Here is a 57,671-nt window from a genome sequence, read left to right as displayed (position 1 = left end):
AAGCGAAAAATAAATAAAAACGTTACTAAACTACGTCACCCAATAATCTGCGAATGGTATAGCACTCCTATTCTTGACCTAGCTGGCAATGTGATAAGCGTAACCTCGTTAGTTCAGGACATAACTAAGAACAAGCATCTAGAAGAAAAACTAAAATTATCAGCAAGTGTGTTTTCTCACGCAAGAGAAGGCATATTCATCACAGATAGCGACGCCAATATTATAGATGTGAACGAAACCTTCGTTGATATAACAGGCTATGAGCGAAACGAAGTGTTAGGCAAAAAGCCCAATATGTTTAAATCTGGAAAGCAGTCTCCTGAGTTCTACCGTCACCTATGGGCATCTATTATAAGCAAAGGCTATTGGGCGGGAGAAATTTGGAATAAACGTAAAAATCATGAAGTTTACGCTCAACTTTTAACCATTAGCGCGGTTAATGATGATGAAGGTAATGTTAAGAATTACATCGCTATATTTAGCGATATTTCTGAAGCCAAAGAACAGCAATATAAATTAGAGCATATGGCGCATTATGACGTGTTAACTAATTTGCCTAACCGCTCATTGCTTGCTGAGAGACTAGATAAAACACTGGCCCAGTGTAAATCTGACAGGGGGTTTGTGGCAGTCGCCCTACTCGATTTAGATGGTTTCAAAGAAATAAATGATAACTTCGGCCATAGTGTAGGTGATGAACTACTTGTCATTTTGGCTCACCGCTTAAAAGGAACATTGCGAGAAACTGACACTATTTCACGCTTTGGAGGTGACGAGTTTGTTGCGGTATTGGCCAACCTAAAGCAAGTTCAAGATTTTGCTGCCATCGTTAAGAATATGCTCAGAGTCGCATCTGAACCGGTAAAAATTGGTGAGCATCAACTTAAAGTATCTGCCAGTATCGGGGTAACGCTTTACCCTGCAGACAACACCGATGCCGACCAGCTTATCCGCCACGCTGACCAAGCGATGTATGTGGCAAAACAGAAAGGTAAAAATTGCTATCACCTATTTGATATAGAGTCTGAGGACGCCATAAAAGCACGTCATGAAATACTCCAGAGTATAACAACAGCCTTACACAACAGAGAGTTCGTGCTTTACTATCAACCGAAAGTGAATATGCGCACTGGAGAAATTATTGGCGCAGAGGCCCTTATTCGTTGGAAACATCCTGTTGACGGCATACTTTCCCCTGCAGCTTTTTTACCTTTTATTGAAAATCACCAGCTCAGTATAGACATTGGTGAATGGGTTATCGAAGAATCATTGCAGCAATTTAGTCGCTGGAAGGAATTAGGGGTTCATATTCCCATTAGTGTGAATATTTCTGCGTTGCAGATTCAGCAAAGAAACTTTCCTATTCGCTTATCTCGTCTGTTGGCTAAAGTTCCCAATGTTCCCCCTGAAGCGTTTCAGTTAGAAGTATTAGAAACCAGTAAGCTAGGCGATATTAAAAAAGTCGCGGAAATTATGGATGATTGCGTAAAACTAGGGGTCACGTTTGCCATTGATGACTTTGGAACCGGTTATTCCTCTCTCACTTACTTAAGACGATTGCCGGCAAAGGTCATCAAGGTAGACCAAACCTTTGTGCGTGATATGTTAATCGATCCTGAAGATAGAACTATTGTAGTGGGGGTTATCGCCCTAGCCAAATCATTTAATCGCAGTGTTATTGCTGAAGGGGTGGAAACTATTGCCCATGGCACATCGTTATTAAATTTAGGCTGCGAGCTAGCACAAGGGTACGGTATAGCTCGGCCTATGCCCGCCACTGATATGCCTGAATGGATAGCACATTGGTCCACTAAAACCGAGTGGAAATCTCCTACACCACAGCTTCTCGACAACGAGGCATAAAAAAGCCGACACGAGTGTCAGCTTTTTTAAGTAAAAACATAGGTATTGCATGCTGAATATGTGCATTCGCAAATATTCAGCCGATATCGCTTACGCTATCTGAATTACATTTTTTCCAATGTTTCGATACCAAGCAAGTTCAACCCTTGGCTTAACGTATTGGCAACTAGCGCTGATAAAGCAAGACGACTGTCTCTTACTTTCAAATCGATGCCGTCTTTTAACATTGGGCAGGCTTCGTAGAAGCTCATGAAGGCGCTAGCTAGTTCGTACAAGTATGTACACAACACATGTGGCGTGGCATCACGTGATACCAAGCCTACCACCTCTTCAAACTGCAATAACAGTACCGACAAAGCATGCTCTTGTTTTTCAACAATATTGATATCTACTGGCATGGTTTCAATAGCAACACCTGCTTTTCTGAATAAGCTTTTAACCCGCGTGTAAGCGTATTGCAAATACGGGGCAGTATTACCTTCGAAGCTCAACATGGTGTCCCAGTTAAACATATAGTCAGTGGTACGGTTTTTACTTAAATCGGCATATTTTACTGCGCCGATACCTACTTTACGGGCAACTTCGGCTAATTCATCTTCTGATAAGTCGTTGTCACGTTCGGCAATCAATTTACCTGCACGTTCTACTGCTTCATCTAATAATTCAACCAGTTTAACCGTACCGCCGGTACGGGTTTTAAACGGCTTACCATCACTGCCTAACATCATGCCAAATGGGCAGTGTTCATAGGTTTGTGCCTCTTCCATGAATCCCGCTTTACGACCTACTATTTCGGTTTGCTTGAAATGTAGCGCTTGGCGAGCATCAGTAAGAATAAGCGTTCTGTCGGCGTTTAACGTACCACTACGATAGCGCATGGCGGCCAAGTCTGTGGTGGCATATAAATATCCGCCACCGGATTTTTGTACAATATAAACCGCAGGATTGCCTTCTTTGTCGGCCAACTCAGGAATAAATACTACTTGAGCGCCTTGATCTTCTACTGCTATACCTTTTTCTTTTAACTCGCTTATCACGTTAGCTAAATCGTGGTTATAGGCAGACTCACCCATAATATCAGCACGGGTTAAGCTTACGTTTAATTTCTTATAAACGTCTTCAGAGTGTGCAATAGACACATCAATGAATTTTTCCCATAAGCTCAGGCACTTTTCATCACCGCCTTGAAGCTTAACCACGTATTCTCGGGCACGATCGGCAAAGCCTTCTTCGTCATCAAAACGCACTTTGGCTTCACGGTAAAAGTCTTCTAAATCGGATAACGCCGTTTCAGCCACTTCTTGTTCCAGTTTGTCTGACAAATGCGCCAACAACATACCAAACTGCGTCCCCCAATCACCCATGTGATTTTGGCGAATGACTTTATGACCTAAAAACTCCAACACTTTAACTACAGCGTCACCAATAATGGTGGTACGTAAGTGCCCTACGTGCATTTCTTTGGCTAGGTTTGGAGAAGAGTAATCGACCACTACGGTTTGCTCTGGCGATTTTGCTACACCAATACGTGGGTCGTGTAGCGCTAGCTCACACTGATTTGCCAGCCACTCGTTGTTCAAATGGACATTGATAAAACCAGGGCCAGCCACTTCTAGTTTACTGGCTACATCGTCAAGTTTTACAATCTCAACAATCTTTTCTGCAATATCGCGAGGCTTTTGTCTAAGTTGTTTCGCCAACGCCATTGCGCCATTGAATTGATATTCACCAAATTCAGGACGAACACTGCGCGATACTGGAATAGGTGCGTTTTCAACACCCATTGTTTCTAAAGCTTCACTAAATCGATTAATTAATAATGCATGTATATTCATAGTTGTTCTTTATCTTAATTTTCGCGCGTGTTTTTAAATTCGATGTCTGGAAAACGTTCTTGAGACAGCTGTAAGTTCACTCTAGTAGGTGCGATATAGGTAAGATTATCGCCACCATCTAGTGCAAGGTTTTGCTCACCCTTGCGGCGGAACTCATCCAGCTTTTTCTCGTCTTTACAGTACACCCATCGGGCTGTATTTACGTTAATGTGCTCGTACAACGCATCAACATTGTATTCTGCCTTCAAGCGGGCGACGACCACATCAAACTGAAGCACACCTACCGCACCTACAATTAGGTCATTATTGGCAAGTGGCCTAAATACCTGTACTGCACCTTCTTCAGAAAGCTGGATAAGGCCTTTTAACAATTGCTTCTGTTTTAGCGGATCTCGCAATCGAATGCGCTTAAATAATTCTGGTGCGAAGTTAGGAATACCACTGAAGCGATAGTTATCGCCTGAGGTGAAGGTATCGCCAATTCGAATGGTACCGTGGTTATGCAGGCCAATAATATCTCCCGCATACGCCTCTTCAAGCAAGGCTCTATCACCGGCCAAAAAGGTTAATGCATCAGAAATACGCACGTCTTTACCAAGTCGTGAGTGGCGCATTTTCATGCCCTTCTCGTACTTGCCAGACACAATACGGCAAAACGCGATACGGTCACGGTGCTTAGGATCCATGTTCGCCTGTATTTTGAATACAAAACCACTGAACTTGGTATCTGTCGATTCAACGGGGCTTTCGTCGGTCTCACGGCCTTGGGGCGCAGGTGCCCATTCAACCATGCCATCAAGCATATGATCGACACCAAAGTTACCCAATGCGGTACCGAAAAAGACTGGCGTAAGCTGGCCGTCTAAAAAGAGCTCTTTATCAAAGTCATTTGATGCACCGCGCACAAGCTCTAGCTCGTCACGTAAAGTTTCAGCTAGGTCGCTGCCAATGGCATCTTCAAGTTCAGGGTTATCTAGCCCTTTTAAGATACGAACTTCTTGAATAGTGTGCCCATGGCCACTTTGATACAAAATGGTTTCATCACGATAAAGGTGATAAACCCCTTTAAAGCTTTTACCGCAACCGATTGGCCAGGTAATAGGTGCGCAGAGAATATCGAGTTCGCTCTCAACTTCATCCATCACTTCTAGTGGATCGCGAATATCGCGGTCAAGCTTGTTCATAAAGGTCAGGATAGGTGTGTCACGTAAACGAGTGACTTCCATCAACTTACGGGTTCTATCCTCTACCCCTTTCGCGGCATCGATAACCATTAAGCAAGAATCTACTGCGGTAAGTGTACGGTAGGTATCTTCCGAGAAATCTTCGTGTCCAGGCGTATCAAGTAAGTTAACCAGATGATCGTTGTAAGGAAATTGCATTACAGAGGTAGTTACAGATATACCACGCTCTTTTTCCATCTCCATCCAATCTGATTTAGCATGTTGGCCAGACTTTTTACCTTTTACCGTACCTGCAGTTTGCAGTGCGTTTCCGAACAACAGTACTTTTTCAGTAATGGTGGTTTTACCCGCATCTGGATGCGAGATAATAGCGAACGTTCTTCGCTTATTGATTTCGTTAAGAAAATCGGCATTTGCCATGTATCTAAATTCCTATTTTGTACAACTATTTGTACAAAAAATAAAGTTAACTCTACGCCCTGATCATCAAGCAGATTGCCATAGCCTACACCCAGCAAAACCTTCCATCAAAGCATTGAAAAATTTGAGCGCTATTCTAGCAAAATAACTAAGTACTATAAATCAAACACTCAGTACTTCTTTAAGCTTATCTAATGCTAGCTTATGTTTTTCATCTGGCATTTGGGCCAGATTAATCTGTTTCCACTTAATGGCCGGAAGTTCACTTACATCGTCTAGATTAAGTAATCCCCAATTCGGCTCTCGGTTCTTAAACGATAATAAAAAACCTTTTTCACTATTGGTCAGCCCCTGGTGAATCAGCGCTACCAAACGCTCTCTCACGGCCACCAGCTCCTTAAGCGGTACATCCGTCTCGCTCATATTTGCAAATTCACCGGCATAAAGATCAACCGATAAGCGCGGAAACTCTCTGACAAAGAGATTGACGCCGTACCGCCTTTAAGCGCAAAGCATTCTTGCTTAGCGACAAATGGCAACACTTGCATCAATAACTGCACTTGCTTGTAATAAATACTGTTCCTATCCATAGCTAACTTTCGCTTTCCGTTGCCATATGTGACGGCACAGTGATCAAATAATCTGTATCCAGCTTTCCGCTTTTAGCCACAACACGCTTACCTGAACCTAAATCGTAGCTAGTTTCGCCTAGCTTCTTAAACCAAGGATAATTCTGACGTTTAGCCAACCAAAAAAACAAGCGTTTTACCTTTACACTTTTGCAAGCTTTTAAAAGTGTATCGAGTTTTCTGGGTGATAAATTCACTAGCCCCTGCATTATCTCATCAGCATGTTCAAAACTTACGGCATTGGGCAAATCCACCAGCAGTTCCAATAACGCTTTTTCAGGACATGAAAAATATACAGGGGGAAGTTCGGCGCCCCATTCATGCAGCCTGATAAAACTTTTATCTTTTGTCAGCCATTCTGGCCATAAGGTATTAGTACTATGCCCCTCACAGACAACGGGCAACGACAAACGCCCCAGCCATGATGGCAACTTGCCTTGTGCATATAGATGTATATGTGGCGTGCTGCCTAACGAAAGATACTGCGACAACCCCGACAAAGACAATGCCGACAATCCGCCGACGATGACTGAAGGTAGATTATCCGAGTGGTGCATATTCATACGCTGCATTGAGGCGACCACTCCTTCCCAGCTCAATGAGCGGGAATACTGGCTATATACGCCAGTAGCCAGTAATAATAAAGTTTCTGTTTTCACTGCGTTATCGATGGCATGGGTATTTAAGCCTTGTTCAGCCAGCCACTTTTTAGTAGCCAGCATGCCATAAGGTAGAAGTGCTTTAAGAGACTGTTTGTAAGCCCCTTTTGCTACATCATCATGTGAAGTAGTGCTATTAACCAAGCGGACAACCCTCTAGTTTACTATTAGCTTTACTTACGGCGCTAATCGCCGTAAAAAACAACATACATAAACTAACATAATAAATAGCGGTTTACTATTATTAACTTTTACGGCGTATAGCGCCGTAAATTAATCGAAATATAAACCGGTATCATTTGAAACAAAAGTGCTTTCAGTATTAACAATACCGATATCCAGCATTATTTACACTTTTAGCGCTCAGCTTGACGACAGCGGAGACAAGACATGCGAAGTATGAGCCATGTAGGCTGCATGGCGTAACAGCCACAATAATTGTCTTCAATCGCTTTTTACGCATCGCAAGACGTAATGCCCAGCCTGTGATAATTCATTGCGCGTGAAACCATTGAATTTTTGCTTTAACTAGGGCGTGTAGTGCAGATTGTTTTGGTTGTTAAAAACAGTAATAATACCAAAATACTTTTGTCGTTATTGATAATGTACTGTGTAAACTATGGTATTAATGACCGCGATGAGTAGGTGTTGATGAATACTCGGGCGCTTATAATCCAACCGTGGACTGGCAGGCCTCTTAACACGCCCTCTCGTATATTAGCCTTGAAAGCTTTAGTCTTTCAAACTTGAGCTTCTAAAATAGTAAATAGACTGAAACCTATGCCTGTTAATGCCAAAACCGAAGATATCGAAGCCTTTGTTGCTGTTGTAGATACTGGCAGCTTTTCTCGCGCATCTGAATTGCTCGGTCAGCAAGTGGCTAAAGTGTCTCGCGCTGTGGGACGTTTAGAAGGTGTACTTGATGTCACCCTACTCAATCGTACCACCCGCCGATTAGAGCTAACCGAAGAAGGGCTAGTCTATTTACAGTACGCCCGTGATAGTTTGAATTTGTTGGAAAGAGGCGAAGAAGCGCTACGTTTGCTAAATCAAAAGCCTTCTGGATTATTAAGAGTAGACGCTGCAAGCCCATTCGTTCTGCATCAGATAACCCCGTTGATTGGCGAGTTTCGCGAAGCGTACCCAGAAATAAAACTCGATATCACCAGTCACGACAATATTATAGATTTGCTTGAACACAAAACCGACATTGCCATTCGAATCGGTGACCTTAGCGATTCTAACCTACATGCAAAAACCTTGGGGCGAAGCGCGCTTCATATAGTGGCAAGTCCAGAATATCTCGCTAGCTCGAACGTTGATGTTGCGCTGTCTTCATTGGGCAAACATCGACTCATTGGGTTTTCCAGTAGCGCAAGCTTGAACCGATGGCCTTTATCAGAAGAGGTTAAACTCAACTTCGACTTAAAGGCATCTAGTGGGGAAACTATCAGGCAACTATGCTTGGCAGGCCAAGGCATTGCCCTGCTGTCGCACTTTATGGTGGCAAATGATTTAAAAAACGGAAAACTTATCAGCGTATTAGGCGAGCACTTACTTACGCCAAACAACCGAGAACCCGTACAAGCGGTGTACTACCGAAACAGTTCAGTATCCTCACGTATCTCGGCTTTCTTAGATTTTATACAACCACGCCTCACGCTATAGCGACTTCGTTCTAGTACAGGTATAACAGAGCACCAGCTTATTTGTTCGCCCTGTTTACCTATTTATTTAGTTTGCCCGGGCACCTTTGATATCAATTTTTTTAATGCCGACTTTGGCAACGCATTGAGGGTCAGCGCACAAAGCATAACGGTGGCGCCAACAATCACCATTGGCAGCAAAGTTTCACCGAGTAGAATCACCGAGCTGACGTAGCCAATAATAGGCGTTAATGTGCTAATAAGTACTATGCGTTCGGGAGGCAGTTTAGGCCCAGCAGAGACCATAAGACCAAAACCTAAGCCCGTGGCAATTGGCCCAATGTAAGATAGTGACAACCAGCCTCGCCAGCCGTATTCAGAAAAATTGGGGACACCCTCGATGACACACGCAACAGCTAGCATTACCACACCGGCCAACGCGAACTGCCAAAACACCGCATCAATAACACTGCCATGCCATTTGTGAAATGATACACGCCTTATAGACACTGCCCATAGCCCTGATGCTAACAGCATGCCAAACAAAGGTAACCAAGCTCCAGGCTGGCCAGATGCAAACAAGATCATAGCCACACCTAATGTGGATGTGCTGGTTAGTAATAATCGTTTTGCTGTAGGACGCTGTCGATACCACAAGGTATCAATGACTAACATCCACAATGGTGTGGTGTAAATTAGAATACTCGCCGTACCTGCTGGAATATATTGCAAACAAACCGTAATTAACCCCATAGAGCCAATAAACTGTACCACCGCTACCGTAAAGATAACCGCGCGGTCTGGGCGTGAAAAAGTAGGTAATCGTTTTTTGGTGATAAACACAAATAAGGCGATAACAGGTAACGCAAATAATAGCCTAAGTGCCACCATCCAATACGCACTTACGGAATCTAAGCCTAGTTTCATTGCTGGCCAACTTAAGCCTAAGCACAACACTGAAACAAACAGCATTTTAATGCCCTTGGCTTGAACGGACGGAGCTGGCAACGCAGAAGACATAGTAGATACCTGTAAAATGAAAAAGCATGGGCAGTTTCACAAAAAATAAGCACAGTAAGTGAAATTTTACTGAGGCGCGCAATATACGGGAATTACGTTGAACAAAAAATAAACCTTAACAACATAATTAGGTGCCTTATCGCGCATGAAGGCAAAAGCAACTAAAGCTATGGCTATGGCTATGGCTATGGTAAAAGTATAGCTACCGACAAAAGCTTACGCTGTCCCTTTTGAATGGGCGTGACACTATGACTGTATAAATCGGGCCTGAAGAAATACACACGATTAAACAGGTTAAAGATAACCTTGTCGGCGCAGAACTGCCCACCTACTTTTGGCTGCTTTAATACCACATTGAACTTATAGTATTTTCCTTCGCTAACAGGGTCGTTATGTCTCATTACCCGAAGACCTTCAGGATAGGTCACCAGATTAATTGCAAACCGTTTGAACCGCACAATCTCACGATTGATAACCTTTGGCATTTATCCTCATTAGTTAGTTTTTAACAAAGTAAACATTGGGTGGTATTGTCTCAAAGAACAGGTGTGGAACGTAAGTATACGGGTAGATCGAGAAGGTATAACTTGTGCGATTATGTATTCAGTTTAGCGTGTTCTGTTTAGTATTTTTTGTTTAGCATGCTCGGTTTAGCATGCTCGGTTTAGAAAGAAGCCTTCATTATTTTGGCGTCTTCTTTGCCCTTTGCCGTTTGGTAATAGCCTTTTCTTACTTCGATATGTTCAAAACCAGCATTTTCGTAAAGGTTAATTGCCCCAACATTACTGGCTCGAACTTCTAACCACATGGACGATATTTTGTTTTGCTGAGCGTGTTGTTTTACATAGTCCACTAACGTCCGCCCAATCCCTTCTTGGCGGTAACGCTTGTCTACCGCAATATCCATTAAAGTAGCTTCATCAACCACTTCAAGTACTAGTGCGTAACCCACTACTTGATCTTCTTTTATGGCAAGGACACCGAAATAAGGAGCCGTTGTGCAATCAGCAAACGTGTCATAAGACCAAGGTTTGAATTGGGACGCTTCGTGAATACCGTAGGCTTGCGCTAATGCGCCAGCACTACTTGAATCTGAAACTAATTGGATATGCAAAATAGACAACCGAGTTAGGGAATTTAACGCGCTTCAGGCGAACTTGTATTGTTGGATAAAGCACAAAGCATTTTCCACAGCTGCTTTTGCATTCCCGCGTTAAGCAAGTGAGGCGCTGATGGTAAAACGATGCCATCGTGCGTTACTGCTACAGCTTGCCCTATCTTTACCTGAGTGCTGGTAAAGGAGAGTTGAAGATACGCTAGCGCAACATCTAAATCTTGTAGCCACTGTTTACCCTGTAATCGCTGCACCTGGGTTAATTCAACTATAGCAGGTGTGCTACTTGGAGCAGGATTGGATGAAAAGTTCGGCGAATGATTCGATGATGGAGTAGGCTCAGATTTAAACTGCCCTTGGCTTGCACTGCTAGCTATCGATTGCGGCGCCGATGACGGTGAACCACTGGCGTTCTGGCCAGCAGATTTAGTTTGGCCAGAGGCTTTGGGAGAATCTGATGATACCTGCGCACGAAGTTGTGCCAACCGACTTTGCTTTTCTTCATTAGAAGGCATAGCTGCAGAATGGTTATTAGTCGTTACAAAAGAAGCACTGGCAGAGCGCTTATTAGCAACATCAGCCGCAACTGAGTGCGAGTCTTCATCTTGCAGCGATGACTGGCTCACCCATACCGGGATCCCCATTTCTTGCAACACAGCACGCTGAAAAGTAGAAAGCGACATAAAATCCAACCTCGTTTAATTGCTTAACATTGTATATTAACGAGAACAAAAAAGGTAACGAGAATAAAAGGTAACGACAGTAGAAGTGGAAACCAGAATAAAAATGGCAGATACGGAATGATTAACTTGCTGAATTTAACTTAGCTTGAGAATAGCAAAAGATGATAAAGATGAATTTAAAAAACATGAAGGGAAAGTGGCAGGGGTGGAGGGACTCGAACCCCCAACCATCGGTTTTGGAGACCGCTGTTCTACCAATTCGAACTACACCCCTAGCGCGCTGTGCATTATACGGATGACATTAAAAAGGTAAAGCATTTTTCTACTACCTTATGCACTACCGCTTATTAAACAAACAAAGCGCTGTTAAAACAAACAAAAAGCGTACTTTAGCCAGCAGTTTGCTTGTTAGCCTCAAGGGCTGCCTGCCACAAATCGTTAGTCACGTTAACGATTTCCATGTGTAGCTGAACTTGCGATAAGACCTCACTTTCATCTTTACCGACTTCTTTTGCATAGGCGATGGCTAATGCCTGTGTTTGTATTTCGCTCATTGCGTTTATCTTTGCACACCCTGCTACATCGAAATAACGATTACCCATGGCGGAGTACTCCCAATCAACAATGAAAGGCGTGGAATCACGTACCACATGATGAGCAAGTAAGTCGTTGTGACACAGTACATAGTCGTCTGTGTTGCCTTCACTTTTCACTAAGCTTGCGCGAAGTTGAATCGCCTGGTCGAAAAGCGTATCTCCCTCTTTTAAACCAGCGGCATGCATGTAGTGCAACCAACGAGAAAATAAGTTGAGTGGTCTAGCGGTGATAGGCAGCCTATGCACACGGGCAAGTACTGATGCTAACGCTTCGGGTGAACGAATACTGGGATGAGGATCGGCTTCTTCTTCCCATTGCTCTACCCAAATTAATTCATCATCGCTTAACCAAACAGGCTCTGGTGCAATGCCTCGCTCTGCAAGTTGCTGTTGCAATACAAATTGATGGAATCTGTCGATGCCGCTGAAAGCATCTTCTCCCACCCATTTAACCGCAAACCCACGCGTACCGTCTTTCAAATGATATACCTGATTCACCAAGCCTGCAGGGTGACGTTCCACTGTGGCCGAATCAGATAAATTAAGTGCTTCTTTCAAAAGCGGAATGATAGTTTCCGGTTTCATCTTGCCTATTCCACTGCGCTTGCCATTGTAGATACCCAAAAATCGAGAATCCTACGTATCCAAGGAACAAGCATGCTGATAATGCCATCCCCACTTGAAAATATAAAAAGGCGGAGGCCAAATTAATAAAAAACCAGTAAATCCAATTTTGTAGAACTTTGTGTGCCACCATGAAAGTGGTAACTATACTTAACAGTTGGATACTCGCATCTAGCAATAAATGATCACTGTTAAATTGGGCGGTCACTAATTTAGACAATCCCCACGCACAGCATAACAGCACCGGGACTATCGTTAGATGTATCCACAGCGGCCATGAACGTACCGGCTTCTCGGTGCCCTCGTCTCCCCCTTTTGACCACTGATAATAACCATAGCCCGCCATTATCATATAGAAAAAATTCAGCATGGACTGAAACGGCAACGTCACCTGCCAAAACAGCCAGGTATAAATAGCCGTGCTGGCGAAGGCGCAAAGCCAACACCAGCTATTCTGTTTAGCCGCAAGCAACACATAGGCAATGGCAAGCACTACTGCTAGCCATTCCAATTTTGATGTAGCTGCTATCTGCGACAAAAACTCAGTAAAAAATGCACTCATGCTTCAGCTTTTCTGGCTTGCTTATTAGCCTGCATGGCATCGTAGTTTAGAAATTTCGCCACAAAAATAGCCTGCCCGACTTCTTCGTGAGTTCGCTGCATTTCCTTACCAAGAATAGTCATCACATGCCCGTAATCACCGGATACTTGCGTACTGGTGGAAGTCGTTAACACGCCAATATTGCCGTAGCTATTTAAGCGATCGATAAATTGCTGAATGGGCTCAATGTATTCCCCTACTAGTGGGTATAGCGATAGCTCAACCATGACTTGCATAGCGTACTCCTAGAATTCGTATTTAACGGTAACGCCGAACTGGCGGCCATTACCTAATTGATAGTAAGGTTCTGCAAACGCATACTCATCACGAGGATCGTTACTGAATCCACCAAAACCTCTGGTGTAATACTCATTGTCGAAGGCATTTTTAACCCACACGCTAGTTTGCCAATCATTGGAAAACCATACAATTTCACTGTTCACTAACGTGGTCGAAGGGGCCTCTACGTCATGCCCATCAGAAAAGCGATAACTGTCTTTAAAGTCGATATCAATACGCCAGAGCACATCATCAGTGATAGATAACTCACTAAATAAGTTAGCCGTATATTTAGGTGCTTGTGCTTGGCGCTGTTCTTCAATCACAGTGCCGTCGGTCAGCGTATAATCTTCAAAGGTAGCATCTAGGTAACCTAAACTCATGTTCATGGTCCAGTTTGCATCTACCAGCCAACTTAACTCTAGCTCAGCACCTTTGTTAGTGCCTATATCAGCGTTGTCTATAATGTCGATAAAATCAGGTGTGCCGTCTTCTCGAATTTGAACATCAAAATTACTCACTTGCGTATCGTCCCTATCCATATAGAAAAGGGCGGCTCGCATGGTAAGTTCTGGTATTAGCAAAGGTCCTTTAACACCAAGCTCATAATTCCAGTTGTATTCTTCATCAAAGAATCGCTGATCATCTGATACTCGTTCGTCAGGGTTGTACCCTGCCCCTTTGTAACCGCGAGAAATACTGGCGTAGTAAAAGTGGTTCCGAGCGGTGTACTGCAATGCCACTTTCCCGCCTGTCATCGTAGTATCATGACTACTTTCAAGGCCATTGTTATCTGAGTAGTCAAAACCATAATTTTCTACACGTAACCCTGCCACTAACGTTAGGCTATTGGTAAGCGTAGATTCAGTTTGTAAATATACTGCTTTGGTGGTGGGTTCATACACACTGGTGAAATCACCTGATGCATAGGTGTACTGTCGTAACAAATCTTCTTCGCTTGTCTTATAAAAAGCGCCAAGCGTCCAAGCGGTCGCACCATCAAATAGCGCGGCATTGTCTGATGATACAAAGCGTACTTCTGCGGTTTGTGTGTCTACATCGCGGAAATACGCGTCGAATGAGGTATACCCGAAAGGGTGAAAACCTTCATAAGTCCAATCTTCGTCATATCCATAACCAATATTGTGTGATGCATGAGTGGCGATGAGAATAAAGTCACCGCCATTAGTCGAGGTAGTAGATTTCGCACTTACCGCATGAGTTTGATGGGTGTCAAAACCAGGCTCATCAGATAAGGTCTGATTATTATTGTCTAGAGAGAACGCATCATACCCATTGTCGATGTCATACCAACGATATGTCAGCGCCAAGGTACTTCTTTCGTCAATATTTACAGCAATACTGATGCGCGCGGCGGTTTCATCGAGATTATTGGTATCATCACGCTTTTGCTCAATGCCGTTGCTGTTAACCACGGTATTTTCTACAAAACCATCACTACGGTTATGCATTAGTGCGACGCGATATCCCCAGTCTTGGTTGATATCATCACCTGTAGCCACTTCCACCCGATAACTATCTTTGTTACCAGCTCTTAATTCAACATAGTCAGCGCCTTCTGAACCTACAGGCGTACTAGAAAGCTTCACTGCACCTGCTAGCGCGCCAGAACCAAATAAAGTGGCCTGTGGGCCTCGGTACACTTCTAGTTGCTGCGTATCAAAAATAAGTCCCGCTGCCGCTAGACCAGAGAAATCAAATTCGTCAACGATGAAACTAACAGAAGGGTTAATAGGCTCTACAAATTGACTACGTTCACCGATACCTCTTATTTGCACAAAGCGTCCACGTGAGGCGCCTGCGGCGAAATTCACGTTCGGCACACTGTTTAGCACACTATCAATATGGGTAGGCTGGCGACTGCTTAAGCGCTTGGCGCCCAAAATGGTCGCACTGGCACTTAGTTGGTCTAATACGGTTTCGCGAAAGTCTCCGCTAACGACAATACGTTCAACGTCTTCAAGTTGTGTTTCTTGATCATTGGTTTGCGCATTAGCACAAAGCGATGCAGCAATTAAAGAAAGACAAAATATTGGTTTTTGCATGGGATCTCTTATTCTTTTCTAAGAAAAAAGATCCGGGTGTACGGCAGGTGATACGACTATGTGGTCAACCATCCCTACGCCGGCATTATCCGGATCAGGTGTAAGGGTTCTCACAGTGTTGATGTGAATCTCAGTCCGCGGTACGGACACCCCTTGGTATATGCATTCAGTTAGAATACCGAATACAGCGAGGAGTCTACCAGTTACGCCAAAACCGTCAAGATATTAAACGGTTAACTTGGCGTAACAGTAGACTTCGTATTTTGGTCTTTTGACTTTATTTTTGTTCTTCTAATTCTAGATTAAGCTTTCGTACTTCTTCGTTAGTTTGAGACACTAACGCTTCAAGTGTTTTACCATGCGCTGCAGGTTGGCGTGATTCTGGGTCAACTTTAACGAAGACAATGTCGTCAGCAAAACAAATCGTCTTTTTAGTGGCTTTATTGCGCACTAAACAACTTACGGTAATCGACGTTCTGCCCACCGCCTTGGTTTCAAGACCAAACTCAACAATATCCCCTTGCAGTGCAGGCGACTCAAAACTAATTTCCCCTATATGCTTGGTAACCAAACAATTGGTTTCTAATTGACAAATTGCCCAGATAGCAGCCTCTTCATCAATCCACTCAAGTGCGCGGCCGCCAAATAAAGAGTTGGCATAATTTAAGTCGTTTGGCATCACTAGACGCCGAGAAAGAAAGCGCATTCGAATTCCTTTAGATAAGTAGTTACTATAAGCACAGAAAGTCTTAATTATACCGAAAAAACACATCTATGGCGCCACCGGAATTAACTCAATGGTTGTTTAACCCTATTTATTCGCAAGCAAGACATACCGAGCATCGACGTCTACTTGTGCTTTCTGGCGATTATGAATGGGTTAACCAGCGTTTAACGTCTCTTTTGAGCGATATTCCCTCTTCACTTATCGTTAAAGAAATCGGCGGGGAGACCTCACTCCTTCGCAAACATTTGCTAGGTAATGAATGCGATATCGGGGTGATACACTCACATCATGGGTTTAATCCTGGAAATATGATGGCCATTGCAGGCACTATTCGTTGGGGTGGTTGTCTCATTTTATGCTGCCCTGCGTTAGCCTCTTGGCATTTACACGCCAGTCATACGCATCTATCTCACGGGTTTAAAGCAACCCAAAGCCTGTATATAAAAAGGCTTGTCGCAATAATAAAAAGCAATTCGGACGTAGTTGTATGGGATGGTAACCATTGCCATATCCCCGATTTATTGGGGAGCGATGTGTTTGATTCATTAAACAATGTAAACCCGATTGAACCCGAAAGCTCTATCAATCCGGTAGTCTCAAAAAATGCACAAGCAATTCAGCCACTAGAAGATGACGCACCCCGTAGACCACAGTTTAAATCACTGGATCAACAGGTGGCATTTGATTGCCTGAAAAATAGGTGGTCGCAAGATGTTCGTAAAGCTGTCATCACAGCGCCTAGAGGCAGAGGGAAGTCTGCGCTAGTAGGGTTGTTTGTCGCTTCAAGACTGAATAAAGGCGAGAAAGTAGTTATCACGAGCGCCATTCGTGACAACACAAGCACCCTTTTCAAGCATATTCGCCTAGGCATGGGTTTACTTAATACAGAGGACAAAGACCAAGCAGGTCAGTCTACGGACTACACGGTTAATACCCCTGATAGTAATAACACTGAGACAGACGCTGCTAAATCGGCCACTAAAGAGATTTTTAGTATTGAGAAAGGTGGCAGCGCACAGTGGCTTGCACCAGATAATCCCACGCTTATTAATGGTGACTTTGACTTACTTATTATTGATGAAGCAGCATCCTTCCCCTTGCCTGTTCTTAAGTTGTTAATTGGCGCTCATGATAACTATGTGATCACCACAACATTGCAGGGATACGAAGGAAGTGGGCAAGGCTTTATGCAACGCATGCTACCTGCTTTTGAAGCTGAAGGCGCGGTGCACCTTTCATTGCGTACACCGCTGCGCTGGCCTAAGCACGATAAACTAGAAAACCTAATACATAATATTTGCTTATTTGAAGGTGCAGAAACATTGAATACTGTCAGTGATGCACCGCGGCAAGTATTACAAGAAGTATCGCGGCAAGTACCACAAGAAGTACGGAGAGAAGTACGGAGAGAAATACCGATAGAGAGACCGATAGAGAGACCGATAGAAGTACTGCATAAACCATCAACGGACAACTGTATAAATGACTACAGGATGGGTTTGGTGTCTGCATTATCAGAACACCAATTACAGAGTGTTATGCAACTGCTGGCCACTGCCCACTATCAGACCACACCCGATGACTTCATGCGGCTTTGTGACAGCCCGGACATCATATTATTCACCGAATGGAATGCAAGTCGTTTAACCGCAGCTGCAGTAATAAATTGTGAAGGCGGCGAGGTTTTAACTGATGTACAAAAAGGGATTGCAGATGGTTCCCGCCGGCCTAAAGGACATTTAGGTGCGCAAAGGCTTACGCTACTCACGGCCCATCCGGAGACTGCAGCTTATCGTTATTGGCGAATAAACCGCATAGCAGTAGCTCCTTATCTTCAAGGCCAAGGTATAGGTACAGGCCTTATACGCTTTATTAAATCGCAAGCCCTTTCACAAGACATTGATGCACTGACAAGCTCCTATGGCACCTCTTATAAGCTTAATAAGTTTTGGCAACAATGCGGATTCAAACTTGTGGATATGGGTGAAAAACCTAACAAAGCAAGTGGAGAGACTAGTGCGTTGGTGGTAAAAGCCATATCTGAACGCTATCGGCCGCAACAAGAAATACTATCTTGCTTGTTTGCCTATAGCCAAAAAAACGAAAGCGTACTTTTGAGTGCCTTACCGGATATCGTAAGAAAAACGCTAATGAAAAAGCTACAGCATTTTGTGAATGCTACTAGGCCGCTAAACCAAGTTGGTTTTGCGATAAACGCGCTGGCCGCTGAGCTATCTGTATCTAATAAGTATATTAGCAATGCTGAAAAGTCTACGAAGATGCCAACTAAGATGTGTAAGAATGAAACTGAAGCAGTTACACCTCAACTTCTTTTATTACTTGGCTCATCCCCCCTCCCCACTAATCAGCTTATTCAGCTGTTAAACGTAAGTGGTCGTAAGGCATTAACCGACGCACTAAGAAAAAAAGTACGCTATTTGTTGTCCTGTGTAATGACCTGAGGCATTAATTGTTTTAAGCAAACTAAACGAAAAAAAAGGCCTCCATACGGAGGCCTTTCTATTTATCGATATAACTACTAAATGTTAATACCGCGGTTCTTAGCCTTCTCTTTAATGTAAGGCTCCCAAGCCGCCGCATTACGACGTAGTGAGCGATCTTTCTTCGCTTCTTGAATGTGCTTATAAGCTTCTCTGAAGTCGCCTGCGTAGAAGTTCGCTTCCATTAGGGTGAAGTGAACTTTGCCAGGATTTTCAACGCCGCGCTCTAATGCATTGTTTAATGCTTTAATCGCGCCTTTGTAATCTTCAGCAACTAACAACAAGGTACCTTGCTTTCTGTAATGCTCAGGATCTGAACTTTTCGCGGCAGCCTTAGCGTAAAGCGAAGCTGCTTTGTCATAGTTTTTCGCCTGGTGATATGCGTTAGCAATACTCGCTAGCATATCGGCATCTTCTTCAAGTAAACCAGATTTAACGTGTTTTTCCAAAATTTGAGCAGCTTTAAAAGGCATGCCGTTGGTTTGGAACAACTGAGATAACGTTTTAATCTCATTTACTTTCTTAAGGTAACCTTGAATGTAAGCCATTTCGAACGTAGACAAACCTTTCTCGAAGTCTTCTACTGAAAGATAGAAGAAACCAAGCTGAGTCCACCAACGCGGCTCCTCAGGGAAGTTGCGAACAAGTTCTTCTGCAACTGCCACTGTTTGAGGAAACATCTTACGTTCGTAATATGACGTTAGCTTTAACACATAAGGGTTTTTATTTGGCTTATCATACAAAGCAATTGCTCTGTCAGCTGGCTCAATCATCTTATCCAATTGGCCTGCTTCATAATAAGCTTGCGCTAAACGGGTATAAACGTCCGCATCTTCTTTACACGTAAAGTCCATCCACGCGTTATACCATTTAATCGCATCAGTATATTTGTTCTCTTGCATGTTCAAATCACCTAATAACTTAAGTGTTTGAGAATGCTCGAGATCATTCAATACTTTCGGTTCTACAGACTGGTTCAAATAACCAAGTGCTTTAGAGCCTTTACCTTCTTGTGCAGCTAATAAGTTACCAATAAAGCGATTTACATACGCCGCATCGAAGTCTTCAGAAGGGTCAATTTCATATAGAATGTTTAACGCTTCATCAACTTGATCTTCGTTGTAAAATTCAAACGCTTTTTGAACTTTTTTACCTGTACGCTCGCCTACTAAGGTTGTTTTTGGCTTTTCGTAACCAGGACACATTACAGGTGAAGACTGTGCTAGTGCCGCTGGCGCAGTAAATACTGCACCGGCACCAAGCACTAAAGCAAATGCAGACATTTTGAATTTATTTTTCATCATGATCATTGCTCCAGTTTAAAGTCTAGCTGTACGAACATGCCAGTTTGCTTAACAGCTTTGCCGTCAACAATCTTAGGCTTGTATTTCCACTTACGTAATGCACGTCGTGCCTCACGGTCGAATACACGCTTAGGTTCAGCTTCAATTACTTCGATGTCGTCTACACCACCAATTTCATTGATAGTGAAAGACAATCTTACCCAACCTTCACGGCCATCACGGGCTGCATCAGGCGGATATTTCGGATCGATACGAACGATTGGAGTAGCATCGCCATCACGCTGCATAGCGCCAACACCACCAATGTTTACACCAACACCACCCGTATCAATAGCTGGGATTGCTAGGCTAAAGCCATCTGCATCCGGTTCAGCTGCTTCTGGCTCAACAAGCTCCATTTTAGGAGGCTGTTGAGGCGGAGGTGGAGGTGGAGGCGGAACACGTTGACGCGTTTGCGTCTGATCGTCTGGTTCCTGCATCACAATATCGATTACCGGTGCTTCAGGTACTTCGTCCGCAGGTCTGGCTGAGTTTTCAATCAACTTAGCCATAAGTACGAACAGGGCAAATGCAACACCAGCACCTAAGAATATAGATACAATTATACGTAACATCTTAACCCCTTGCCGCTACCGAAACACGATTAACGCCTGCAGCTTTAACCTGATCCATAATTTCTACTACTAAACCATGCTTGGCTTTAACATCAGCCTGAATGATTACGTAGTCAGTTGGCTGCTCGGTAAGCAGTCGTTCAATATTCGCTCTAACGCTGTCCGGCGCTACTTCACGTTTATCTAACCAAACGCTTCCATCTTCTGTTACCGCTATGAAAATGTTTGCGTTCTTGTGAAGAACCGCCTGGCTCGCGTCGGGCTTATTAACTTCAATCCCTGCTTCTTTAACGAAAACAGTGGTAACGATAAAGAAGATCAGCATGATAAACACGATATCCAACATGGGTGTCATGTCAATCTGTGCGTCTTCTTCCTCGATTCTGACTTTTCGAGCCATAATATCTCTCTCTAATGATGTGGCAGGCTATCAACTAACCCTTCGCGTGCCAGCTTCACTTTCGCTTCAAGACGAGAACTGATGAACAGTCCAGAAAGCGCGGCTACCATTCCCGCCATAGTCGGGACTGTTGCCATGGAGATACCAGCTGCCATTAAACGTGCATTGCTGGTGCCTTGTGTCGCCATCGTCTCGAAAACACCGATCATACCGGTTACTGTTCCCAGTAGCCCGATTAACGGACACATTGCAATAATGGTGCGAATAATCAGCATTCTAGCGTTCAGATCATCTGACGCCTGAGAAATCCACGCGTCACGGATTCTATGCGCATACCAAGATGTGGTATCTGCTCGGGCATCCCAATTTTTGATGATGTTTTTCTTCACCGTTGGGAAGACCGAGGTTAAATACCAATAACGCTCAATCATTAAAACCCACATGAGAAAGAGCGCGGCAGCAACGAAATAAAGCACGTCACCGCCGGTAGCGATAAAATCCCTGACCGATTCAACTAATCCAATCAGGTAATTCATATTACGCTTTCTCCGACTCTGAATGAGCTGCTACGATACCCGCAGTTTGCTCATCAAGAATGTGGATGATTGATTTGCTACGTGAAGCTACGATGCTGTGAGTAAGAATCAGTGGCAACGCCGCGATAATACCTTGAGCCGTAGTTACAAGCGCCATAGAGATACTGCCAGCCATCATACGAGGGTCGCCTGTACCGAACAATGTGATTGTTTGGAACGTTGCGATCATACCAAGTACCGTACCAAGTAGACCTAGTAACGGAGCGATTGCAGCAAAGATCTTGATTACGTTAATGCCGCTTTCGATACGTGGAAGTTCACGTAAGATAGCTTCATCAAGTTTAAGCTCTAAGTTTTCAGCATCAGCAGCTTTGTTCTCTTGATAAACTTTCAAGATGCGACCTAGTGGGTTGCCATCTGAAGGGTTACCTGGGTTTTTAAGCTGTGAACGCATTTTACCAGCAACTACGGTAAGCGTAATTAGCTTGTAAAGACCGATAAGTAGACCAATCGCTAGCATTACAGTGATTGTGTAACCTACTACACCACCTGCATGATAACGCTCAGACATTGTTGCTTTTTGCTTCAACAGACCAAGGATTGCACCTTGAGAAGGGTCGGCATAAAAAGGAACCATACCTGAAGTCGCTGCGATTAGATCGTCAGCTGAACCTACAAAACGGCTATCTGGTTGGCGACCTAGAGGCTGAACGATTTCGTTTTCAGCATCATAAGTTAGGTAGCCGTCTTCACCTACAAGGTTGAAAGTACCGATACGAACAACTTCTTGCTGTGAAGAACCGCCGTCAAGGTTTACAACTTCTGTAGTGAAACGAACTGTTTCGCCACCTTCAGTCATTTCTTTCTGTAGCGCAAACCATAGGTCTTCTAGTTCTTGAATGTTAGGAAGACCTTTAGAATCTTCTGCCATTCCAGCTAGGAACTCACCACGGCCTGGGAATTGAGCACTAACGATTGATGTAGCAACACGGCCATAAGCTTCTGAAGAAGCTTGACGAACCACACCGAACATCTCACCAAGTGTACCAGTTGCCTGGTCAAGCTCAGCGGCTTTTTCGTTAAGCGTTACTTCGTTGTCAGAGAATTGTTGTTGAAGACGGTCGCCACGACCCTGTTCAGCTTTCAATTCAGATTCTGCTTTACGAAGAAGCGCTTGCTTGTCTGCACGAGCAGATTGGAACTCTGCTTCACGCTGTTTGTTGATACGTGTTTCAGAAACACGGTTATCCTGAACTTGGTCTAAAAGTTCTTTAAGGCTCTTTGCTTCCTGAGCCTGAGCTCCGGTTGCTACAACCGCAAGAGTGGCAGCGGTTAAAAGAGATTTGAATACTGGTTTCATTAACAATTACTCCGCTGCACTAATTGGTAGTTTGATCAGATCCGCAGGAATGACGTTATTAGCCATTTTAACTGCGTCAACAACTGATGACAGATATTCGTCGCCAAGTTGTTCCCAAGCGCGGCTTTCATTGTTCCATGCCCAAGCGTTTTCTTGGTCAAGAGACAATGCTACTAGTGCAGTGCGACCTAGGTTAAAGAAGTCAACTGTCACCTCAGTGCCGTTGCTATCAATAGTACCTTGGTAAGAGTTAATCTTAGTGCCGTACTCAACTTCAACCAAGTATGCTTCGATTACTTGGCGGAACTGTTCTGAAACAGTTACGTTAGAGTTAGACATAACATCACGTAAACGCTGAACACGCTCTAGACGCTCGTCTAAGTGAATAGGACGATCAAGTTTGATGAATTTCTCAAGACTATCGATCATGCGGAACATAAGAGGAACGATGCCCTGCTTAGTTTGTTCAATGCTGTCAATTTGACGTTGCAAAGAATCAATACCACGTTGTTGATCTGCTACAAGACTCGCAATGTAGTCGTTGTATATTTTGAGGTTTTCTGTCTCATCTACTGTTTGACGGTACTCAACCAGTAATTCTTGAGACTGTTCAAACAACGTGTTGATTTTTTCCTGAGATTTCGCTGCAGCTGCGTGGATTTTCGCTTCTTCTTTATGAAGGTCTTCAAGCGTATCTGCAGAGACTGCACTACCTGTTAGTGCGAAAGCACCGATAACAGTAGAAGCAATAAGAGTTCTCTTGCTCATTTTGGACATAGTTCCCAACCAAATTTCTTATTTGAATCCTCGCCGATAAAGGAAAACCGTTCGGGCAAGGGGCGTATTAAACTTTCACAATTATGTTTTAGGAATGTAGTACGGACCTTAGCTTCCAGTACTACGAACGTATTATACTCACACGGATTACAGCACTGAGTCAAGTAACACCCTGTTTACACCAAGTAGATTTTTTATCATCTGTTTAATATACGTTCGAATTTTCCTGCAGAATTCATTCCAACGTACAAATAACTGACAAATACAGGGTTATTTTTTTGTTTATGAGCAAAAATAAACCGTGCTTTTACTTGGTTTTATACTTAAATCTGGGGGAGAAACGCCGCAATTTCCTACAGAGTCCAATATAAGCTTCAACTTCGTCACGTTAGATTCAAAGTAATCACTTTTTGTTAACTTCTTATGGTCATAATTTGGTGGTCGTACCATCAAACGGAAGCGTATGCAGCATCCTTTCTAATGAAAGGTTCCATTTTGGTGCAGCAATTCACTAAATATTAACGCTATGCCAAATTTACAATGTAGGCGTTCATTTTCCTAATCGGATTTTTGTCACTTGTAGGTGTTAGGTATAATTGCTAACCGCTATAGGATAAACTTAAAAAAATTCAATTTTCGGGATTAATCCATGACGTATGAAGCTACACATTCCGTATCAATCGATAGTAAACCGCTTTGGATTTTCGACGGCTTATGCTCTTCGCAAGAAGCACAAGGGATATTTAACGGTCTTGAAGTCAGTGCTTTTAAACGCAATGAAATTGCGAGACCAGACACAAAAGAATTTCGTCATTGGGCAGTGAATCTATCTGGCGAACAAATACAAAGCCTACCTGTTTATAATCGTGCAATTAGTGCAGTTCAAGCGCTTACTGGTAAAACCTATAAGGCATATAGAGGTTACGTGAATCACGCCTCGTTTGGTGATATGCTTTTTACTCACACTGATTGTATGCCTGGTGCCGACGAACTCACTGTTTTGGTCTATATTTCGCCAACGTGGGATATAGAATGGGGCGGTGAAACTATGTTTTTTAACGAACAAGATGATTGTTTATTTGCTTGTACCCCGAAACCTGGTCGAGTGAGTATTTTCCATGGCGCCATTAAACACGTAGGCAGGCCGCCAAACCGTATTTGCTATACTCCTAGATATACATTAGCGTTTAAGCTTGAATTGACGAGCTAATCATCGCTTATCTTCATACGCTGGTACTATAAGTATCTGAACGTTATAGGCACTTACCAAATAGCGGTATAATCAATACTTTGATTATTTACACATCCCAAGTTAATGGCTTGGGATGATATCAAATGCAACCGTAAGTCTAGCGGTACTGCTCTTAAATGCATTGGTTCCATGCCACATGTAAGACGGGAACAAGATAAGATTCCCTGACTGTGGCTTTACTGCCAAGTCACCTTCGAAATTTTGATTTGCTATATCAGCTCGACCGAAAGTTAGCCAACCTTCCCCATGTTTGTCTACAGCATCGGGGACATCTACATAATACACGCCGCTTAACCACCCCTCAGGATGATAGTGCGAACGATGATAACCATCGGAGCGTAACTTTACTGACCATGAGCCTTTAAACGTTAAATCTTTACCCAAGCGAGATAGGAAAGGGTGTTTTCTATCTGTACTTTGTAATTTAATGAACTCCTCTGCTCTTTCAAGAATGAGGCCGGACAGGGTATTTATTACCTCACTGTTATCATCAAAGAGATTTTCATACGTCTGGGTACCATTTCTCAACGATTGCCCAATAGGATGACGTTCATTTTGGTGCAAATCATCAAGCACATCACGCAATGCATTATTTAAACTCTTTCTACTCTCAATACTCGGTAGAATTGGCACCACGGCCAGTAATTGCTGATAATTGCACAACCAATGATACTTACTTTCTTCGTTTTGCAGGTAATAGCACGTAGAAAGCATTGTCCACCACCCCTGATTAAGCGGCTCTTGTTTCACTAATTTAGCAAACTTGGTGTAGGCCTCTTTTGCCCGCCCTAAACTTAGTAAGGTATATCCAGCCTCACTCTCTAGCCCTACACTATTTTTGACTTTTAGCTTTTCGCCTTTTTCAACATAATCTAAGGATGCGTGATAGTCAGCTAACTCCCTATGCACGCGTGCTTTATATATATAAAATTCAAGATTAGAAGCTAATAACGGTTCTTGTCTATTAAGTACATCAAGCGCTTTTTGAAATTGGTTTGCCCGGACTAAGAGCTTTATGTAGGCTAAGACAAATGCCGAATCTGTACCTTCAAGATTGATCTGAGGTTCGATATACTCAAAAGGAGATTCAACACCTTCTTCCCATAAAAAAGCAGCAAGCTCTTCTTGTGCACTCCAATCTAAGGGCGTTAATGAAACAGCGTCGATAAAACACTGTTTGGCTTCTTCACGTCGATTTAATAACACCAAAGTTGCCGCTAAATTTCGTCGCAAGGTACTGTTAGTCGGTTGTAGCTTTATTGCGGCTTCAAAGCGCTGTGCTGACGCTTCAAAGTCGTTCATCTTCCTAAGCACATTACCCAAATTGTTTAATGCAACGATATTGGTGGGCTCTTTTTCTAATACAGATATTAAGCACGATTGCGCTTTTTCTAGTGCGCCTAAGTTAGTATATACATCAGCAAGGTGAATATTGGCTTGGCTATACGTTGGTTTTTTGCGAATAACCTCTACAAAAATGGCTTGAGCCTCATTAAACAAACCAACTTCTTTATATGCTCGGGCAAGGTTGTACTTAACTTCAATATCACTAGGATTTGCGGACAAAGCTTTTTTTAACGATTGCACCGCATGCTTTGCTTTACCCAATTCCAGTTGTGTTGTACCCAAGCTGTTGAGAAGTTGAGGACTCTCTTTGAATGTTTTTAGTCCTTTTATAATGACTGATTCTGCACGTGCTCCTGCTTGCGCCTTTCTAAGAGCACTCGAATATACCTGAACAGCCACAGGATCAAGCTTTAGAATGCTAGGGTTAGCACCTATAAATTGAATCACGTAGCCGTACTTTCCTTGTTGAAAAGCATTGACTACTTGCCGTAACACTCCCATCTTATCTATAGCCATAACTACCCTAAGCCACGATCTAAATTCATAAGCTTACCTGCCCCTTCATTCCATTTTGATAAAATGGACATAAACTGAGTTATTCCCTCTCTCTCATCGAGAGTCAATGCTGGATTCCAAACATCAAGTATTAGCACTGCCCGCTCTTTGTCAGACTTATTAGACGCTGAATGTATAAAACTATCGTCAAACACAAGGTGCTTGTTAGCCTTTCCCCAATTAAAAATCTCTTCACCGACAGTTAAGCTCGCATCCTCTGTTACTTGCAAAGGAATATGGACAGTCAGCTTACAATTTGAAATACCGTAATGCGGGGGTATGTAGGAGCCGGGTTTAAGTACCGAGAGAAATACCTCTGGAGCATGCGGAGGACAGAAAGCTAAGGGTGCATTTTCAAGTTCATTACGTAACGCTAAAGATAAACTTTCAAACCCTGAACAGTTCTTGCCTTCTTTTAGTAGATGAGTAGATAACCATTCATCGCGAAGCTTATCCCATGTCTCAGTAGCTGGTACATTCTCAAACTCACCAACATACTTAACGTTTGCTCGTTTCCCAACGTTTAGAAGTTCATCTTTGTGACTTTGAAGCTCTACTATCCAATCAGTTAACCCTTCAACTTCATCTGCTTGATAAAAAGGTTTACTTGGTAAGTCGGGAATATAAAAGAAACTTGGTTTTTGAAGTTCGTTTTGGAAAGGGTGAAATTCGACACCAAAAAAAAGTGCGAGCGACTTCTTCAACCTTGGTGATACCGACTCCATGAATTGCAATCGTGTGTAACCGTCCCTACGTGCTAAGTTAGCTGCATTCTGTATGTGAGAAAAACGTGACCTAGTCATTTTTCCTGACTTAAAATCAAGATACTCCGAATTTTGACTATTTAACGTAACATATAAGGAAAGCGCTTGGTCAAAATCTCCTTTCGACAACATTTTCTCAATGTCATTGAGGGTAGATATATATAAAGGTGTCATTGAAAATCCGAGGTAAATGGAGCTGGGTTAACTCTCAGCTCCTCTATTATTTTAATTCTCCGAACCCGATGTTTCTGTACCACGTTGCATACGCAACCAACCATCACGAGCCGCCTCTTTCATGTTTTCTCTCTCTTCTACTGTATAGCAGACGCGACGCATCATATTAGAACCGATTCGCTTTTCCATTTTACAAACTTGATCATCACGTTCTTGATTGCTGGCTATCTCTTCAGTTTTATTATTTGCTAATTCTTGAGTGTTATTACTTGTAGCGCCACAACCAACCAGGGTGGCAGAAATAGCAAAAGTGACTAAAATAGTTTTAAACATTTATAAATCCTTATTTAAAGTTTATTGGATAAAAGTTCCGTGGGTTAAAGTACCATACTGTGTTTGGTTGATCCTTATCCATTTTGTAAGCGTCCATTTCTCACCGTCAGCCACTGGTGCGCCAAGGTGTAAACTGGCTTTTAATATCTCGTTATTTTCATCAATATTTTTAAATGAAATAACGGTTCCTAGTTCAGGCTTTATTTTAATGTTTACTTTAGGGAAATGGGTTTCACCATTGCTACTCATTGAGTTTAAATAAGCAAGAACAGTATTTGAACGCTGCCCACCTTCCTTAATAAACTCCGCTTGCTCATGCTGTTTGTGAGAAAACGCATCATAATGGGCTTTGTATTCTTGCCCTTCTTTGTAGCGTAGTAAATTTAAAGGCTCCCCATGGGATGTATCAGTGCCTGAGATATCTGCCATTCTCGTATCTATATCTCTAACAATCCAATCTGCCATTTCAGATAGAATAACGCCAACCTCGCTGGTACGAATAGAATCAACCATAGGGCTTCCATCCGCAGGACTAGCAACCATCGAACGGGTTAAAAGTGGCATGAAGCGTTGCTTTAGATAACGACACTCAAATGCTGACAATGCATTTTTAACACGCACTAATGATATATCTTCATTTAAAACTTCAAGTTCAAGTGAGCGCAACTTTGCTTCTCGAGCTCGAATAGCAAATTCAATATCACTTTCATCTAGAGGTTCGAGAGAAGTTGTTAGCACCTGCTTATCATCGTTAACGAGTTGCCGATATATATTCGGCGTTAATTTCGCCATAACACTAACAACCTGAAGATAGACTTTTTCATCTTCGGAGCACCAACATGAGAGCACCAGCAAAGATTCTGCATGGCCATTCTGCGCTAAAGCTATCAGTTCGTTTATAATACTTCGGCTAAAGCTACCTTCAATATAAAATCGAGTAATCAGCGACTTGTGGTAACGAACTGTGGGGTGTTTAGTATCAGGAATAGACTGAAGATAAAGAAGAGCCAAATTCGGGTCACTACTCACCGTATAGTATGCAAAATCCAAAGCCGCATACATATTGCCTAATTTACCGGCTTCACCAAGTAATACCATCGACTTTTCAATGGCACCCTGCTGTTGATGATATTGAGCCTGCTCAAGTAATTGCTGTACTGAACTCACAATTTACCCTTATAAAAAAGGCCTCAGAAGAGGCCTTTGTCAAATGCAATTAAATGCCGGTGTTTAGAAATCTACGTTGATACGACCGTAGAAGAAACGTCCAGGAATTTCATACATTGAAGGATCGAAGCTGTTTGCAAATGTAGTGTAAGAAACTTCAGGATCTGCATCCCATAAGTTGTTAACACCAAATGTCAAACGAAGGTTCTCTGTTACTGAGTAACCTACTGAAGCGTCATGGTAAGCCATCGCATCAAGCTCGTTGAAGCTGTCTTTAGACTCAAGACTTCCATCTTCAGCAAACACGCTTACGCCTGGATCACTACACAATGTATCTTCTAAGTAGTTACCTGCATCATCAGTATCGTCATCGAATGAACACGCTTCTGTGGTTCCGCCAATGAAGCGAACTAGGTAGTTAGCTGTCCAATCTTCGTATGCCCATGTAACAGACAAGTTAGTACGGATACGAGGAATGACGTCACGGTCAAATGCTTTACCAGCATCGTTTTCTGAAATTGATTCACCAGTTACAGGGTCAACGAAGATACTAGTACGTTCGTCTACGTAAGTACCGTCCCAGTTTACTCGGAAATCACCGTATTCAGTCTCGAAATTATAAGCTACGTTATAATCGAAACCAGAAGTCGTTTGACCACCAAGGTTTACAAGACCGTTGAACAACTCAGTAACTACACCGCCACTGTTACGTTCGATTAGTGAACAGAACGTTGTACCAGTAGTTGCACAAGCATCTAGGATACGTTGAGCACCAACAGTTGATACTGCGTTGTCCACTTCAATATCGAATACGTCAAATGTGATTGACAGACCATCAACTTGAGCAGGTGAGTATACGAAACCGTATGTAAAGCTTTCTGCTTCTTCAGGCGCTAAATCTGAATTACCACCAACCGTTGTTCTGATTTGTGGGTTAGGTTGCTCGTAAGCAGCAGGGATACCGGCACAGCCTGGGCTGTTAGCATTTGCAGCTTCACCGCCATTACATGGATCGATTAGCGTTGCGAAACTATCGCTGTTACCTAGGAACAATTCAGATAGCGAAGGAGCACGGAATGCTTCAGACCAAGTACCACGAACTAATACATCTTCATTGATGCGCCATTTCAAACCAACTTTTGAGTTTGTAGTATCGCCGAAGTTGCTGTAGTCAGAGTAACGAGTAGCAAGCTCTAAATCTAATTGCTCAACAAACTCAACATCTGAGATAAGAGGGATAGCAACTTCTAAGTAAACTTCTTCAACACTGAATGAACCTGAAGTAGGTTGACGAGAGTTACCAGAAGTAATACCAGCTGCAATTAGTGCATCAGGTTGGTCGTAACCTGACTGCCAGCGTTTTTCGTAACCAGCAGCAAATGCAAGGTAACCAGCAGGTAGTTCAAAAACTTCACCAGATATATTTGCTGAGTAACTTTCTAACGTAGAGTTAGCTGCATCTTGTGCTGTAAACTGAATGTAATCAAGCATTTCTTGCGTGATAGTACCTTCACCGATAGCAGTAGCACCACCGAAGAAGTTTAATGGTACACAACCATCAGTAGCAGCACAGGTATCAACGTCACCTAGGGCTAGTGCTACGCGGTCCATGTTAAGAAGACCGTCGGTTAAAGTATTCTGAGTAATGTCTGCATACGTGTAAGTTGCATCCCAGTAGTACTCTTGATCACCCAGTTCAATAACACCGTCAAAGCCACCATTGAATTGGAACTGATCAACGTTTTGAGCAAATTCACGGTAACCCGCTTCCATCATACGACGGCCAGCGAAGAACAAGCTGTTCGCTTCACCAAAGCCAGCAGTATCTGATAAATCAAGACCTGTTGGGTTGAATGGGTTGTTTGCAGCAATTGTTACACCAGATGTACCAGCAGCGTTACCGATAAATAATGGTGTTGGAGCAAGAAGCTGTGAAGAACGTCTGTTGCCGTAAAAACCAGTTACATTAACAGAAACGTTGTCTGTTAATTCGTAACGGCCTTGTGAATAAAGGTTAATACGTTCTTGAGGTGTAGAAAGGTAGTTAAGAGGCGCAAAGTTAAATGCACTGCTACCAGTCCAAGGGATTAATCCACCTTGACCATCGTTTTGAACGTTGAATGATGTTGCTTCATCATCGAAATACCAAAAACGGCCATTCGGTGTACCTGATGAACCGCCGTAGCCTGTAGGCGCGCCGAATACTGGTACTGCAGAAATCTCACGATCGCCTGCGAATGTTGGCTCTTCTTCTACGTAACTTACGTTGAAATATACGTTACCTCTGTCATTAGCAACACCGAAACCGATATCCCACGATTCTTTGTTACCGTCGCCTTCGTCGTATTGACCAAGGTAACCAGAAGCGTGTACGCCTTCAAAATCTTGACGAGTGATAATGTTTACTACACCCGCTACCGCATCAGAACCATAAACAGCAGAAGCACCATCTTTAAGTACTTCGATACGCTCGATGATAGATGAAGGAATGTTGTTAAGGTCAACAGAGCCGGTAAGGCCTGGAGCCCAACGTTTACCGTTTACAAGAACAAGAGTACGGTTAGAACCGATACCACGAATGTTAATAGTAGTTGTACCATTACCACCGTTGTTGTTATTGGTGTTGATTGCTGAACCAGCAGATGGGATAGCTTGAAGTACGTCACCGATTGAAGTGATACCGAATTTTTCGATATCTACACGGGTCATAACCGTTACTGGGTTAGCACCTTCAATGTCTGTACGACGGATACGAGAACCAGTTACTTCGATTTTTTCAACAGAATCGGCTGCTTCTTCGGCTTCTTGTGCAGCAACTGCACCAGAAAAACTTATTGTTGAAACCGCGCCGAACGCGCAGGCCAACCTAACTGACTTAGCCAGTTTAGAATTTGTAAACATGTGTTGTCTCCCTGGACCACTAAAGCTCGTTTAGTGTGTATTTCTAAAATCGTTTATAACGAATTATTATTAGTAAGGTCAAAGCCTCACTAAGATAATAAACACAACATGAGTAAACGGTCAACTGAGATCGGGAGTGGAATAATTAAAAGTTCAATTTTTTTCGTTTATTTTTCCTTTTTCTGTAAATGTTTACTTACAATTTACATAAATATTACCTTACCACCCCTTGCACCGGTCGCTTTTTAACCAGTCCGAGATGAATTGCCAAGGAAGCGCGATAAGTCGCACTTCCCTAGCATTAGGTCTTAAAACGTATAGTTCACACTAAAGCGAACATAACGAGGAGTTTGCCATTGTGTAGGCGTTCCATAGTTAGGATCTACATCTGGGTCTAATGGGTCTTGAGACGATTCACTGTCATAGATTTCATAAACCTCTGTCACTTTATCGTTGTTCAACACGTTAAAGACATCTGCACGAACAACCAATGTTTGATCTTCGCCAATATCAATATTATATGACGCCGAAACATCAATTGAGTAGTAGCTACTTGTGCGACCGCGAGAGCCACGAGGGGCAAGCTCACCACCGGCATAAAATGACTCTGAATCATATGCTTGTGCAAATTTATCAGTCGGGTGATAACCAAATGCATTCACTGGCTTACCGGTCCAGAACTGCAAGTTAGCACCTAACGTTAAGTCTTCGGTAACCGCATAGGCACCGTACATTTTAACTTGATGACGACGATCGTTAGGAAGGTCGCCGTAGGCGCCATCTAACAATCCAGGTTGGTCAAACAATGTTGTCAAGCCTGCGTCATCTTGACCGTTGTCAGAACGCACAAAACCTTCGTTATTACCCCAGTTATGCGACCACGTATAGGCAGCATTGAACATCCAAACGCCGTCCCAAGCACGTTGGAAGGTAAAGTCAACGGCTGCATATTTACGTACTGAATCTGGGTAGCCTAAGTCTTCGGCTGACAAATCCATATAAACCAATTCGCCGTTAGTACCTGGCAATTCAGTGGTACCAATACGCATGTCTACATTGGGGTTAGTTAATACATATTGATGGAAACCGTCCCAAATACCAGAAACGTCACCGTAGCCATTAGCCGCAGCCCATTCGATAACCGCTGCATCAATTGCCATATCTTCAACAGTAGTCGCCAATTCTCGGTAAGTACCTTGAATCGCCATGCTCCACTCGTCGTTCAATTGGAACTGATAACCAGCAATAAATTCATCTGAGTACATTGCATCAATATTTTGATCAACTAATTCAGCTGGAGATTTTGCTTCACCGTTAGCGAAAACATCGTCAGGCTGAGTTTTATCACCGGTAAGATTAGGAATGAATAAAGACTCATCAGCGTATCCGTCAAACTCATAGTATTCTTGCGTATAGGTTTCTGCACCGGCTAAGCGAATGTTCGTGTTGGCTGCAACTGGAAGGTAGTAACGACCGAAACTTGCCCATGCTTTCGTTTCACCATCGCCACGCACATCCCATACCGCACCTAAACGAAGTGCCCAAAGGTTATCAAGTTTTACGAAGGTTTCACCATCTGCATTGAAGTTTTCAAAAGAGTCGTTACGAATACCGGCATTAATCACTAAGTCATCAGTAACCTGCCATTGGTCTTGTACGTAGAATGCAATATTTTCTGAATCGAAATCACCACCAACTTCGTAATCTCTATGACGCACTTGGTAGATTTCTTCGTTAGCTAAATCGTCATCATTTACATAATAAAGATAGTATGCGCCGCCTGAGTTAATCGTATAACTACTTGCTGTTAAGTTTTCGTAATCGTAACCGAAGCGAATTGAGTGGTCGCCAATATACCAGTCAGCATCGATGCGGATAACTTCACGTTTATCGTCACCCTGCTCAACAGTAAAACCAGCCCACGTGCTTGTTGGAACAAAAGCACCAGTACTATCGTAAGTAAAGTATGCTACTGGATTAGCATCTAATTCACTGCGCACGGTACGGTCTTGCTTGTTCACGCCGTACTGAGCTGAGATAGAGAAATCATCAGTGATGATACTCGTCCATTTAGCCGTGTAGTTCAGGCCACCTTCATCTTCGTAACCAACTCTCGAGTCTGTGGTAAAAACGCCATCAGTCGAATCAAACGTTTGGATTTCGGTTGAACGCTCATCTGAAAATACTGTCACTTCCAATATGTTGTTTTCAGTAGCATACCAATCAACTTTCGCTACCCAAAACGCATCTTCATCGGTTTCTGTAAAACCGTTCTGAACTAAGCCAGTACTGTTTATCTGCTGTTCACCTACGAATTTCTCTTCTACAGAGCGCGGGTTAAACAACGCATAGAAGAATAATTTGTCTTCAATTAGCGCGCCGCTAGCCCACACGTTAGCATCCCACGAATCTTTTTCATCGCCGGTATTATCAATGCGGTAAGTGCCATTAGTTGTTCTTCTGTATGAGTTCTTCTGTTCACGAAGTGCATCAGGCTCCCAGTAAACATTAACGCCAGCTTTAAATTCGTTGCTACCACTTTTAGTTTTAGCGTTAATAACACCGCCAGTTATACGGCCATATTCCGCTGAGTAACCACCGGTTTTAACTTCAAAGGTTTCGTACATGTCGAAAGGTGGCTCACTTGAACCCACACCCGTTCTAAAGTTAGTAATATTTAGACCATTAATGTAATAACCGTTCTCACCAACTGATGCACCACCAATGGAAGGAAGGTCACCAAACGCTGAGTCACCTTGGGTTGTACCTGGTGCCAATAGCGCAACTGACGTTAAGTTACGAGGAACAGGAACTCTATCAAGGGTAACAGTGTCTACCACAATACCGGTGCTTGAACTTGTTACATCTACCATGGCAATTGTTGAACCAGTTACTTCGATTCGTTCAACATCGTCACCGGCAAGTTTCATGTTTAAGTTAGTTTTACCACTAATACCAACTTTTACAGATTCTTGGATAGTGTTACGAAAGCCGTCTTTCTCAGCAACCACATTGTAGATACCTGGCGGTAACAATGGAAAACGAAAATCGCCGTTAGCATCTGTGGTAACTGTACGAACTAGACCTGTATCAACATTAGTGATAGTTACAGTAACGCCACTAATTTCTGCACCGCTAATTTCTGCAGTATTACCTTGAATAAAACCATTTGTGTCGTTTGCAAATACTGGTGCCGAAACACCAAGACTGAGCGCTACGGCAAAAGCCGCTGCACTTCTTTTATATTGAAGCATGTATAACTCCCTGGATGTGTGTTTTCGTTAGTCTTAACTTTATTTAAAAAAACCATAAAGATAATCTAAACGATTGTTTTTTATACGGATTTTTATGATTATCCGAAAGTATAATTGACATATGTAAAGGGGATAAAGCAAGCGTAAATGGAAATTTTTACGATGAATGGCATGGGCGTGAAGTAGGGAAATTCCACGCAATCTATTGAGTGGCTTGGCCTTGGGGGGGGTATTAACGAAGTTCCCCATTTGCGACGAATTACATTCGTCGCAAATGCAGAAATGTCGCATTTTTCGTCTATTGTAAATAAAAGCCTAAGCGTCGTTTCACCGATTCAGGCAGTTCTGGAAGTGAACTTTTTGGTAAAAGGAACGTAGCCATGTTGAAAAAGTCTAGAAATACCCTGTTAGATTCCGTCGTTTTCTTCAAATAATGGTGGCCGGATGAGCCGCCCGTTCCTATTTTTGTTCCCAGCATTCGTTGTACCATCATGGCATGGCGATAACGCCACAACGTTAATTGTTCATCAATTTCTGTCAGTGCGGTAATAAGTTGGAAAGGCAGGTTAAAAACAGGCTCTTCTGAATACTGCTTTATAAATAAAGCCGACAATAATGCTTCATGAGATAAGCGAAATTTACCCTGTTTAAGAAGGGCTTCATACGTATCATGATTAAATAGCCCGTCAAAGTTCTCTCTGGTCGATTGCCAGTCTTTAAGCTCTTGTCTACGTTCTACTTCAGACAGAAACGCATTTTTTACTATGGTTTCTTTGTCATCGTTAAGCATTTCATCTGTTGCTTTTCGGTAGTAGTCCCAGAAGTGGAAATCCTCGGTTTTAAGTAGTGGCATACGTGCCAACCACTTATCCACTAATTCGAACAAGCTTGGCTTTTCTTCTAACGCTTCCAATAAGCTACGATCATCATCACTTAATCGGTTATAAAAGCTTTGCTTATCGAAATCGATACGATATTCCCGTTTAAGCCCTAATGAAATTTCAAGTTGCTTAAATTGAATACTTTGAAAGCCTGAGGCGGGAACCAAATAATCTCTGAATGAAAGAAACTGCTGAGGCGTCATAGTTTCCATAATACCTATTTGGTCGTTCATCAGCTTTTGAATTTGAATAACACGGTGCAGCCTATGTACTACTGAAGTGAGTTGCTGATCTTTTACTGCTGCTTGATTGAATGTGTCGATAACCGCATTGAGTTCGTGCAACAGTTGCTTAAACCATAGCTCATACACTTGATGCACTACTATAAATAGCATTTCCTCATGAGCAGGTTCACCGTACTTGGTACTTTGAAGCTTTTGTGCGCCAAGTATTTTATCTAACGCGAGGTAATCACCGTAATAGCAGGGTTCTATATTTTTTTTCATGCCGATTATTCTTGTCGTCGTTATGTACAGAAAGAAATTCTAACATCGCTAACTCGACATCGACAAAATACAGGCTATAAATTATCTAGGGGCGTTATTAAAAATATACATACCCATAAAAAATAACATCGCGTTAAAATTTAAATTAGGGCACAAATATGAAGCTTGATGATGACATTCATAATTATTACGAACATCTTGTATTACAACGTGTAACAGAACTTGGGCTGGATAATACTAAAAGTCCTGATTATTTAGCTGACTTATGCTGCTTGGCACTTAACCAAGTGCCTCCACGCTACATCCGCTATGAAGTCGATATGGCCTTTTATCTTCCCCAGAGTGAACGAAATCAAATGGAGATGAATGTTACGTATGCTATCGATAATGCGATGAAATATTTAGACGACACAGATAAAACGTCGGTAAGCGAGAAAGCAGAGTAACGCCATACAAGGTTGTGTAAGGTCAAAAATACGGGGAGTAAATTGGGTGGCGGGCTCCCAGCCACATCCCGGCACATGAGTCGTCTGCTGCGGCTGCTCCCTTCCAGGCCTGACCGAGTTCACAGAGTATCATTGCGGGAGGACCAAAAGCCCACCATAGAAAGCGAATAAAATGCTAACAGGCGTCAGCAGTCTTAAGCGCGGGGCGCATTATGACTACTTGCCCGATAACTTTCAACCCTTTAACGAAAATCTCTCTTCTGCAATGATGTTTGCCACACGATTTGTGGCTGCTTTTTGGGCATCAGCACGGGTATAAATCTCTTTTAGCGTCGTACCAATATCTTCAATATGCTTGCGTAGCGCTGCGTTTGTGCTCTTTTCCATACGCTGATGGAAGATATCGATAATGCCACCTGCATTAATCACATAATCAGGCGCGTACAAAATACCTCGTTCGACTAACATATCGCCAATTTCTTCACGTGCGAGTTGATTGTTCGCCGCACCAGCGATGACCTTAGCTTTAATCATGGGTAATGTTTGGTCATTAATTGCAGCACCTAATGCAGAAGGTGCTAGTACATCAACGTCCAGCCCTAAAATTTCTTCAGGCGCTACCGCCGTAGCACCCAGTTCTGCTACGGCCTTTTCAACACCTTCGGGGAATATATCAGCAACATAGAGCTTTGCACCGGCTGCATGAAGGTGTGACGCAAGGCGATACCCTACATGCCCCATACCTTGAATTGCTACGCTTACCCCCTCTAAGCTGCGATTCAATCCGTGTTCTACACTGGCTTTTAAGCCCACGAACACACCATAAGCGGTAGAGGGTGCTGGATTACCGTCTGGCTGTTCGTCAGCGTAGTGATATTGTGCGTTTACTCCGGCAATGTAATCAGACTGAGTCGCCATGGTTTGTAAATCGGTAACTGAAATGCCCGAGTCTTCTGCGGTAAAATATTTGCCACTTAATGAATCAACGAATTTCCCCATGGCTTCCATCATCGCCGGCGTTTTTTGTTTGCGAGGATCACCAATAATGACTGATTTACCACCGCCCAATGCGATATTAGCCATGGCGGCTTTGTAGGTCATTCCTTTAGAAAGACGGAGTACATCGGTTAGTGCTTCTGCACTGCTTACATAGGGCCACATTCTACAACCACCCAATGCTGGGCCTAGGTTTGTGTTGTGTATGGCAATAATGGCACTTAAGCCTGCTTCTTTATCGTGATAAAAAGCGACATGCTCGTGACTATCAAACTCTATGTGATCGAAAACCGACATACTTTCCCTATTAATAATGTGATGGATTTTGCCCAAGTGTAGCCCAACAACCAGAGGACACGCCTTGCTAAGTTAATGACCGGCCCTCGTAAAGTGAAATACACAAAGTATGAATACTATTTTTCTAGGATATCTATCCTAGAATTTATTTTTCTATATAATAAACATCATAAAAACGACGGAAGCTGCGTTCAATGAAATTAGATAAATTCGATCGTGAGATTTTACGAGTACTTCAACAAGATGCCACTGTCTCTATGGCTGAGTTGAGCCAGAAGGTTGGGTTGTCCCATACCCCCTGTTGGCGACGTGTAAAGCGGATGGAAGCCGATGGCATTATTATTGGTAAAGTCACTCTTTTAAATAGTAAAAAACTCAACCTTGGTGTATCGGTATTCATTTATGTCACGCTTAAAAATCACGATGGTGATTCCCTCACCGATTTTGAAAATGCGGTACAGAGCATTGATGAAATTGTTGAGTGCCACACCACCAGCGGTGAGAAAGACTATTTGCTTAAAGTGATTGTGGAAAGTATTGAAGAATACGAATTTTTACTTAAAACGAAACTGACTCACCTTCCATTAGTTGATCACGTCAGCTCCACCTTCGCGTTAAAACAAGTGAAGAACACCACTGAGCTCCCCATCAAACGACAGTAGGTTTCATTGAAACCTACGCCCTGCTGCCCTTCTTTCTCACGTTATTAAAGCACGCTATCAACCTGATTCTCAGGCAGTGCTTTTTCAAAAGCAGGTAATGCATTGCAATTGTCTGTTATTTTTTGAATAAGCGGATATCGTGTCATATCCACATTAAAGCGATGCGCGTTATAAACCTGCGGTACCAAACACAAGTCAGCCATGGTCACATCAAAGTCAAAGCAGAACTTACCAGCTTGGGTTTGTAGCCGCTTTTCAATGGCATCGAAACTCAGCGTTATCCAATGCGCCGCCCATTTGTTTACACTTTCTTGTTCGGCACTATATTCATTCTTAAGCTGATTGAGTACACGCAAGTTACTTAAAGGTTGAGTGTCACATGCAATATCCTGAGCCAGCGCCCTTACCCTTGCTCGTTCTGTCTTGTGCGATGGTATCAATTGATACGGTGAGGGAAAACGTTCATCTAAGTATTCGATAATGGCTAAAGACTGATTAAGAATAATATCTTCATCATCGTCAACCAAAGTGGGCACTAGCTGAGCGGGGTTTAGCTGTTTATAGGGCGCACTGTGCTGCTGCCCACCTTCATTGACTAAGTGCACAGGCACATATTGATACTCTACACCTTTTAAATTAAGTGCAATTCTTACTCTGTAAGACGCCGTTGAGCGCCAGTAACCATATAAAGTTAAACTCATAAATACCCGCCGCCTTACGTGTGTGTTGTATTACTCATTATAATCATAGCGTAATTTGCTGAGGGCGAGCGTATGGGCCTAACCCTCAGCTTACGTTTATCAAATTTAGCTTAAAGGCTTAATCTGTTGCTCGATAGCACCGAAAATGCTTTGTCCGTTACTATCGAACATTTCTATCCTAATTCGATCGCCAAATTGCATAAAGGGAGTAGTAGGTTTTCCATCCCTGATAGTTTCAATCATGCGCACTTCAGCAATACACGAGTAGCCAAGGCCACCTTCAGCAATGGCTGAGCCGTGGTCAGTACCTTGTTTGTTCGATACGGTACCTGAACCAATAATGGTGCCAGCGCCTAAGTTTCGACTCTTAGCTGCATGTGACACCAGCTTAGCGAAGCTAAATGTCATGTCTTCACCTGCTTGTGGTTTACCGAACAATTCACCGTTGTAGGTGGAACGAAGCGGTAAATGTACTTTCTCTTGTTCCCACGCATCCCCGAGTTCATCGGGTGTTACCGCCACGGGTGAAAAGCTAGAGGCCGGCTTTGACTGAAAGAACCCAAACCCTTTCGCCAACTCACCTGGAATTAAGCCTCTTAGGGATACATCATTCACAAGCATTACCAGTCTAATTCGCTCTGCCGCTTGTGCATCAGTGCAGGCCATCGGAACATCATCGGTAACAACGGCCACCTCACCTTCAAAATCAATGCCCCATTCATCGCTGGGCAGAATAATGTCGTCACAAGGACCGATAAAGTCGTCAGATCCCCCTTGGTACATGAGTGGGTCGCTCCAGAAACTTTCAGGTATTTCAGCGCCTCGCGCTTTTCGTACTAGCTCTACATGGTTTACATACGCACTGCCATCTGCCCACTGGTAAGCGCGCGGTAGGGGTGACTCACAGCGAGTAGCATCAAATTCAATACTTTCTATTACCCCATTATTGAGCTGTTCGTAGCGCATCTGTAATTGCGGAGCAGTAACCTGCCAGCTGTCGAGTGCTTGCTGCATAGTGTGAGCGATATCTTCTACTGAACAGGTACGCGTTAAATCTTTAGATACCAACATTAAACGGCCATCTCGGCTATCGTTCTTATAAGTAGCTAGTTTCATAAATTGGATCCTTACTGTGATCAGCGCTTTTGCGTATATAACATTTATTATTCTTTATGCATCACCCGTAACAAGATGAAAAGTCAGGAGCACACGACAATAATTTTCACTGTAAGCTTGGTTGTACAAAAAAAGGCGGCACTTCTTACTGAAGTACCGCCCTTATTAGCTAAGCAAGGCAACGTAAATTTAACGAAACAGTGAAACCTACATTTTTATTGATGCCTTATTAATACCGTACTCACGTAATTTATTCGCAATCGCGGTATGACTTAATCCTAACTTTCTCGCCAATTGACGCGTACTTGGGTAGAAAGGATAGAGCCGCTTCAGTAGGTCTTTTTCGAATTTTTTCACTTCATCGTCTAATGTACCTTCGAAGTTTTCATCGATAAAGGTCACACTAGGGGCACAACTAGGAAGCTGAATATCTTCTTTGGTTATTTCCTTACCATCTAGCAAAGACAACGCTCTGAACAGTGCATTTTGAAGCTGACGGACATTGCCAGGCCAAGGGTATTGCTGCAAAAAATCAACGCAGGACTTACTTAATTTGGCCGGTCTACGACCCAGCTTCGTACTGTGCTGGGCAATAAACGATTCGGCAAGTGGAACAATATCGTGGCGGCGTTCTTTTAACGATGGCATCACTAAGCTCAATACATTTAAGCGATAATACAATTCTTTGCGAAAACGCCCTTCTTCTACCAGTTGACCTAAGTCGCGACAGGTAGTGCAAATAAATCGAACATCTACCGTAACCGGTTCCGCATCACCTACTCGTCTAAACTCACCGTCTTCTAACACCCGAAGCAGTTTGGCTTGTAGCTGAGAACTCATGTCTGCAATTTCATCAAGTAGCAGTGTGCCACCTCTTGCTTGCTCTAGCAGGCCTTCTTTAGCATTAGGTTGATTAAAAGCACCTTGTGCGTAACCAAATAATTCAGTTTCCGCCACACTATCTGGTAGCGATGCACAATTGAGCGCTAAAAACGCCCCCTCACTGCGGCGACTGGATTGATGACAAGCGCGGGCAATCATTTCTTTACCTGTGCCTGTTTCACCGAAAATAAGAACCGGTGCATCTAGATCAGCAATACGTTTTGCTTCACTCACCACGCGTTTCATTGCCTGAGATTCCACTATGAATCTATCAAAACTGTCAGTGGGCGATTGATGGAATACACTAAACTGCTGGCCTAACCGCATTTCCGATTTTAAAATGACCACCGCTCCGGCCATAATGATGTTGTTGTCGCCATCAGGCACTGTGATAGGTAACATGTCAGCCACATAGTCTTGTTGGATAAACTTTACCTTAGAAGACTGAGCGCGAGGCAGCTTTCCATCCATCCAGCGGGTGAAGTTAAAGCCTTTCACTACTTCGCCTATTTCTACGCCTTCAACATCGTGGACGCTCTGCTCTAACCCAGAGGTTACTGCTTCGTTGCATAACAAGATTTGTCCACGAGCATCAATGGAAAACACCGGATCAGGAAGCGTGCGCAATATGGCAGAAAGCTGAGTTTTTTCTCTTTCACTTGGCATAAAATGCGTCGTTTTAACATCTGAAATACCATCGATGCGACGAATTTTGGGCATTAGATGCTGGAAGTCTGCAAATTCAATATTGGGAAAATTAAGAAAAATTTTACCTGTCTCATCAATCTCAATACCTCTTAGATCGATTTCGTGGGTAACGAGGATATCCAACACATCTTGAGTAATACCCAGTCTGTCCTGACAACTGATTTCTAATCGCATGGGTGTGACTTCACATCTCTTGTAAACTTATATGTACACAATATCACACTTTTACAAAAAGATAACAAGTTAATTATGCCAAATTATCACCTTGAAAGACTGGTTTTTAAAGCGGTTCCACGCAGCGAAAGGTGTGAAAACGTTTCCCCTTATCACGCCACGCTGTAACAAAATATTAACTTAAGCCTGCTTTTTGGCGTCGAATAAGGCGGGATATAGCCCGAGTCCTTTCGCTTTATTCACTAGGCTCATAATATCCATGTCGGCCAACTCGAACAGATAATCAAAGTCAGGAAGTATGTAATACAAAGGCTGCATGATATCAATTCTATACGGTGTCCTTAACGCATCTATCGCTTTAAGCGGTTTCCTTATTGCCTCGCCGCTCTCTAATGCATATAGCGTTTCACCCGGTGAAGACAATATGCCTCCACCATAAATTTCCAGCGTTTCTGGATTTGCTTTACTTCGAACTAACCCAAACTCAACCGTAAACCAATAAAGTCGTGCGAGGTAGATTCTGTCCTCTTTGCTAGCCGCTAAGCCAAGCTTTCCGTAGGTATGGGTAAAGTGCGCGAAAGCCGGATTCGTAAGTAAAGGACAATGACCGAAAACCTCATGGAAAATATCGGGCTCTTGTAGGTAATCAAATTCGTCTTTCGAGCGAATAAAGGTTGCGACAGGAAACTGCTTGTTGGCGAGTAATCTAAAAAATTCGCCAAAATTGATGAGCGCGGGAACTTCGGCAGTTTTCCAACCGGTTTGTGCTAATAGTACTTTATCGATATCGGGAAGCTGGGGAATGCGATCATCAGGCAGTGCCAGTAACGATAAGCCTTCCATGTATTGACTACAGGCTCGCGTTTTCAATAACGGAAGCTGCTTGGCGTACAACTCTGCCCAGATTTGATTTTCTTCTTCTGACCAGTTTATAACGCCTTTGTTGCCTGAGGTTTTTGATTGATAAACGCTAGATTTTGCCATAACTGCTTTCGACATATTCCGTGACTGACTTCTGTCAATTAGTCTAATGAAATGCACGCTAACGGGAAGTGTTTACCTATTCTTGCTACACAGCCAAGCCGTAACAACTTATTTACAAAACCTCATAACATAATGCTTTACATACAAAAAACCGCTCTTAAAGAAGAGCGGTTTTGCATTTGTCGGGGCGTCTCTAGCGAATGTATTTTAATCTTACTTAACTACAATCTACTGATTTCTCGGTTAAGTTCAAATTCTCTAGAGGTCACATACGTTTCCATCTTGCGTAGTCGTACTTCCGATTTCTGAAAACGATTACGAATATCGTGAAATGCTTGTTTAGGTGGCTCACCAGACTGCCAAACTTTTGTTTTCACTTCGACCTTATGACGACTATTGCTTGATGTAGAATTTGTATTTTTCCATCCTTTGCCGCGGCTTTGATGCACAGGGCTTTGCTCTTCTGAAGCATCACCTAAAGGCTTCTTATCTAAGATGAACCAGCCCGCTATATAAGCAACAAACATGAATGGACCTGCAAGTAAGAAAAAGCCCGTCACAGCTAGAATTCGCACTAACCAAGTTTCTAAACCAAAGTAGTGCGCTATTCCTGAACATACACCCGCTATTCTGGCGTTGTCTGTATCACGGTATAGCTGCTTGCCGTTTCTCATGCGCGATTCCTCCACTCTGGGGCTTCGCTGTCTAAGATAGCCTCAAGGGTTTGAATTCTATCACTCATTTTTTCAGCTTGTTCAGCAAGTGATTGTAATGAAGCTTGCTCTTCAACACTCAACCCTTGATTGACTTGTTTTTTGCTGCGGTAATGCAGAATTAACCAAATCGGCGCCACAAAAATCATAAAAATGACCAAGGGCATTACCAACATTGCAATGATACCTTCATCCATTGTAAATACCTCCAAAAAACCCCGATTAGCCTGCTCAAGGCCCTAACACCAAATACCTGATGCATTGTGCAAAACGCTTAACGTAATGCACTTAGTACGTAAGCAGGCTACCTGTAATTATTATTCTGATGTTGAAGATGAGCTTGTGTCACCTTTCACTCTTGCTTTAAGCGCAGCTAGTTCTTCGTCTATCTTATCGCCTGTTTCTAATTCTGCAAATTCATCATTTAAGGTTTTCTTACCTAGGTCGTAAGCATCTACCTGCGACTCTAAATCGTCAATCTTACGCTCGTATTGTTCAAAGCGCCCCATAGCTGAATCTACTTTTGTACTATCTAGCGTACGTTTCACTTCTAAGCGTGAACTTACCGTTTTTTGACGCATGATAATCGTTTTTTGACGACTCTTCGCATCAGCTAGCTTGTCTTGAAGCTGACCAATTTCATCCTGAAGTTTGCTAATTTGCTGTTCAACAACGGTCAATTCGTTAGTCAGTGTCTCAGCAGCTTCGGCTGATTTCTTTCTTTCCTGCAGTGCTGCGCGGGCTAAATCATCACGGTCTTTGCTTAACGCAAGTTCCGCTTTCATCTGCCAATCGTTGGCGTCTGCTTCATATTTATTAATTTGGCTTACAATTTCCTTTTTGTTCGCCAACGTTTTAGCCGATGCTGAGCGCACCTCTACTAATGTGTCTTCCATTTCCTGAATAATCAACCGGACCATTTTCTCCGGATCTTCCGCTTTATCTAAAAGCGCATTAATATTCGAATTCACAATGTCAGTGAAACGCGAGAAGATACCCATAATAATTACCTCATAGTCGAAAACTGGTTGTACCAAGATAAACTTGTAGTAAGACTATTCAATATGCTTGCCAGTTTTTTGAATTACCCTAACTTGATAATTTTAAAAGATATTCGTTTAGTTTAAATAATGCTCGAACAACAAGTTTTTTTACTCTACACTATTAATTGGTCGAAATGACTAATATTTGAGGGATTTAATGAGTAGGTATCGTCAGCAGGATAATTTGCTAGGCCAAGCGAATAGTTTTTTAGAAGTGCTAGAGCAAATTTCACAAATAGCACCACTGGATAAACCCGTATTGGTAATTGGTGAGCGCGGAACCGGTAAAGAGCTTATAGCAGCCCGTTTACACTTTCTGTCTAAGCGCTGGGATCAAAATTACGTCAAGCTCAATTGTGCCGCGCTTAACGAAAGCTTATTAGAAAGTGAGCTGTTCGGCTATGAAGCTGGCGCATTTACTGGCGCAGCAAAGCGCCGAGAAGGACGCTTTGAGATTGCCCACAATGGCACCCTATTTCTTGATGAGCTGGCGAACACGTCTGGTTTAATCCAAGAAAAATTATTGCGGGTAGTAGAATACGGCGAATTTGAACGTGTGGGCGGGAATAAAACGGTTAAAACCGATGTGCGCTTGGTTGCTGCTACAAACGAAGATTTACCGGCCTTAGCTGACGCTGGAGAGTTCCGTGCTGACTTACTCGACAGGCTCGCCTTCGATGTTATTACCATCCCTCCTTTAAGAGAGCGACGTGAAGATATCATGATGCTTGCTGAAAATTTTGCCATTAGTATGGCAAGAGAAATGGAGATGGAGCTTTTTAGCGGCTTTACCGAAAAAGCAAAACGCACCTTGCTTGATTACGAATGGCCTGGAAATATTCGAGAGCTTAAAAACGTGGTTGAACGTGCGGTTTATAGAACGAACAACCCACATTTACCTGTTCATGATATTGTTCTCGACCCTTTTGAGTCTTTATTCAGACCAACCTCTCGTATTAAAACAAACGACAGAACCTCGAGTACATCTGAAGCAGAACCAACAGTGCCTTCCAATACAGTTGCAGCTAATGTAGAAGGCATAGTCACCAATAGTGAACCTGCGGCAAACTCATCGCCTGCTGTATTACCGTCGTTAAAACCCGAAACGGTTGAATACCCAATTGATTTAAAAGACCGCTCTCAGCAATACGAAATTGACATGATTAAGCAAGCATTGTCCGACAGTCAATTTAATCAGAAGAAGACTGCTGAGAAACTTAGTCTCACTTATCATCAACTTCGAGGTTATCTAAAAAAATACAACCTGTTAGACTCTTCCCCTGAATCGATGGAGTGCTAACTGAATGCCTGTAAAACCGCTTTTTTACGCTGCCTTTACTGTTGTTATGGTAATACTGGTAGCGGCCTGTTCAAAACAAGATGAACATGCATTTTATAATAGCGGTTTGGTGTATTGCTCTGAAAGCAACCCTGTGACGTTTAATCCTCAGTTAGATACGTCTAGCACTACAACCGATGCGTCATCGCATCAGTTGTATGACAGGTTGCTCGATTTCGACCCTGATTCAGGCCGTATTATACCTAGCGTGGCGAGTAGCTGGTTAGTTTCTGATGACGGCTTAACCTACACCTTTCAACTCAGAAAAGACGTTGAATTTCATACCACCAGCTATTTCACGCCTAGCAGAAACTTTAATGCTGATGATGTCATTTTTAGTATTGATAGGTGGCGACTTACCTCACACCCATACCATTACGTATCGGGCGGACGCTACCCGTACTTTGAAAGTTTGGGGTTGGCACAAAATATTGCTTCAGTTGAGCGATTAAACGGGTACAGGGTAGAAATAAAATTAACGCGCAGGGACAGTTCTTTTTTAGCTAATTTAGCCACGGACTTTTCGGTGATGTTGTCACAAGAGTACGGTGAGGCATTGTTACAACAAGGTCTGCCCAATCGAATTGACCAATACCCTATTGGTACAGGCCCGTTTAAATTCGAAAACTACCGCAAAGATCACTACATCCGTTACCAACGTCACCAAACCTATTGGGGTGAACAAAACAATGCGGAACGCTTAATTTACGATATAACGCCGAAGAGCTCGTTGCGTTTGGCTAAGTTAATGACCGGCGAGTGTGATGCGACGGCATTTCCTGCACAAACGGAATTGGAAATTATCCGCTCCCGTGACGACTTATTACTGGCTGAAAAGCCCGGTTTGAATGTTGGTTTTTGGGCATTCAATACCCAGCGCCCTCCCTTCGATAATCCCGATGTACGGCGTGCATTAGCCGCGGCTATTGATAAAAACACGTTATTAGAAGCGGTTTATTTCGACAGTGCTACCCGCGCGAAAACACTGCTACCAGCCGCAAGTTGGGCCTTTCAAAACGATGCGGATGATACGGCTTACAACCCTGTACTAGCAAGAAAGCTACTAGAAAATGCAGGCGTAGAGCCTGGGTTTACCATGACCATATGGGCTATGCCCATTGAGCGTGCTTATAATCCTAACGCGGCCAAAATGGCGGAGCTGATCCAACGATATTTACGGGAAGTGGGCGTTATCGCCACAATCGTTAGTTACGACTGGGCGACATTTAGACGTCACTTGCAAGAAGGCCTACACGACTCTGTATTAATAGGCTGGTCTGCCGATAATGGCGACCCTGATAACTTTTACCGACCGTTACTGAGTTGTGGTGCCATACCTTCTGGTACTAACCGAGCCATGTGGTGTGATAACGATTATGACGAGCTCTTAGATAAAGCCTTGCAGACAGAAGACCTTGAAGCGCGGCGACTAATCTATCAACAGGTAAATAGACTGCTTTACGAGCGATTGCCGTTGGTTCCTATTGCCCACGCTTATCGTTATCAAGCCTATAGAAATGAACTTGAAGGCATGACCATTAACCCCTTTGGCGGTGTTAGATTTGGCGGAGTAGGTAAATCACTGTGATTCAAATATTATCGCGATACGGTGTGTTATTTATCTTAACCCTTTTGGTGTTAACCGCCATGTCATTCTCATTGGTGTATCTATTTCCTGGTGATGTGCTAGAAAACCTTACCGGCATTGTGCCGCAGAATGAGATTCAGCGTGAGGCGCTTATGCGTCAATTTCGCCTAGACCAACCCTATGTAGTACAGTTTTTTTACTATTTATCGTCTTTACTACAAGGCGATTGGGGTTACAGTCTAGCGTCAGGCCTGCCCCTTCGAGAAGAAATTGGTATCGCCATGCCCGCGACTATCGAGCTCAGCACTTATGCGATGCTGATGGCGCTTTTCATTGGTATCCCCTTGGGATATTACGCAGGGCTGAAAAGTTACTCTACTACCGACCACACTATTAATGCATTGAGCATTACCACTTATTCATTTCCCGTGTTCTGGTTGGCACTTATTCTAATCCTGTTTTTTAGCTTACACCTTGATATTGCGCCTTTGTCTGGCCGGCTTAGTTTATTGTTCGATATTGAACCTGTAACTGGCTTTGTGCTTATAGATATTATGCTGGCCGAGGATATCGATCATGGGCTTGCCTACCGAGATGCTATTTCGCACCTTGCTTTGCCTACGCTGGCAATAGGAGCAATAACAACCGCTTCAATGGTGCGAATTACCCGTCGCTCGGTTATTGATGTTATTCACCGCCCGTATATAGTAGCCGCGCGCTCTAGAGGTGTATCTGAATGGCAAATTTTCTTTAGGCATGTTCTTCGCAATGCATTGCTGCCTATATTGCCCTTAATGGCAATCCAAATTACTACGCTCATCACCAATGCCATGATAGTTGAAACCTTATTTTCATGGCCAGGGATTGGTAGCTGGTTAATTCAAGCAATTTATCAACGAGACTTCCCTGCGCTTCGAGTAGGAATGCTGGCGGTATCAACTCTCGTTATTACGTTAACTATTATGGTCGATTTGTTTAACCGCATTATCGATCCTAGCCGAGAAAAGTACGAACGTGCCACAGTTTAGTTTATACGAAGAGGAGTTTCATCCGTCTCCCTGGCAACGCACTTGGGCAGCCTTCCGTGGCAGTCACATTGCGATTGTTGGTCTTATTTTGCTTGGCTTCTTTATCATTTTTTCACTGTTCGCCCCGGTGGTTTCGCCTTACAACCCAGCGGAACAAAATATAGATGCGCTACTTATTCCCCCTAGCTGGGAAAGCAGTGGTTCTATAACTCATTTATTTGGCACCGACCCCCTCGGCCGAGATGTATTCTCTCGTATTATTTACGGCTGCCGCACTACGTTAGGGTCGGGGTTTCTTATGGTGGTGCTAGCCATGCTGATTGGCGTGAGCATAGGTACATTCGCGGGTATGTTACGGGGCGTGCGTTCAAGTATTGTGAATCATTTGCTAGATGCCTTAATGGCCATTCCAACCTTACTTATTGCTATTATTATCGTGGCTATTCTTGGAACAGGGTTGGTCAATAGTATGTGGGCTATTACGCTTGCACTTATTCCACAGTTTGTTCACCGTACGCGTACTTTTGTGCGCGCTGAAATGAAAAAAGAATACATTATGGCGTCGAAATTAGACGGCGCAAATAGATGGCAACTATTCGTGCACTCTATTCTTCCTAACATGACAGAAATGCTTGTGGTGCAAGGCACTGTGGCACTATCGATTGCGGTAATTGATGTGTCTGCATTAGGTTTTTTGAATTTAGGCGCGCAGTCACCACTCGCAGAGCTTGGGGCAATTTTGGGCGACGGTCTTGATGTGGCCTACCTCGCCCCTTGGAATGTGGCATTGCCTGGCATTGCGATTTTCTTATTGGTGTTGTCGATAAATATTGTGGGGGACGGTCTACGTTCTGCACTCAGAAAAAGAGTGAGCCACTAATATGCCTATGCTAGACATTAAAAATTTAACCTTAGAAATGGTAGATGGTGACACCACCATCAAGGCTCTCGACAAGGTAAATTTAACCGTTAATACCGGTGAAATTCGCGCTCTGGTGGGTGAGTCTGGCTCGGGGAAAAGTTTAATTGTATCTGCCATCTGTGGCGCCCTGCCCTCGCAGTGGAGAATGACTGCAGATCGCATGAGTTGGAAAGGGGAAAACTTATTAAGCATGTCAAAATATCAGCGCAGAGAAGTCATGCGCCGAGATATTGCTGTTGTATTTCAAAATCCTCAGACTAGTTTAGATCCCTCTGCCACCTTAGGTGAACAACTTGAGGAAAGCATTCCCGACGAATTTGTAGAAGGCTACTGGTTTTGGCAGCGTGCACAACACAGAAAACGTATTGCCATAAGCACTGTACACAAAGTGGGAATAAAGCAACACAGGCATTATTTGAATGCCTACCCCCACCAAATCCCCAGTGACATTGGGCAAAAATTTATGATTGCCATGGCGTTGGTATCTCAGCCGAAACTATTAATTGCTGATGATCCCACACGCGGGATGGAGCCAACCACCAAAACGCAGATTCTTAAGTTATTTACTCGTTTAAACCAAACTCGCTCATTAAGTATTTTGTTTGTGAGTCATGATTTGTTGGCTATTGCCAGTATGTCCCATTCCATGACCGTGCTTTACGCAGGGCAAACCGTAGAGTCGGGTAAAATGAAGCACATCAAGAAACGTCCGCTTCACCCGTACACCAAAGCATTGTTGGACAGCGCACCGAGCTTCAGAAAGGATTTGCCGCCGAAATCTCAACTTCCTACCCTGGGCGGCTCTATTCCTACGTTGCAACATTTACCTATTGGGTGTCGTCTAGGGCCACGCTGTCCTCGAGCACAACGTGCTTGTGTGTCTAGACCCGCAGTAAGGCATATTCACGACCACACCTATAACTGCCATTTCCCGCTGCATATGGAGAAGTTATGACAGACATTATGCAGGTAGATGGATTAACGTTTAGGCATAACGATAAGAAACGTTGGCTAAAAAAGCCTGAGATATTTGAATTAGGGCCTATCGACCTGACAGTGCAACGTGGCGAAACCATTGCGATTATTGGTGAAAACCGCGCAGGTAAGTCATTGTTAGCAAAATTGCTAGTGGGCGCTATTCCTGCTGATGAAGGGGTTATTGAGCTTAATAGCCACAAATATTTGGCGAAATACAACCAACACAATAATCAACAAAAACGCACCCACGACATTCGTATGATATTGCAACACAGTAGTGAGTCGATGAACCCTTCTGTGCCCGTGGGAAAAGTGCTCGACGAACCCCTTCGTTTAAACACAGAGTTAACGGAAGCGGAACGTAAATCCCTTATTGAAGAAATGCTGACAAAAGTAGGCTTGCTACGAGAACATTATTATTTCTATCGTCATATGCTGTCTGATGGCCAACAACAGCGTGTATCCCTCGCCCGCGCCATTATATTAAAGCCGAAAGTACTTATTGCCGACGAACCGTTTGCAGCCCTAGATCCGTCTATACGCTCGCAAACGGTAAACCTTATTTTGAAGCTACAACAAGAAATGGGGTTGGCGTTTATTTTCATAAGCCACAATTTGGGAATAGTTCGACATATCGCCGATCGGGTTATTGTGATGGAAAATGGCAATATTGTGGAAGAAGGGAAAACCGAAACGATTTTTCGTTGGCCAGAACATACCATCACTAAGAAGCTGATCTTGGCCTATCAGTCGTTAATTACGAACAATACCATCAGTTAGCTAACGTTGGTTTTTGTAGGTGCTTGGAAATTGATTTGACGCTACGTCATTCAGCGACTCTGACGCCATTTCTTACAACGCCTTTTAACATTGCGCTTTATACCCAAACAAAAAATGCGGCCTAGGCCGCATTTTTTGTTTATATGAGTGAGTCTATATAACCTCGCAATGTCGCCAATTTAAGTCAATTGGCTAACGCATTAACCTACTAGCGCCAGCAAGATACCCGCAGCAACAGCTGAACCAAGTACACCTGCCACATTCGGCCCCATGGCATGCATCAATAAGAAGTTATGAGGGTTAGCTTCAAGGCCAACTTTATTCACAACCCTTGCAGCCATTGGCACTGCCGATACACCAGCAGCACCAATGAGTGGATTAATTTTACCACCACTCATTCGGCTCATTAGCTTAGCCATTAACACGCCTGTTGCAGTACCAATAGCAAACGCTACAGCGCCTAACCCAAGAATACCCAAGGTTTCAACGGTTAAAAATTTCTCGGCAGATAGCTTAGAACCTACCGCTAGCCCTAAGAAAATAGTAACGATGTTAATTAGCTCGTTTTGCGCTGTTTTGCTAAGCCTATCTACTACACCACACTCTTTTAATAAGTTACCAAAGCAAAACATACCCACTAGAGGCGTTGCTGATGGCAAAAATAGGATAGTTAGGAATAGTGTAGCCAGTGGGAAGATAATCTTCTCACGTTGCGATACAGGGCGTAATTGCGCCATTTCTATGGTGCGTTCTTCCTTGCTGGTCAGCGCTTTCATAATTGGAGGCTGAATAATAGGTACCAGCGCCATATATGAATAAGCTGCGACCGCAATAGCCCCTAACAAATCGGGCGCTAATCGAGAGGCCAAAAAGATAGCCGTTGGACCATCAGCTCCGCCAATGATAGCAATCGCACTGGCATCTTTGAGCGTAAACTCAAAGCCAGGGATCATATTAAGCGCAATAGCACCGAACAAGGTCGCAAAAATACCAAACTGTGCAGCCGCGCCTAGTAACAACATTCTAGGGTTTGCAATTAAGGCGCTGAAGTCCGTCATTGCGCCCACGCCCATAAAGATAAGCAGCGGGAAAACCCCGGTGTCTATACCGATAGCGTAAATGTAATGGAGCAATCCTCCCGCCTCTGAAAACCCAGCTAACGGGATATTGGTTAATAAGGCACCAAACCCAATAGGGATTAACAACAGCGGTTCAAATTTTTTCACAATCGCTAAGAACAGCAACAGGAAACCTACTGCCATCATGATTAACTGGCCTGACTCAAAATGTGCCAGTGCAGTGCTGTCCCACAGCACCATCAACTTATCCATGAATTACCCCAGCGCAATAAGTGGTTGAGCACTGGCTACGGCATCGCCTTCACCCACGAGTACTTCACTAACGGTACCGGAAACAGCAGAGCGAATTTCAGTTTCCATTTTCATGGCTTCTAAAATAATAACCACATCACCTTCGTTCACTACATCGCCAGCACGCACTAGTATTTTAAACACATTACCGGCTAACGGTGCGTTAATGCTTTGAGCACTTTCACTACTGCCAGCAGATGCCGGCTGAGGTGCAGCTGTAGATGGCTGACTTGGGGTTACGCTAGATAATTCACCTGATGCTGCTACCTCAACATGGTATACCTTACCTTCAACTTTTACATCGTAGGCCGCCGGTGCGCCAGTAGCTGACACAGGCGCCGCAGCAGTTGGTGCACTTGATGCAACATCAGATTCAGTGCCGGGTGCAGGTTCAAATGCGTCAGGGTTACCGCGATTCTCTAAAAACTTCAGGCCAATTTGCGGGAACAAGGCATAGGTAAGTACATCGTCAATCTTAGTATCTGACAATGTGATGCTTTTCTCTGATGCTAACTTAGTGAGCTCGGTTTCAAGGCTGTCTAGTTCAGGGGCGATATTATCTGCCGGACGACAGGTAATGGGCTGGCCACCATCAAGCACACGCTCTTGTAATTCTTTGTTCACTGGCGCAGCTGTAGCGCCATATTCGCCTTTAAGGACACCCGCCGTTTCTTTGGTGATGCTCTTATAACGTTCACCGGTAAGTACGTTTAATACAGACTGCGTACCTACAATTTGCGAGGTTGGCGTAACCAAAGGAATAAAACCTAAGTCTTCACGTACGCGAGGAATTTCTTTTAATACTTCTTCAAACTTGTCTTCAGCGCCTTGCTCTTTTAACTGGCTTTCCATGTTGGTTAACATGCCGCCAGGTACTTGAGCGAGCAAGATACGGGCATCAACCCCTTTCAAGCTACCTTCAAATTTACTGTATTTTTTGCGCACGCCACGGAAGTAGCTGGCGATATCTTCAAGATCCGGTAATGACATGCCCGTATCTCGTTCTGTGCCCTCTACAATAGACACCATGGTTTCCGTCGCGGTATGACCGTAAGTCATACTCATTGAAGAAATTGCCGTGTCGAGCATGTCGATGCCGGCATCGATGGCTTTTTGGTAAGTGGCCGTACTCAATCCTGTGGTGGCATGGCACTGCATAGCAATAGGCACACTGACGGTTTCTTTAAGCCCCTTGATAAGTGCTTCACAGTCGTAAGGCTTAAGCAGCCCTGCCATGTCTTTCACACAAATAGAATGAACGCCCATATCTTCAAGTTGCTTAGCCATATCGAGCCACAGTTGAAGATTGTGTACAGGACTTACCGTGTAAGAAATTGTACCTTGGGCATGAGCGCCACTGTCAACAGTCGCTTTAATCGCAGTTTTTAGATTACGCATGTCGTTCATGGCGTCGAAGATACGAAATACATCAACCCCATTCTCATGTGCACGCTCAACAAAACGTGTCACTACATCATCAGCGTAATGGCGATAGCCTAATAAGTTTTGACCTCGCAACAACATCTGTTGCTTCGTATTTGGCATTGCCGCTTTAAGCTGGCGAATGCGATCCCAAGGATCTTCCCCTAAATAGCGAATACAGGAATCAAATGTCGCCCCGCCCCAAGATTCAACAGACCAAAAACCTGCTTTATCAAGTTTTTCGGCAATAGGCAGCATATCTTCTATACGCATACGCGTAGCAAGTAGCGATTGATGGGCATCACGCAAGACTAGCTCGGTTAAGGCCAGTGGCTTAGACATGGTAACTCCTGAATGATTTGTTTAATTAATTTTTATTGGCTTGGCGATGAGTATGAACAGCAGCGGTGATAGCAGCAACAACATTACCATCGACACCAGCTTGAACCGCTTTTCTACGAGGTGCAGCATACTGCGGTGCGGCTTCGCCCGGAAATGCTTCACAAAATTTTGCAATTAGGTGAATTCCAACGATTAACAATGCCAGGAATGAAAAAACAAATACCATTCCTATTAGCATCAGTGAGCCGGCTTCAAGCAGCAAACTGCTAACTGATTCTGTTTCCATGGTGAACTCTTCAAAAATTTCGTTGTGAATAAGTATCATGCGAGGGTATAAAACACAACAAAAAAGCAAGTAAAATGCATATGCAATCACAATTTATGCTACTAGAATGCAATAATTTAACTATTTATGCTAAGTGAATGGATATATTTTCACAAATATATACTTAATGAACTCCTGTGGTTTTTGTGAAATCCATATCAAGTTGTTTAGCGAAATTTTTAGCGTGCATAGCAACGAGTTCTAACTGGAAGTCGTTTTTCTCTTGAGGAGTATAAGGAGGTACATTAACCGGACGCCCTTCTTTATCAATCGCCATGAAGGAGATGAGGCAGGGATTGGGGACTAATGTGTATCGTTGAGTTGAAGCGAATTGTGCAGATTCGTAAAAGAATAGAAATTTGATATGCGGAAACAAAAATGCGGAAATAAAAAAACCCACCAGATGGTGGGTTTTCTTATATGGCGCGTGTGGAAGGATTCGAACCTCCGACCGCCTGGTTCGTAGCCAGGTACTCTATCCAGCTGAGCTACACACGCGTAAACTTTTTTACTTTAAGGTATTATCCCCAAAGGTGACGCATTTAAAAGAAGTGGCGCGTGTGGAAGGATTCGAACCTCCGACCGCCTGGTTCGTAGCCAGGTACTCTATCCAGCTGAGCTACACACGCGCAATAAAACTTTTGTTGACCGTCACACCATCAACGAACAATGGCGGAGAGGGAGGGATTCGAACCCTCGATACCAGTATTAGGTATGGTTCCTTAGCAGGGAACTGGTTTCAGCCACTCACCCACCTCTCCTTAAGTGGTGCCGCATTTTACGGATTCACCGGCCGGAGTCAAACCTTTTTTAGATAAAAATGTTCACTCGCTGTCATTTTGTACGATTCGTACAAAAAACCTGTATTTTGGTTAGGTTATAATCAAATTTTAGCGGGTTAATTTAGGAATGCACGCCTTAGTGCAAAATGAACTTTTATAGTAAATATCGAAAATTACCTAAATTTTTTTTAAATTAATTTAAAAAAATCCCTATAAACAAAAAAGGCCAGCATAAGCTGACCGATTTTTGTGCAGAGAGTGATTACTCAGCCGTTCCAGGTTGTCCACCTTTCTCAGCTTGAATTCTCATGTAAATCTCTTCACGGTGCACAGAAACTTCTTTTGGTGCATTCACACCAATTCGGACCTGATTCCCTTTAACACCCAGAACAGTGACAGTTACATCATCACCAACCATAAGTGTTTCACCAACTCGACGAGTCAAAATAAGCATTCGATTGCTCCTGTTCCTTAATACTGAACATTTCCTTAATTACTCCGCCACTAATCGGCACGACCCGACAGTAGCAACAGTGGTTCCATGTTTCTGTGTCACTTCAAAAACTCACTGCAAGTTTCAGATTTGATTATAGCTTATCTTCTAACCAAGCGTTAACTGAATCTAACGCTGTACCTAGACACTCTGGCTTATCGCCACCTGCTTGAGCCATATCTGGGCGACCACCACCCTTTCCGCCAACTTGCGCAGCGATAAAGTTAACCAGTTCACCTGCTTTCACTTTACCGGTAAGGTTTTTAGTCACGCCAGTGATAAGATTGACCTTATCTTCACTTGCTACACCAAGTACTACGATGCCTTCGCCAATTCGGTTTTTAATATCATCCATCATTGAACGTAGAGATTTCGCTTCAACACCTTCCAACTTAGCAATAAGTACTTTCACACCATTTATTTCAATTGCATTACTAAGCATATCAGCACCTTGCTGACTCGCCAGTTTTTGTGTGGCAGAAGTGAGTGATTTCTCTAGTTCTTTAGTATGAGTTTGTACTGCGACTACCCGTTCAACCAAGTTTTGCGTATCGGTTTTTAATAAACTAGACAGCTCTGCCAGTGTTGCTTGCTGGTCTTGAACATAATGTAGCGCCTGCTCACCAGTAATGGCTTCTATACGGCGCACACCTGATGCTATACCCGCTTCGCTGGTAATTTTGAATAAACCAATATCGCCGGTTCGGTTAACATGCGTTCCACCACATAGTTCTACAGAGAAAGGCCCCATAGTGACTACACGTACTTTCTCATCGTACTTTTCACCGAACAACGCCATTGCCCCTGATGCTTTGGCTTCATCTAAATCCATCAGTTGGGTTTTCAACGCATGGTTTGCACGAATTTCTTCGTTAACTCTGCGCTCAACCTGAATAAGCTGAGCGGGTGTTACTGCTTCAAAGTGAGAGAAGTCGAAACGCATACGCTGCGCTTCTACTAATGAACCTTTTTGCGTGACATGGTCACCTAACGTCTCGCGAAGGGCTG

At 43.3% G+C, this 57,671-nt stretch carries 53 protein-coding genes, 4 tRNA genes, 1 other RNA gene and 1 riboswitch (2 of these 59 cut by a window edge); of the genes, 12 read left to right on the top strand and 46 right to left on the bottom strand.

The window, feature by feature from the left end:
* Positions 1-1,863: the 3' portion of an EAL domain-containing protein gene (locus J5X92_RS01345; RefSeq protein ID WP_126871930.1), read on the top strand. It extends 1,326 nt beyond the left edge of the window; the window shows 1,863 of its 3,189 coding nt (coding positions 1,327-3,189); its start codon lies beyond the left edge, outside the window; the stop codon is at positions 1,861-1,863.
* Between the two features lie 104 nt (positions 1,864-1,967).
* Here the strand turns inward: J5X92_RS01345 and argS are convergent, their stop codons facing one another.
* The 5 genes from argS to J5X92_RS01325 all read right to left on the bottom strand — a co-directional run bounded on the left by argS (position 1,968) and on the right by J5X92_RS01325 (position 6,734).
* Positions 1,968-3,698 carry an arginine--tRNA ligase gene (gene argS, locus J5X92_RS01340; protein WP_126871931.1) on the bottom strand — a complete coding sequence of 577 codons (1,731 nt, stop codon included), beginning with the start codon at positions 3,696-3,698 and terminating at the stop codon, positions 1,968-1,970.
* Between the two features lie 14 nt (positions 3,699-3,712).
* Positions 3,713-5,302 (bottom strand): peptide chain release factor 3, encoded by a 1,590-nt coding sequence (gene prfC, locus J5X92_RS01335; RefSeq protein ID WP_013785014.1) that lies wholly within the window; start codon positions 5,300-5,302, stop codon positions 3,713-3,715.
* Positions 5,303-5,464: 162 nt separating this feature from the next.
* On the bottom strand, positions 5,465-5,725 hold the full coding sequence (locus J5X92_RS20930; RefSeq protein WP_244360026.1) for a hypothetical protein: 261 nt from the start codon (positions 5,723-5,725) through the stop codon (positions 5,465-5,467).
* The gene (locus J5X92_RS20925; RefSeq protein ID WP_244360023.1) at positions 5,722-5,892 is read right to left on the bottom strand and encodes a hypothetical protein; all 171 of its coding nucleotides are present in this window, start codon (positions 5,890-5,892) and stop codon (positions 5,722-5,724) included. The genes J5X92_RS20930 and J5X92_RS20925 overlap by 4 nt, the downstream gene beginning before the upstream one ends.
* Before the next feature lie 2 nt (positions 5,893-5,894).
* Positions 5,895-6,734, bottom strand: a complete 840-nt coding sequence (locus J5X92_RS01325; protein ID WP_126871932.1) for a type IV toxin-antitoxin system AbiEi family antitoxin — start codon at positions 6,732-6,734, stop codon at positions 5,895-5,897.
* 636 nt (positions 6,735-7,370) lie between these two features.
* Between J5X92_RS01325 and J5X92_RS01320 the strand changes: the two genes are divergently transcribed.
* A complete protein-coding gene (locus tag J5X92_RS01320) occupies positions 7,371-8,258 on the top strand; it encodes a LysR family transcriptional regulator (protein ID WP_208804310.1) in 888 nt (295 codons plus the stop codon).
* Positions 8,259-8,320: 62 nt separating this feature from the next.
* On the opposite strand, the gene J5X92_RS01315 is transcribed toward J5X92_RS01320, so the two are convergent.
* From J5X92_RS01315 to J5X92_RS01270, 10 genes are all read right to left on the bottom strand, one after another.
* Positions 8,321-9,256, bottom strand: a complete 936-nt coding sequence (locus J5X92_RS01315) for a DMT family transporter (protein ID WP_126871934.1) — start codon at positions 9,254-9,256, stop codon at positions 8,321-8,323.
* A 185-nt stretch (positions 9,257-9,441) separates the two neighbouring features.
* Complete coding sequence (locus J5X92_RS01310) at positions 9,442-9,741, bottom strand: 2OG-Fe(II) oxygenase (protein ID WP_126871935.1); 300 nt, start codon at positions 9,739-9,741, stop codon at positions 9,442-9,444.
* 179 nt (positions 9,742-9,920) lie between these two features.
* Complete coding sequence (gene rimI / locus J5X92_RS01305; protein WP_126871936.1) at positions 9,921-10,370, bottom strand: ribosomal protein S18-alanine N-acetyltransferase; 450 nt, start codon at positions 10,368-10,370, stop codon at positions 9,921-9,923.
* 23 nt (positions 10,371-10,393) lie between these two features.
* A complete protein-coding gene (locus J5X92_RS01300; RefSeq protein WP_013785023.1) occupies positions 10,394-11,053 on the bottom strand; it encodes a hypothetical protein in 660 nt (219 codons plus the stop codon).
* Between the two features lie 197 nt (positions 11,054-11,250).
* Positions 11,251-11,327, bottom strand: a tRNA-Trp gene (locus J5X92_RS01295).
* A 115-nt stretch (positions 11,328-11,442) separates the two neighbouring features.
* On the bottom strand, positions 11,443-12,234 hold the full coding sequence (locus J5X92_RS01290; protein ID WP_013785024.1) for an LPS biosynthesis choline kinase: 792 nt from the start codon (positions 12,232-12,234) through the stop codon (positions 11,443-11,445).
* Positions 12,191-12,835 carry a nicotinamide riboside transporter PnuC gene (gene pnuC, locus J5X92_RS01285; RefSeq protein ID WP_013785025.1) on the bottom strand — a complete coding sequence of 215 codons (645 nt, stop codon included), beginning with the start codon at positions 12,833-12,835 and terminating at the stop codon, positions 12,191-12,193. The genes J5X92_RS01290 and pnuC overlap by 44 nt, the downstream gene beginning before the upstream one ends.
* The gene (locus J5X92_RS01280) at positions 12,832-13,110 is read right to left on the bottom strand and encodes a hypothetical protein (protein WP_013785026.1); all 279 of its coding nucleotides are present in this window, start codon (positions 13,108-13,110) and stop codon (positions 12,832-12,834) included. The genes pnuC and J5X92_RS01280 overlap by 4 nt, the downstream gene beginning before the upstream one ends.
* 9 nt (positions 13,111-13,119) lie before the next feature.
* Entirely contained in the window at positions 13,120-15,219 is a 2,100-nt protein-coding gene (locus tag J5X92_RS01275) for a TonB-dependent receptor (RefSeq protein ID WP_208804308.1), read from the bottom strand.
* Positions 15,220-15,273: 54 nt separating this feature from the next.
* A riboswitch (TPP riboswitch) is annotated at positions 15,274-15,383 on the bottom strand.
* A gap of 113 nt (positions 15,384-15,496) precedes the next feature.
* Complete coding sequence (locus J5X92_RS01270) at positions 15,497-15,925, bottom strand: hotdog domain-containing protein (RefSeq protein WP_013785028.1); 429 nt, start codon at positions 15,923-15,925, stop codon at positions 15,497-15,499.
* 68 nt (positions 15,926-15,993) lie between these two features.
* On the opposite strand from J5X92_RS01270, the gene J5X92_RS01265 reads away from it, so the two are divergent.
* The gene (locus J5X92_RS01265; protein WP_208804306.1) at positions 15,994-18,408 is read left to right on the top strand and encodes a GNAT family N-acetyltransferase; all 2,415 of its coding nucleotides are present in this window, start codon (positions 15,994-15,996) and stop codon (positions 18,406-18,408) included.
* Between the two features lie 77 nt (positions 18,409-18,485).
* Here the strand turns inward: J5X92_RS01265 and J5X92_RS01260 are convergent, their stop codons facing one another.
* Genes J5X92_RS01260 through J5X92_RS01235 form a run of 6 tightly spaced genes read right to left on the bottom strand, consistent with a single transcriptional unit; the run spans position 18,486 to position 23,429 of the window.
* Positions 18,486-19,751, bottom strand: a complete 1,266-nt coding sequence (locus tag J5X92_RS01260; RefSeq protein ID WP_126871939.1) for a tetratricopeptide repeat protein — start codon at positions 19,749-19,751, stop codon at positions 18,486-18,488.
* Between the two features lie 2 nt (positions 19,752-19,753).
* Positions 19,754-20,365 carry an energy transducer TonB gene (locus J5X92_RS01255; protein WP_013785031.1) on the bottom strand — a complete coding sequence of 204 codons (612 nt, stop codon included), beginning with the start codon at positions 20,363-20,365 and terminating at the stop codon, positions 19,754-19,756.
* A gap of 1 nt (position 20,366) precedes the next feature.
* On the bottom strand, positions 20,367-20,765 hold the full coding sequence (locus J5X92_RS01250; RefSeq protein WP_013785032.1) for a biopolymer transporter ExbD: 399 nt from the start codon (positions 20,763-20,765) through the stop codon (positions 20,367-20,369).
* Between the two features lie 11 nt (positions 20,766-20,776).
* The gene (locus tag J5X92_RS01245; protein WP_013785033.1) at positions 20,777-21,301 is read right to left on the bottom strand and encodes a MotA/TolQ/ExbB proton channel family protein; all 525 of its coding nucleotides are present in this window, start codon (positions 21,299-21,301) and stop codon (positions 20,777-20,779) included.
* Position 21,302: 1 nt separating this feature from the next.
* Positions 21,303-22,661, bottom strand: coding sequence for a MotA/TolQ/ExbB proton channel family protein (locus tag J5X92_RS01240; RefSeq protein WP_126871940.1), 1,359 nt, complete (start codon positions 22,659-22,661; stop codon positions 21,303-21,305).
* A gap of 6 nt (positions 22,662-22,667) precedes the next feature.
* Complete coding sequence (locus J5X92_RS01235) at positions 22,668-23,429, bottom strand: DUF3450 domain-containing protein (RefSeq protein WP_013785035.1); 762 nt, start codon at positions 23,427-23,429, stop codon at positions 22,668-22,670.
* 658 nt (positions 23,430-24,087) lie between these two features.
* Between J5X92_RS01235 and J5X92_RS01230 the strand changes: the two genes are divergently transcribed.
* Positions 24,088-24,648 (top strand): 2OG-Fe(II) oxygenase, encoded by a 561-nt coding sequence (locus J5X92_RS01230; protein WP_208804304.1) that lies wholly within the window; start codon positions 24,088-24,090, stop codon positions 24,646-24,648.
* Positions 24,649-24,750: 102 nt separating this feature from the next.
* On the opposite strand, the gene J5X92_RS01225 is transcribed toward J5X92_RS01230, so the two are convergent.
* The 7 genes from J5X92_RS01225 to J5X92_RS01195 all read right to left on the bottom strand — a co-directional run bounded on the left by J5X92_RS01225 (position 24,751) and on the right by J5X92_RS01195 (position 36,572).
* The gene (locus tag J5X92_RS01225; RefSeq protein WP_208804302.1) at positions 24,751-26,553 is read right to left on the bottom strand and encodes a tetratricopeptide repeat protein; all 1,803 of its coding nucleotides are present in this window, start codon (positions 26,551-26,553) and stop codon (positions 24,751-24,753) included.
* A 2-nt stretch (positions 26,554-26,555) separates the two neighbouring features.
* Entirely contained in the window at positions 26,556-27,530 is a 975-nt protein-coding gene (locus J5X92_RS01220; protein ID WP_208804300.1) for an aspartyl/asparaginyl beta-hydroxylase domain-containing protein, read from the bottom strand.
* Positions 27,531-27,581: 51 nt separating this feature from the next.
* The gene (locus J5X92_RS01215) at positions 27,582-27,863 is read right to left on the bottom strand and encodes a hypothetical protein (RefSeq protein ID WP_208804298.1); all 282 of its coding nucleotides are present in this window, start codon (positions 27,861-27,863) and stop codon (positions 27,582-27,584) included.
* 21 nt (positions 27,864-27,884) lie between these two features.
* A complete protein-coding gene (locus tag J5X92_RS21360; protein WP_208804296.1) occupies positions 27,885-29,030 on the bottom strand; it encodes a 2OG-Fe(II) oxygenase in 1,146 nt (381 codons plus the stop codon).
* A gap of 63 nt (positions 29,031-29,093) precedes the next feature.
* Entirely contained in the window at positions 29,094-31,931 is a 2,838-nt protein-coding gene (locus J5X92_RS01205; RefSeq protein WP_208804294.1) for a TonB-dependent receptor, read from the bottom strand.
* Between the two features lie 308 nt (positions 31,932-32,239).
* Positions 32,240-35,185 carry a carboxypeptidase regulatory-like domain-containing protein gene (locus tag J5X92_RS01200; RefSeq protein WP_208804292.1) on the bottom strand — a complete coding sequence of 982 codons (2,946 nt, stop codon included), beginning with the start codon at positions 35,183-35,185 and terminating at the stop codon, positions 32,240-32,242.
* A gap of 298 nt (positions 35,186-35,483) precedes the next feature.
* Positions 35,484-36,572: a tryptophan 2,3-dioxygenase family protein gene (locus tag J5X92_RS01195; protein WP_208804290.1), complete on the bottom strand. Its 1,089-nt coding sequence runs from the start codon at positions 36,570-36,572 to the stop codon at positions 35,484-35,486.
* Positions 36,573-36,730: 158 nt separating this feature from the next.
* Here J5X92_RS01195 and J5X92_RS01190 point away from each other — a divergent pair, with 158 nt between their 5' ends.
* Positions 36,731-37,018, top strand: coding sequence for a late competence development ComFB family protein (locus J5X92_RS01190; RefSeq protein ID WP_013785044.1), 288 nt, complete (start codon positions 36,731-36,733; stop codon positions 37,016-37,018).
* 52 nt (positions 37,019-37,070) lie between these two features.
* On the opposite strand, the gene ffs is transcribed toward J5X92_RS01190, so the two are convergent.
* Together ffs and J5X92_RS01180 are read right to left on the bottom strand one after the other, a co-directional pair.
* Positions 37,071-37,167: signal recognition particle sRNA small type (ffs, locus tag J5X92_RS01185), an RNA gene on the bottom strand.
* An 85-nt stretch (positions 37,168-37,252) separates the two neighbouring features.
* Positions 37,253-38,311 carry a Glu/Leu/Phe/Val dehydrogenase gene (locus tag J5X92_RS01180; RefSeq protein WP_208804288.1) on the bottom strand — a complete coding sequence of 353 codons (1,059 nt, stop codon included), beginning with the start codon at positions 38,309-38,311 and terminating at the stop codon, positions 37,253-37,255.
* Positions 38,312-38,505: 194 nt separating this feature from the next.
* Between J5X92_RS01180 and J5X92_RS01175 the strand changes: the two genes are divergently transcribed.
* Positions 38,506-38,973, top strand: coding sequence for an Lrp/AsnC family transcriptional regulator (locus tag J5X92_RS01175; RefSeq protein ID WP_013785046.1), 468 nt, complete (start codon positions 38,506-38,508; stop codon positions 38,971-38,973).
* A 44-nt stretch (positions 38,974-39,017) separates the two neighbouring features.
* On the opposite strand, the gene maiA is transcribed toward J5X92_RS01175, so the two are convergent.
* The 7 genes from maiA to pspA form a co-directional block, all read right to left on the bottom strand.
* On the bottom strand, positions 39,018-39,674 hold the full coding sequence (gene maiA, locus J5X92_RS01170; RefSeq protein WP_126871949.1) for a maleylacetoacetate isomerase: 657 nt from the start codon (positions 39,672-39,674) through the stop codon (positions 39,018-39,020).
* A gap of 105 nt (positions 39,675-39,779) precedes the next feature.
* Positions 39,780-40,790, bottom strand: a complete 1,011-nt coding sequence (locus tag J5X92_RS01165) for a fumarylacetoacetate hydrolase family protein (protein WP_126871950.1) — start codon at positions 40,788-40,790, stop codon at positions 39,780-39,782.
* 207 nt (positions 40,791-40,997) lie between these two features.
* Positions 40,998-42,554: a transcriptional regulator TyrR gene (tyrR, locus tag J5X92_RS01160; protein WP_126871951.1), complete on the bottom strand. Its 1,557-nt coding sequence runs from the start codon at positions 42,552-42,554 to the stop codon at positions 40,998-41,000.
* Positions 42,555-42,734: 180 nt separating this feature from the next.
* The gene (gene phhA / locus J5X92_RS01155) at positions 42,735-43,538 is read right to left on the bottom strand and encodes a phenylalanine 4-monooxygenase (RefSeq protein WP_126872079.1); all 804 of its coding nucleotides are present in this window, start codon (positions 43,536-43,538) and stop codon (positions 42,735-42,737) included.
* Positions 43,539-43,759: 221 nt separating this feature from the next.
* Positions 43,760-44,212, bottom strand: coding sequence for an envelope stress response membrane protein PspC (pspC, locus tag J5X92_RS01150; protein ID WP_126871952.1), 453 nt, complete (start codon positions 44,210-44,212; stop codon positions 43,760-43,762).
* Positions 44,209-44,448, bottom strand: a complete 240-nt coding sequence (gene pspB, locus J5X92_RS01145) for an envelope stress response membrane protein PspB (protein ID WP_013785052.1) — start codon at positions 44,446-44,448, stop codon at positions 44,209-44,211. The genes pspC and pspB overlap by 4 nt, the downstream gene beginning before the upstream one ends.
* Before the next feature lie 120 nt (positions 44,449-44,568).
* Positions 44,569-45,252, bottom strand: coding sequence for a phage shock protein PspA (gene pspA / locus J5X92_RS01140; protein ID WP_126871954.1), 684 nt, complete (start codon positions 45,250-45,252; stop codon positions 44,569-44,571).
* Between the two features lie 199 nt (positions 45,253-45,451).
* Between pspA and pspF the strand changes: the two genes are divergently transcribed.
* From pspF to J5X92_RS01110, 6 genes are read left to right on the top strand one after another with little or no spacing between them, the layout of a single operon-like run.
* Positions 45,452-46,594 (top strand): phage shock protein operon transcriptional activator, encoded by a 1,143-nt coding sequence (gene pspF, locus J5X92_RS01135; protein WP_013785054.1) that lies wholly within the window; start codon positions 45,452-45,454, stop codon positions 46,592-46,594.
* A gap of 4 nt (positions 46,595-46,598) precedes the next feature.
* Complete coding sequence (locus J5X92_RS01130) at positions 46,599-48,221, top strand: ABC transporter substrate-binding protein (protein ID WP_013785055.1); 1,623 nt, start codon at positions 46,599-46,601, stop codon at positions 48,219-48,221.
* A 59-nt stretch (positions 48,222-48,280) separates the two neighbouring features.
* Entirely contained in the window at positions 48,281-49,249 is a 969-nt protein-coding gene (locus J5X92_RS01125; protein ID WP_083820196.1) for an ABC transporter permease, read from the top strand.
* On the top strand, positions 49,236-50,129 hold the full coding sequence (locus J5X92_RS01120) for an ABC transporter permease subunit (RefSeq protein ID WP_013785057.1): 894 nt from the start codon (positions 49,236-49,238) through the stop codon (positions 50,127-50,129). Before J5X92_RS01125 ends, J5X92_RS01120 begins: the two co-directional genes overlap by 14 nt.
* Position 50,130: 1 nt before the next feature.
* Positions 50,131-51,126 carry an oligopeptide/dipeptide ABC transporter ATP-binding protein gene (locus J5X92_RS01115; protein WP_126871955.1) on the top strand — a complete coding sequence of 332 codons (996 nt, stop codon included), beginning with the start codon at positions 50,131-50,133 and terminating at the stop codon, positions 51,124-51,126.
* Complete coding sequence (locus tag J5X92_RS01110; RefSeq protein WP_126871956.1) at positions 51,123-51,929, top strand: ATP-binding cassette domain-containing protein; 807 nt, start codon at positions 51,123-51,125, stop codon at positions 51,927-51,929. The genes J5X92_RS01115 and J5X92_RS01110 overlap by 4 nt, the downstream gene beginning before the upstream one ends.
* A 200-nt stretch (positions 51,930-52,129) precedes the next feature.
* Here J5X92_RS01110 and J5X92_RS01105 read toward each other — a convergent pair whose 3' ends face one another.
* The 9 genes from J5X92_RS01105 to alaS form a co-directional block, all read right to left on the bottom strand.
* Positions 52,130-53,260, bottom strand: coding sequence for a sodium ion-translocating decarboxylase subunit beta (locus tag J5X92_RS01105; protein ID WP_013785060.1), 1,131 nt, complete (start codon positions 53,258-53,260; stop codon positions 52,130-52,132).
* 3 nt (positions 53,261-53,263) lie between these two features.
* Complete coding sequence (gene oadA, locus J5X92_RS01100; RefSeq protein WP_208804286.1) at positions 53,264-55,063, bottom strand: sodium-extruding oxaloacetate decarboxylase subunit alpha; 1,800 nt, start codon at positions 55,061-55,063, stop codon at positions 53,264-53,266.
* Positions 55,064-55,088: 25 nt separating this feature from the next.
* Positions 55,089-55,349, bottom strand: a complete 261-nt coding sequence (locus J5X92_RS01095) for an OadG family transporter subunit (protein WP_041452987.1) — start codon at positions 55,347-55,349, stop codon at positions 55,089-55,091.
* A 163-nt stretch (positions 55,350-55,512) separates the two neighbouring features.
* Positions 55,513-55,665, bottom strand: coding sequence for a hypothetical protein (locus tag J5X92_RS01090; protein WP_208804284.1), 153 nt, complete (start codon positions 55,663-55,665; stop codon positions 55,513-55,515).
* A 144-nt stretch (positions 55,666-55,809) separates the two neighbouring features.
* Positions 55,810-55,886: transfer RNA gene (locus tag J5X92_RS01085), tRNA-Arg, on the bottom strand.
* Between the two features lie 54 nt (positions 55,887-55,940).
* Positions 55,941-56,017, bottom strand: a tRNA-Arg gene (locus J5X92_RS01080).
* A gap of 41 nt (positions 56,018-56,058) precedes the next feature.
* Positions 56,059-56,149: transfer RNA gene (locus J5X92_RS01075), tRNA-Ser, on the bottom strand.
* Between the two features lie 283 nt (positions 56,150-56,432).
* Positions 56,433-56,624: a carbon storage regulator CsrA gene (csrA, locus tag J5X92_RS01070; protein WP_013785064.1), complete on the bottom strand. Its 192-nt coding sequence runs from the start codon at positions 56,622-56,624 to the stop codon at positions 56,433-56,435.
* Between the two features lie 133 nt (positions 56,625-56,757).
* On the bottom strand, positions 56,758-57,671 hold the 3' end of the coding sequence (gene alaS, locus J5X92_RS01065) for an alanine--tRNA ligase (RefSeq protein WP_013785065.1). 1,684 nt of this gene lie beyond the right edge of the window; only the last 914 of its 2,598 coding nucleotides appear in the window; its start codon lies off the right edge, out of view — the gene reads right to left on this strand; the stop codon is at positions 56,758-56,760.

Origin of the sequence: Alteromonas sp. K632G (assembly GCF_017653625.1) — a bacterium.
GTDB lineage: Bacteria > Pseudomonadota > Gammaproteobacteria > Enterobacterales > Alteromonadaceae > Alteromonas > Alteromonas naphthalenivorans.
This window is presented reverse-complemented; position numbering and strand designations above follow the sequence as displayed.

Bases quoted from the DNA above. Each gene is read 5' to 3' on its own strand.
- argS (WP_126871931.1), bottom strand. From the start codon at position 3,698: ATGAATATACATGCATTATTAATTAATCGATTTAGTGAAGCTTTAGAA.
- prfC (WP_013785014.1), bottom strand. From the start codon at position 5,302: ATGGCAAATGCCGATTTTCTTAACGAAATCAATAAGCGAAGAACGTTC.
- J5X92_RS20930 (WP_244360026.1), bottom strand. From the start codon at position 5,725: ATGAGCGAGACGGATGTACCGCTTAAGGAGCTGGTGGCCGTGAGAGAG.
- J5X92_RS20925 (WP_244360023.1), bottom strand. From the start codon at position 5,892: ATGGATAGGAACAGTATTTATTACAAGCAAGTGCAGTTATTGATGCAA.
- J5X92_RS01320 (WP_208804310.1), top strand. From the start codon at position 7,371: ATGCCTGTTAATGCCAAAACCGAAGATATCGAAGCCTTTGTTGCTGTT.
- J5X92_RS01315 (WP_126871934.1), bottom strand. From the start codon at position 9,256: ATGTCTTCTGCGTTGCCAGCTCCGTCCGTTCAAGCCAAGGGCATTAAA.
- J5X92_RS01310 (WP_126871935.1), bottom strand. From the start codon at position 9,741: ATGCCAAAGGTTATCAATCGTGAGATTGTGCGGTTCAAACGGTTTGCA.
- J5X92_RS01300 (WP_013785023.1), bottom strand. From the start codon at position 11,053: ATGTCGCTTTCTACTTTTCAGCGTGCTGTGTTGCAAGAAATGGGGATC.
- J5X92_RS01290 (WP_013785024.1), bottom strand. From the start codon at position 12,234: ATGAAACCGGAAACTATCATTCCGCTTTTGAAAGAAGCACTTAATTTA.
- pnuC (WP_013785025.1), bottom strand. From the start codon at position 12,835: ATGAGTGCATTTTTTACTGAGTTTTTGTCGCAGATAGCAGCTACATCA.
- J5X92_RS01280 (WP_013785026.1), bottom strand. From the start codon at position 13,110: ATGCAAGTCATGGTTGAGCTATCGCTATACCCACTAGTAGGGGAATAC.
- J5X92_RS01275 (WP_208804308.1), bottom strand. From the start codon at position 15,219: ATGCAAAAACCAATATTTTGTCTTTCTTTAATTGCTGCATCGCTTTGT.
- J5X92_RS01270 (WP_013785028.1), bottom strand. From the start codon at position 15,925: ATGCGCTTTCTTTCTCGGCGTCTAGTGATGCCAAACGACTTAAATTAT.
- J5X92_RS01265 (WP_208804306.1), top strand. From the start codon at position 15,994: ATGGCGCCACCGGAATTAACTCAATGGTTGTTTAACCCTATTTATTCG.
- J5X92_RS01260 (WP_126871939.1), bottom strand. From the start codon at position 19,751: ATGATGAAAAATAAATTCAAAATGTCTGCATTTGCTTTAGTGCTTGGT.
- J5X92_RS01255 (WP_013785031.1), bottom strand. From the start codon at position 20,365: ATGTTACGTATAATTGTATCTATATTCTTAGGTGCTGGTGTTGCATTT.
- J5X92_RS01250 (WP_013785032.1), bottom strand. From the start codon at position 20,765: ATGGCTCGAAAAGTCAGAATCGAGGAAGAAGACGCACAGATTGACATG.
- J5X92_RS01245 (WP_013785033.1), bottom strand. From the start codon at position 21,301: ATGAATTACCTGATTGGATTAGTTGAATCGGTCAGGGATTTTATCGCT.
- J5X92_RS01240 (WP_126871940.1), bottom strand. From the start codon at position 22,661: ATGAAACCAGTATTCAAATCTCTTTTAACCGCTGCCACTCTTGCGGTT.
- J5X92_RS01235 (WP_013785035.1), bottom strand. From the start codon at position 23,429: ATGAGCAAGAGAACTCTTATTGCTTCTACTGTTATCGGTGCTTTCGCA.
- J5X92_RS01230 (WP_208804304.1), top strand. From the start codon at position 24,088: ATGACGTATGAAGCTACACATTCCGTATCAATCGATAGTAAACCGCTT.
- J5X92_RS01225 (WP_208804302.1), bottom strand. From the start codon at position 26,553: ATGGCTATAGATAAGATGGGAGTGTTACGGCAAGTAGTCAATGCTTTT.
- J5X92_RS01220 (WP_208804300.1), bottom strand. From the start codon at position 27,530: ATGACACCTTTATATATATCTACCCTCAATGACATTGAGAAAATGTTG.
- J5X92_RS01215 (WP_208804298.1), bottom strand. From the start codon at position 27,863: ATGTTTAAAACTATTTTAGTCACTTTTGCTATTTCTGCCACCCTGGTT.
- J5X92_RS01205 (WP_208804294.1), bottom strand. From the start codon at position 31,931: ATGTTTACAAATTCTAAACTGGCTAAGTCAGTTAGGTTGGCCTGCGCG.
- J5X92_RS01200 (WP_208804292.1), bottom strand. From the start codon at position 35,185: ATGCTTCAATATAAAAGAAGTGCAGCGGCTTTTGCCGTAGCGCTCAGT.
- J5X92_RS01195 (WP_208804290.1), bottom strand. From the start codon at position 36,572: ATGAAAAAAAATATAGAACCCTGCTATTACGGTGATTACCTCGCGTTA.
- J5X92_RS01190 (WP_013785044.1), top strand. From the start codon at position 36,731: ATGAAGCTTGATGATGACATTCATAATTATTACGAACATCTTGTATTA.
- J5X92_RS01180 (WP_208804288.1), bottom strand. From the start codon at position 38,311: ATGTCGGTTTTCGATCACATAGAGTTTGATAGTCACGAGCATGTCGCT.
- J5X92_RS01175 (WP_013785046.1), top strand. From the start codon at position 38,506: ATGAAATTAGATAAATTCGATCGTGAGATTTTACGAGTACTTCAACAA.
- maiA (WP_126871949.1), bottom strand. From the start codon at position 39,674: ATGAGTTTAACTTTATATGGTTACTGGCGCTCAACGGCGTCTTACAGA.
- J5X92_RS01165 (WP_126871950.1), bottom strand. From the start codon at position 40,790: ATGAAACTAGCTACTTATAAGAACGATAGCCGAGATGGCCGTTTAATG.
- tyrR (WP_126871951.1), bottom strand. From the start codon at position 42,554: ATGCGATTAGAAATCAGTTGTCAGGACAGACTGGGTATTACTCAAGAT.
- phhA (WP_126872079.1), bottom strand. From the start codon at position 43,538: ATGGCAAAATCTAGCGTTTATCAATCAAAAACCTCAGGCAACAAAGGC.
- pspC (WP_126871952.1), bottom strand. From the start codon at position 44,212: ATGAGAAACGGCAAGCAGCTATACCGTGATACAGACAACGCCAGAATA.
- pspB (WP_013785052.1), bottom strand. From the start codon at position 44,448: ATGGATGAAGGTATCATTGCAATGTTGGTAATGCCCTTGGTCATTTTT.
- pspA (WP_126871954.1), bottom strand. From the start codon at position 45,252: ATGGGTATCTTCTCGCGTTTCACTGACATTGTGAATTCGAATATTAAT.
- pspF (WP_013785054.1), top strand. From the start codon at position 45,452: ATGAGTAGGTATCGTCAGCAGGATAATTTGCTAGGCCAAGCGAATAGT.
- J5X92_RS01130 (WP_013785055.1), top strand. From the start codon at position 46,599: ATGCCTGTAAAACCGCTTTTTTACGCTGCCTTTACTGTTGTTATGGTA.
- J5X92_RS01125 (WP_083820196.1), top strand. From the start codon at position 48,281: ATGTCATTCTCATTGGTGTATCTATTTCCTGGTGATGTGCTAGAAAAC.
- J5X92_RS01115 (WP_126871955.1), top strand. From the start codon at position 50,131: ATGCCTATGCTAGACATTAAAAATTTAACCTTAGAAATGGTAGATGGT.
- J5X92_RS01110 (WP_126871956.1), top strand. From the start codon at position 51,123: ATGACAGACATTATGCAGGTAGATGGATTAACGTTTAGGCATAACGAT.
- J5X92_RS01105 (WP_013785060.1), bottom strand. From the start codon at position 53,260: ATGGATAAGTTGATGGTGCTGTGGGACAGCACTGCACTGGCACATTTT.
- oadA (WP_208804286.1), bottom strand. From the start codon at position 55,063: ATGTCTAAGCCACTGGCCTTAACCGAGCTAGTCTTGCGTGATGCCCAT.
- J5X92_RS01095 (WP_041452987.1), bottom strand. From the start codon at position 55,349: ATGGAAACAGAATCAGTTAGCAGTTTGCTGCTTGAAGCCGGCTCACTG.
- J5X92_RS01090 (WP_208804284.1), bottom strand. From the start codon at position 55,665: ATGGCGATTGATAAAGAAGGGCGTCCGGTTAATGTACCTCCTTATACT.
- csrA (WP_013785064.1), bottom strand. From the start codon at position 56,624: ATGCTTATTTTGACTCGTCGAGTTGGTGAAACACTTATGGTTGGTGAT.